Here is a 57,671-nt window from a genome sequence, read left to right on the forward strand (position 1 = left end):
ATCGCAGAATGCTACTGCTTTACTTCCACCACTCATGCTCGATGCAGAGACGCATTTGTCTGCTCCCCTGCGACTCTTCGAGTCTTGTATCGCAAAATGCTACTGCATAACTTCCCACTCAATTTCGCAAAGCGAAATTGGGTATCTTTCGCCGTAGCTTCCTACAAATCAGCTCTTCGAGCTTCTTTGGGAAGCCTCGCGGTTGACCTACCTCAGCTCAAACTTCGCTACGCTCGTCTTCGCTGGATTAGGTCATACTAAAACCCTTCTAGGTAGTCTCTTATTTTATCACCTTTTCCTGGTCTTTTTAGTTTTCTAATTGCTTTTGCTTCAATTTGTCTAATACGTTCTCTGGTTACGTCAAATTCTTTACCTACATCTTCAAGTGTTTTTGGTACACCATCGATTAAACCAAATCTTAGTTCGATTACTCTTTTTTCTCTTTCTGAAAGGGAAGAAAGAATGTCTTCTAATTGCTCTTTCAACATTGTTTGGTTTGCTGCTTCATCTGGAGCTAACGCTCTTTCGTCTTCGATAAAGTCCCCTAAGTGGCTATCATCTTCTTCACCAATTGGTGCTTCTAGAGAAACTGGTTCTTGAGCTATCTTTCTCACTTCTCTTACTTTATCAACATCGATATTCATTTCTTTTGCAATTTCTTCGTTTGTAGGTGTTCTACCTAATTCTTGAACCAATTGTCTTTGTACTCTTACAAGTTTATTGATTGTTTCAACCATGTGAACAGGGATACGTATTGTACGCGCTTGGTCTGCAATAGCTCTAGTGATTGCTTGTCTAATCCACCATGTCGCATATGTGGAGAACTTAAATCCTCTCTTATAGTCGAATTTTTCTACAGCTTTCATTAAACCTAGATTACCTTCTTGAATTAAATCTAAGAAGCTCATTCCACGTCCAACATATCTCTTCGCAATGGAAACAACAAGTCTTAAGTTTGTTTCGGCAAGCTTACCTTTGGCAGCTTTACCTATTCTGTATTTTTTCTTTAGATATTTAATGTCTTCATCTTCAAGTCCAGATCTTTGAATCATCTTTTCATTTAACTTACCTTTTTCAAAGATTTGTTTAATTACATCATATTCGTCCATGCTTAAAGTACACATCAACTCATCTTCACAATTGCCATTGATTCTGTTTAAGATTTTTTCTAAACCAATGTCAAGATGTTTATAGTTGTCTTCTTCAAAGAACATTACAATTTTATTTTCTTTTTCATATCTTTCACGAACAAGTAAATCTGAATATACATAATATTTAAGAATGTCATACTTTGTTTCAGTAGATAACTTATCAACTTCATCAATTAAATCAACATCAAAATCTGAGAACTCATCAAAGAAATTGTACTCAGCATCTGATTTATCATTGATTTTTTTAGCTAATTTGATTATTTCTTCCTTATTAGCATAAGTAAATTCTGTATTGTCACCTTGTGATGAAACTTCTTTTCCATCTAAAATTAAAGTTTCACCTTCTGGAATGACTAAATCAAATAGAATGGATTTTATCATTTCAATCGCAGTTGAAATGTCATTCATTTGATCATCTGTAAGTATTGTTTTATCTAATCTTGTAACAATTAAATCGTTTAATGATTTTAGAATTTCTAATCCTTCTTTTTCTCTTTCAGTATCTTTATCTGGAGAATTTGTGAATTTCCTAATATAGTAAATGAACTTTAATTGATCTAAAGTTTCCTTATCAATTTCTTTACCATCTTCTAATAAAGCATTCCCAAAAATGATTTTCTTAGCTAAATCGAAATATGCTTGTTTTTTTGACAACTCTACTTCTTCATCAATTGTATATCTCTCACCTTGTACAGCTTTAAATGAGATATCTCCTTCTTCCATTTGTCTCGCTAAAACAATTTCATCTTTTTTTGATAATAGATTGACTTTACCAATTTCCTTTAGATACATTTTTACAGGGTCATCAACAAATGCCCCCTTAATTTCATTTAGATCATCACCCTCAGAATAGTCCTCTTCATCATCGTAATCATCTGTATCATCAATACTATCATAATCAACTTCATCAAGATCGGCCTCTACTTCAACAAATCCATCTTTCAATAGATCTATATCCATATCATTTAATTCTTTTTTTAGTTTTTCTACCTCATCCTCTTCAAGCTCTATATAACCATCAATTGACTCTAATTGAGAAATTAAAATTGTACCATTTTTATCTTCAGCCATTGATTTTGCTTCTTCTAAAATTGACAATCTTAAATTTTCTTGTTCAATATCTTTATCCTTCATAATTCCTCCTGACTAAGTCAATCTTTGCAATAGACTTGTATACTCTGAAATTAAACTCTTATCATTTTTTTTGGTTTTAAGCTCTTCCTTGATTTCTCTTATACGAGATTTCAATCTAAACTTCTCAACCCTCTCTTTTAGCTCTTCAAGTACACCATCTAAACTAGACTCACTATTTTTTGCAGCTTCATAATCTTTTTCAAGATTTAAGCTCTTAAAAACATCTAAACTTGTAACAGATTCAACCAAACTTTGATTTAAATACATATCGGTAATTTTAGAATATATTTCTTTTAGAGCAGCATCTTCTATAAAATCTGATTCTGAACTTAATTTTTCAAAATTTTCTTTATTTAGAAGTGAATATATAATAATTTCTTTCTCTAGTTTAATTCTATGATTATCAATATAATTTACCTTCTTAGGCGCAACCTTATTTGATATATACCCATTACTCTGTCTTTTTATATTTGTTTTATATTTTTCCTTACTTTTATTCTTTTCTATTTCTTTATTTACATCTATTCTAAGAGAATCTGTAGTCACACCGATAAATTTCGCTGACTTATCTATGTATAAATCTCTAATCACATTTCCTTGAATAGTTGATAAAAACATAATGATTTCATTAATAAATTCGATTTTATTATTTGTTGATTCCATAAGTTTATTTAACTTAAAATCAATAGGTGTAGTCGCTTTATCCATTAACTTTTCAAAAGCTTCCTTACCATATTTTTTAATATATTCATCCGGATCCATATCATCTGGAAATTCTAATATACCAAGATGTACATCCATATTTTTAAATATATCAATAGCACGTAGTGTTGCCTTTACCCCTGCTGTATCGCCATCATAGGCTATAAAAATTTCGTTGGAATATCTCTTTATCATCCTAGCTTGATCTTCTGTTAAAGCAGTACCTAAGGTAGCTAATGCATAGTCAATGCCTTTGTTATATAAGGCGATGACATCCATATATCCTTCAACTAAAATAACCTTATTTCTTCTATTTCTATTTACAACATTTACTCCATAAATGTTTTTTCCTTTGATGAAAATATCTGATTCTGGAGAGTTTATGTATTTTATCTTATGATCTATTAACGTCCTACCACCAAATCCAATAACTTTATTTTTATTATTAAGTATTGGAAACATTAGTCTATCTCTAAACTTATCATAATATCTGTCATTTGATTCTCCGATAAGTCCCAAATCCAACATATCTTTTTCTTCAAAGCCATTTTCTTTTAGAAATGCATAGAGGCTATTGTCATTTCTTGCATAACCTAAAAAATATTTATTTAAAACTTTTTTATCTAAACCTCTTTTTGCTAGATATTCTTGTGGAAAATCATAAGTAAGAAGATTTTTAAAATAAAATTTCGCAGCCAAAGAATTGATCTCATAATATTTATTGTTTCTATTGACTCTATCTTTGGAATACTCTGTTTCTTCGAGCACCACTCCTAATTTATCCGCAATAAATTTGATAGCATCAATATATCCTAAATTTTCTATTTTCATTATAAATGAAATAGCATCTCCACCTTCATGGCAGCCAAAACAATGAAAATTGTTTTTTTCTCTATTTACCATAAAAGAAGGAGTCTTTTCATTATGAAATGGGCACAACCCTTTGAAACTGGATCCTGCCCTTTTTAAGTTTACATATTCTGATATTAGATCTACAATATCTATTCTATCTTTTAAATCATTTATTTGCTGTTCAGGAATAAAGCCCATTTTATCCCCCTATCTAAGCTAATTTTCAATTTGTTCTATCACTCTTGCAGCTGTCTCTTCAATAGTTGATGATGAAACATCAATAACAGTACAACATAATTCTTCATACAAATCTTTAGCGTATTTTAATTCTTCTTGAATTCTTTCATCACTAGCATATGATGATTGAGGACTCAAACCTAAAGTTACCAATCTTTGATTTCTTATTTCATTTAATTTTTCAGGATTAATAATTAATCCAATTATTCTTTTTCTTTCAACTTCATAAATTTCTTTTGGAATGGCAATTTCTGGAACTAATGGCAAATTAGCCACTTTATATGATTTATTAGCTAAATACACTGAAAGTGGAGTCTTTGAAGTTCTTGAAACTCCAAGCAAAACTATATCCGCTTCTAAGAACCCCTTTGGATTTTTACCATCATCAAAATTCATCGCAAATTCTATAGCTTCAATTTTATCAAAATAGCTATTATCTAAATCTCTCATCAAACCTATTTGTCTATCGGCCTTTACGCCTAAGAAATTTTCCATTTCTGTGATAGGTCTTAAAAGTAAATCTACTACAAGTAGATTTTCATTTTCATAACTTTTAATCTTCTCTACTACAGCTTCTGCAACAACCGTCATCAAAACAATAGTTTTATTTTCAGAATTATTTCTGTCAATGGGACCTAATATTTTTTCTACTTGTTCAGCTTCTACGATATTAGAAAATCTTTTTCTTGAGAAATTTGCTTGTTTAAATTGTATAGCAATCGCATTTGCAAGTTGATTGGCGGTCTCACCAGTTGAATCTGAAATCACATATAAATTAATCATCACTACCTCACTATTTCAATCGGATTAAACATTCTCATAATCCTATCACTAACAGTTTTTACAATAGATAATCTGTTTTTCTTTACATTCTCATCTTCTGCCATAATTAAAGTATTGTCAAGATAATTATTTAATGATTTCGCAATATCTGTAATTATCATAAACGCATCTGTATACTTGCTTTCATTATATAATTTATCAAATTTATCTAATACAGCAATTTCTTCATAAATAGCTTTATCTTCTTCTAATAAAAATTCTTCATTGATATCTGTATTTTCTGCTTTTTGTGAAATATTTACAATTCTCACAAACTTTTCAACATTAGCATCAAATTGATGTTTATTTTTTGCCATTTCATCAAAGAATTTAACTTTACCATACGCTTCACAAACATCGTCATTATATACAGCAAGTACAGAATCGATGATATCGTATCTATATCCTTCATCAAGCATTAAGTTTTTAAGTCTTGCAGATATAAATGCTTCGATTTTGTCAGTTACTTCGTTATAATCAAAAGTTTCACCGAAGTTTTCAACATAATTATATAAAGCATCTTTAATAATATCCCTTAAACTTACCTTAATTTTATTTTTTAGAAGAATATTGATTATACCAAGTACAGCCCTTCTTTGTCCATACATATCTTGTGAACCAGTAACTTCAATACCTTGTGAATATAATCCTGCAATATTATCAATCTTATCTGCTATTGATAATAGTATACCACTTGTTGTTGAAGGAAGCTCTCCTCCGGATTTAACAGGCATGTATTGCTCTTCAATCGCTTTTGCAACCAATGGATTTTCTCCACTATGTTCTGCAAATATTTTTCCCATTACACCTTGTAGCTCAGTAAATTCAATAACTGTATTAGTTACCAAATCTGCTTTTGATAGATAAGCCGCTCTTTTAGCGATATCCTTCACTTCATTACCACAGCCAAAATCTCTACCAATTGATTCAACTAGTTTCATCAACCTATGAGTCTTATCAAGCATATTACCAAGACCTTCATGATATCCAAGATGTTCTAATTCAGGAACATAGTCTTCAAGCGGAATGGATATATCCTTTTCGTAGAAGAATTTAGCATCTTCTAGTCTTGCGATTAATACTTTTTTATTGCCTTCAACTACATTTGATATGCCCTTGCTATCTCCATTTCTTACCGCTATAAAGAATGGAAGCAAATCTCCATTATCATCTTCCACCGGATAATATCTTTGATGATCTTTCATAGGTGTAACGATAACTTCCTTTGGTAAAGCAAGGTATTCATTGTTGATTTCACCTATAAATGGTGTTGGGTACTCATTGATATTGATTAACTCTTCAAGTAAATCTTCATCTTCATGATAATTTCCGCCTTTTTCTTTAGCAAGTCTATTAATTCCTTTTAATATCATGCTTCTTCTCTCTTCTTCAGAAATTATCACATAGTTTTCTGCTAATTTTTCTTTATATTCATCGATTGAATTTATTTCAATCGCATTACTTCCTAAAGTTCTATGACCTTTAGTTATATTTGAAACTCTAATACCCTCTAAATCAAATGATAAAATTTCATCATCTAAAAGTGAAACTATCCATCTAATCGGACGTAAAAATCTTAAATTCTTTCCACCCCATCTCATTTGTCTTGGATTTGAAATAGATTTTATAGTATTTGGAATTTCTTTCTTTAGCACTTCTTTAATATCTTTAGTTTCGTTTTTAATATTAGCGAAAATATATTCTACTCCGCCTATTTCCTCATATACAATATCGGATAGATCAATATTTTTACTTTTCATAAATCCTTCAAGTGCTCTTGTTGGGTTTCCCTCTTCATCAAAAGCAATTTTCTTTGAAGGTCCTTTTATTTTTTCAACACTATTTTCTTCAAGAGGCTCTATACCTTCAACTAAAATAGCGAATCTTCTTGGAGTACTATTAATTGTAAGACTTTCATAAGTATAATTATTTTCCTTCAAAAACTTATCTATTAAATTATTAAATTGTCTTTGAGTTGGTTTTATAAATTTGGCAGGAAATTCCTCAACACCAATTTCTAATAAATAATTACTCATTGTCTGCCCCTTTTCTCAATAGCGGAAAATCTAATTGTTCTCTTTTTTCTAAATGATTTTCTGCCACTCTTTTTGCTAAATTTCTTACTTTTTGAATGTAATTATTTCTGTCTGAAACAGAAATAGCACCTCTTGCATCTAACACATTAAAAATATGTGAGCATTTCAACACATAGTCATATACTGGCATAACTAACTTTAATTCATTTAATCTCTTCGCTTCTTCTTCATACTTATGAAATGAATCTTCCAACATATCAATATCTGCTTCTTCAAAAGAATATACAGAATTTTCATATTCTGCAGTAGAGAATAAATCCCCATAAGTTATATTTTCATTCCACTTTAATTCATATACTGAATCTACATTTTGAATGTACATCGCAAGTCTTTCAATACCCATAGTGATCTCACCTGATTCAATTTCAAGTGGAATACCACCTATTTGTTGGAAATATGTGAATTGAGTGATTTCCATACCGTCTAGCCATACTTCCCAACCTACTCCCCAAGCACCAAGTGTTGGTGATTCCCAGTTGTCTTCGACAAATCTGATATCATGTATTGTTGGGTCTATACCAATAATTTCTAATGATTTTAAATACAAATCTTGTATGTCTTCAGGTGTTGGTTTTAATATAATTTGTAATTGATGGTGTTGATACAATCTATTTGGATTTTCTCCATAACGTCCATCCGCTGGTCTTCTTGAAGGCTCAACATAAACTGTATTCCATGGTTCTGGTCCTAATGCACGTAAAAAAGTGTGCGGATTCATTGTACCTGCACCTTTTTCAATATCATAAGGTTCTAAAATTATTGCACCTTTTGAAGCCCAGTATGTCTTCAACTTCTCCATCATTTCCTGTAAATACATTGCTTTTCCTCCACTATTCAATACCTTCTAATTTTGTAAATGATTTATATGAACTTGGTATCGAAATATCTGTATTGTATATAATAAAATCTATAAGTAATTTAAATATTTTTCTTTCGTCTATTTCATCATCTATTATAGCAGTATTTTCGTAAACTTCTACTAAAATATTGCATATATACTTGTATTCATCAACTGTAAGAGCTATATTATTGATTTTTTTACAATCTTCACAAACTATACCGCCATTTTCTAATGAAAAATAAACACTTCTAAATTGTCTTTTTCCGCACTTACTACACGCGTTCAGTACAGGTTTATATCCTAACATAGAAATATATTTTATCAAAAACATATTTGTTAATTTTAAATAATTTTCTTCTAATCCAAAGTATTTCATGGTTTTAATTAGTAATTCATATACTACTTTAATTTCTTCATTCTTAAATGTCGTACGTTCTATTATATCAAAAAACATTTGGATTAAGTATATTTTTTTTATATTACTTCTTATATGAGAATTATATTCTATAATTTCACCATCATTTAAATAGTAAAATTTCTTCGATTTTCTTAAATCAAAATTTACTTCTGTAAAAATAGAAATCAGATTTAATTTTTTTGATTTGGGATTTTTTGCACCTCTAGCCATCACCGAAATAATACCTCTTTCATATGAAAAAACGGTTAAGATTTTACTCGTTTCTCCATAATCAACGGCTCTTATCACAATCCCTCTAATATTATCTATATCCAAAATCCTTTACCCTTGAATCTTTTTTACGCCAGTCTTTTGCAACTTTTACCCATATTTTTAGATTTACTTTAGCGTCTAATAAATTTTCTATATCTCTTCTCGCTTCTATACCAATTTTCTTAAGCATAGATCCGCCCTTACCGATAACCATTCCCTTATGAGAGTTTTGCTCAACGTAAAGATTAACTTCGATTTGCATCTTTTCATTTTCATTTTCAGAAATCTTCATAACTTCGACTGCTATCCCATGTGGGATTTCATCGAACATATTTCTTAAAACTTTTTCTCTTACAATCTCTGCTATAATATTTCTCTCTGGCTGATCAGTAATCATATCCGCAGGATAATACATAGGACCTTCTTCAAGCAATTCATAAAGCACTTCAAGATATTTATCATAATTAGTTTTCTCTAAGGCTGAAATAGGTACTATCCTATCAAATTTATCCATCTCTTTGTACTTGTTTATGATATTGTCAATTTGATCTTGACTTTCTGCAATATCAATCTTATTTACTAATAATATAGTTTTTGTATCTACTCCATCTAGTATATCAAGAATATATTGGTCTAATTTTCCAATATCCTCACTTAAATCAACAATAAATGTCACTATATCAACTTCATTTAACGTACTTTTGGACACACTAAGCATATAATCGCCAAGTTTATTTTTTGGCATTTGTATACCTGGAGTATCTAAAAATACACATTGCATATTATCAGTTGTCAATACCATTTGTATTTTGTTTCTAGTTGTTTGAGGTTTATCGGAAATTATCGAAATTTTTTCTCCAATTAAACCATTTAAAAGCGTTGATTTACCAACATTTGGTCTACCAATCACTGTAATAAATCCTGATTTAAACATATTTCTCCTAATAAAATTTTATAAACAATATTAAAGCAATTACTACACCCATGATTGCACCGCCAACTATTTCCTTAACTGTATGGATTTTGGCTTCATAACGAGACTCTGCAACTAAAAAGGCTAAGAAAAACAATATTACACCAATAGTAATATTTTTAGATAATATTGTGCCTATTGAGGCAAGATTAAACGCTATTGATGTATGACCAGATACAGTACCTCCTTGAAGATGTGTTGTATGTTTTTTATAAAATATACCTTTAATTAATAAGGTTAATAATAAAACTAAACCAATAGAGATAACTGCCAAGTGTTCGCTACTATGCATTACCTTTGAAAATACTGACTTTGTCAAAAATATTTTCTTGATTTTTGGATATAAAAGTAAATATCCAACAAATACAGAATTTATCGCCATAAGCATAACTGCTCCCGCCGAAATATCTTTAGTCTTCTTTGCAAGCTCATTATATTTACCGCCACTTGCCAAATCAGTAAGCGTCTCAATCGAAGTATTAATCAGCTCCGCAACAATCACAAGCATCATTGTAATCGCAATAATTATTAGCTCAACTCTAGTAAAATCAAGTATAAATGAAACCGCCATAACTAGAATAGCAGAAATTATGTGCACTTTCATGTTTCTTTCGGTATTTACACTTTCTACTATCCCATTTATTGCGTTATTAAATGAAGCGATAATACTATCATTATTTTTTATCTTATTGGTCTCATGATTATCATAATTTTTCATTTTTAAATATTCCTAATTTCTTCATTATTTCTTTTTCTTTTGTTCTCATTTCAAGTTTATCATCTTCTTCAATATGATCATAACCCAAAAGATGCAATAAAGAATGTACCGTTAAATAAATTAGTTCTCTTTCTTCAGAGTGATTAAAATCCTTGGCTTGTTCTTTCACTCTTTCAACACAGATTACAATATCACCTAACATGCCCTCTTCTGGAATGTCCTCTCTTTCAAAAAGAGGAAAGCTTAAAACATCTGTCACACTATCATTATTTCTATACTCTTTATTTAGTTTTCTTATTTCTTCTTCATTTACTATTGAAATTGAAATTTCATAATTTAATCCATAACCTAGATGCTCTAGGCTTGTTTTAATCGCATTTTGAATTTGTTCTTCAAATTTTTCATCTAACTTAATAAGATTATTTTGATTGTCTATTAGTATTTCCATAATTATTCCTCTTCTCATAATCATCGTATGCTTCAATAATTCTTTGAACTAATGGATGTCTAACTACGTCATTTTTATCTAAATCTACAAATTCAATCCCTTTTACATCTTTTAATATAGAACGAATAGTTACTAAACCTGAGTTTTTGCCTGTTGGTAAGTCTACTTGAGTAATATCCCCTGTAACGATAGCCTTTGAGCCATATCCAAGCCTTGTTAAAAACATCTTCATTTGTTGAGGAGTAGTATTTTGTGCCTCATCTAAGATAACAAATGCATTATCTAATGTTCTACCTCTCATATATGCTAATGGAGCAACTTCGATAACTTGCTTTTCCATTAATTTTTGATATGTTTCAGGTCCCATTATTTCAAATAACGCATCGTATAAAGGTCTAAGATAAGGATCAATTTTTTCTTGTAAATCGCCAGGTAAAAATCCTAAACTTTCTCCAGCTTCAACTGCCGGTCTAGTCAAGATAATTCTAGAAACTTCTTTATTCTTAAAAGCTTCAATCGCCATTGCCATAGCAAGATAAGTCTTACCAGTACCTGCTGGTCCTATACCAAAAACTACACCATTATCTCTAATTATATCAATGTACTTTTTTTGACCAATTGTCTTAGGTCTAATAGGTTTACCTTGATATGTGGTCACGACAATATCATTTAAATAGTTTTTAATATTTTCACTATTATTTTGCTTTTCCATATTGACTGCATATCTTACATCTTCAAACGTTAAATAGCCTCTAGTATCTATCATTTCCACAAGGATGTCTAAAAGATGATTTACTAATTCAACCATCTCCTTATTTCCTCTTATAAACAGATTTCCATCTGCAACTTTTATCCTTATGCCAAATTCATTTTCAATAAAAATAATATTTTTATCTAAATTACCAAAAAGCATATTCAATTTTTCTGAATCATTAATCTTATAATTTATTTCTTTTATGATTTCCTCCTTGACATTTATATCTAATCGATACTTGTCCTAACATTCTACTATATTATATCTATTATCATATTTGTCAAATTCAATTATATCATTTTAACTTAAAACTTAATTAATAATTTATCTACAATAGCACAATATAGAGGAAAAATTTCCTCTATATCGTAACTATCTCCATTTCTTTCTTTCAAATATCACGCTAGCAATAAAAGCTTTTTTTGCATTTTCAGGGTTAATTATTTGCTTTCCAATTTTGCTAACTTTTCTAGTATTAGCAGATCCTGCAATTGGATTAACTGCATCTATCCTAATAATTTGATTTGTTGACATCTGCATTTTACTCAAATCATTTGTGTAAATTGTTGCTCCTTCTCCTTCTTCACCGATCAAAGTTTTTTTATTCTTTATTGATCCATTAGAATTTTTTGAATTTACATACTTACTTTCAAATGATTGATTAAATGATTTTTTCTTTTCTTCATATCTTTTCGCCTTCAAGTCTCTTAATTTTTGTTGATTAGAGGTTTGAGGCTTATTCACAGATTTTTTTGGTTGTGGTCTTAGCACACCTTGATTATCTCTGTGATGTTTTGTATATTTGGCTGAAGAAGTACCAAATAACATATTTTGAATTTGTTCAAGATTGTCTTTTTTTGAAGAGCTACTTGTATTCTTAGCTTTTTCAATTTCATTATTTAGTTCACTTTTGATTTCATCAAATATACCTTTTAAGATTCCCATTATTGATCGCCTTCACTTGTGTCTGAGTAATCATTTCCTGCTATTGTTTGTCTCATGCCTGTATCAGCTTTTACATTTTCTAAATTATAGTAGTCCATTACACCTAATTTACCGCTTTTAAGTGCTTCTGCAAGTGCCAATGGTACTTGTGATTGAGCTTCTACTACTTTAGCCTTCATACGTCTAACTTCTGCTTGCATTTCTTGTTCTTGTGCTACCGCCATAGCTCTTCTTTCTTCAGCTTTAGCTTGAGCAATCTTCTTATCAGCTTCAGCTTGATCTGCTTGCAATGCAGCACCAATATTTCTACCTACGTCAACATCTGCGATATCGATAGATAGGATTTCAAATGCTGTACCAGAGTCTAAACCTTTAGATAATACAGTTTGTGAAATTAAATCTGGATTTTCTAAAACTGCTTTATGAGATTTAGAAGAACCTACAGTTGTTACTATACCTTCACCTACTCTTGAGATGATTGTTTCTTCTCCAGCACCCCCAACTAATCTATCAAGGTTTGCTCTAACAGTAACTTTTGCAATTGCTTTAATTTCAATACCATCCATTGCAACTGCTGCAATTATTGGAGTTTCAATTACTTTTGGGTTAACTGAAATTTGAACAGCTTCAAAAACATCTCTACCAGCCAAATCAATAGCTGCAGCTTGTTCAAACTCTAAGTCAATATCCGCTCTTTGCGCCGCAATAAGAGCATCTACTACTTTATTTACATCTCCACCTGATAAATGGTGAGCTTCTAGTTCATTGATTTCAATTTTAATCCCACCTTTTGTAGCTTTTATTAATGGATTAATAATTCTTGATGGTGAAACTCTTCTTAATCTCATACCAATAAGTGTACCTAATCCTACTCTTACACCAGAGAAGAATGCTGTAATCCACAATCCTACTGGTATAAATGAAAAGAATATTGATAATAAAACTAAAACTACTGCACCAATAATAAAAACACTTAAATAATTTGTATCTGAGCTATAGCTAGCTACTTGTAATAAATCTAACATCAATCCTCCTCAATTTCCCTTACGTATAATTGACTATTTTCTATTTTTTCTACGACTACCTTTTTCCCTTTTGAGATAAAATTACCATTTGAAACAGCATTGTAAATTATGCCGTCTATCTTTATTGTCCCCGCAGGTCTTAACACCTTTTCTACAACACCTTCACTATTTAATAGTGCTTCTTTATTGATTTTATTTTGTAGTTTGTTACCTTTTATATCATTAAAACTACTATGAAGTACAAGTTTGTTTTTATCCATATTTTTAAAGAATATTTTCCCTAATATGAAACCAATTATAGCAGATGAAATTAAAGATATAATTACATACAAGCTTGCATTTTCAATATTTTTAAGTGCTAGAAAAGATTCAATTAATAAATATATTCCTGATATTCCTAGTAAACCAAAACTCGGAACAAATAGTTCTAATATTAACAGTGTAAAACCTAAAGTAAGTATAACTGTAAATATTATCTCATTCGTTATAAACCCTGTAAGCATATTATCCTCCTTGACATAATTTTACCCATTTTTATTATATAACATTCTAAAGAATTTTTGAATAATAATAACTTTATTTAAAATGAGTATTATGTTATTATTAGCTTACAACAAGGAGGAAAATATGCCAAAATATAAAATTATATTTTCTATATTGATTTTGTCACTACTTCTTGTAGCATGTAATGACAAAAAAGATACTAAAGAAGAGACAAATAAAGAGTCTGTAATTGAAAGTGTTGATGAATCAAAAGAAGAAACAAAACCAGAAACCGTAAAAGAAACTAAAGAAGAAACAGAAAAAGAAACAGTTAAAGAAACTGAAACTGAAGAAGAAACAAATAGCGAAAGTAAAGAAGAATCTAAAGACGACAAAATAGTTAAACTTAGAGAAGATGAAAAAAGTGATGATGAAAATGTCGGTATTATTGAAACAATTGATACAGAAAAATCTGACCAAGACCAATTCGACAATGAGATGACAGAAGAAATGCAAAAAGCTCTTAAAAAGTATGCAGTAACTCTTGTTTCAGTTGGAGGAAACACGATAGATTTATTCCCTAAAGAAGATTTACAAGCAATTGCGAGCTATGAGGATAGCGAATCACTTGGATGGGTAGTAAGATACGGAAAAAATAAAATTGGTTTGGCTCAATCTTATCATCAATCAACAACAGGCGTATTTGTAATGTTTGACGGAAGAGGTATATTAGAAACTAAAGAAGATTTAATCAAAAATGATACCCCTGAAGAATTCAAACAAAGAGCACAAGAAATTATTAAAAAACAAATTTCTGGCGATGCTAAAGTTAAATATGCATATTAATATTAAATAATAAAAGGCCCTAGATTTAACGTCTAGGGTTTTTATTTTAATAAAATATTCTAAAACAACTAAAAAAAGAGATAATGCAAACAATATTTCATCTGCATATATCTCTTTAATTATATCGATATTAAAAGAAACTAGTCTCTTCTTTTTTTTCTCTTAGCTGCGTCTAATTTTCTTTTTCTTACAGCACTAGGTTTTTCATAAAATTCTTTTCTTTTATATTCTGAAAGAACTCCTGTACGTGCACATTGTCTTTTAAATCTCTTTAATGCGCTATCGATTGATTCGTTTTCTCCTACTTTAATCTCTGTCATGTCTTCACCTCCCTACACGTTTTAATCACCATTGAGGTTTACCTAACAATTATATATGATGGGATTAGAATTTGCAAGATTTAAATAGTCTTTTATATTCTATTTTTGATTTATATCACCAGCTTCAAATTGAATCATTGAACTTAGTGCAATAGCAGCAGTTTCAGTCCTTAATATTCTATTTCCTAAATTTACTATATATGCTCCCGCCTCTTCTAGTTGACTTATTTCATCTTCAGAAAATCCACCTTCTGGACCAATCACTATATTAAAAATAGAAGTGTCATTTTTATGAATCGTCTCTTTTAAACTAATACCTCTATTTTCATATGCGACTATAGTAAAATTTTCTTTTGTTTTTTCTAAAAGTTGATTAAATGAGATTAAACCATTCATGGAGGCAAAAACTGATCGTTTTGATTGCTTAGAAGCCGATTCAATAATCTCTTCATATCTTTTTATTTTTTTAGCTTCTTTTTTTGCATCCCATTTTACAATAGTCCTAGAAGACTCAAATGGAATAATTGAATTAACTCCCAGTTCAACAGACTTTTGAATAATCATTTCTAATTTGTCCGATTTTGGAAGCCCTTGATATAAATTAATGGTAATATTTGATTCATTTTCATCAAATTTTTGTGAAATTATATCGCAATCAATATAATCCCTATCTCTTTCACTCAGTTTTACTAAAAATACGACCCCATCAATCACTATCTCAAACTCTTCATTTTCTTCTATACGTAATACATTTAGATGTTTAATATTATCTTTACTTAAGATTATTTTATCATTTAACAAATTTTCACTTTTTTCAAAAAATCTATGCATTTCTTCTCCTTGCGGAAATTAATACCCATTCATTCTTATATTTTGTATCAATAATTTCAAAATCTATTTCCTTAAGTTTTGATACTACTAGTTCTTCTCTTTCTTTAATGATACCAGATAGGACGATAATACCTTCTTCATTTAAATATGATTTAACATCGTTTAACATTTCTACGATAATTTCAGCTAAAATATTAGCAAAAATAATATCATATTTATCCTTTACATTTGAAAATAAATTTGATTCAAAAACATTTATCGATACATCATTTATCTTCGCATTTTCTTTTGCTGAAGAAACTGCTATTTCATCAATATCACATGCATCCACTTTTTTCGCATTTAATTTTTTTGCTAAGATTGAAAGAATACCAGAACCACATCCGATATCTAAAACCTTTTTATCAGAAAAATCTTGATTTTCAACATATTCCATACATAAAGAAGTAGTTTCATGTGTCCCTGTACCAAACGCCATTTTAGGATCTATTTCAATTATTATTTTATCGTCCACATTAGCTTCTTCCCAAGATGGCTTAACATAAATCTTATTTCCTATTTCAAATCCTTTATATGACTTCTTCCATTCTTCCTCCCAATTTGAATTATCAATTAATAATTTTTCAAACTTAAAATTTGGAATTCTTTCATTCAAAAAAGAAACAAGTCTGTCTAGTTCAATTTGACCAGATTCGCTATCTTCAAAATATACACCATAGGATATTATATTCTCATCTACTATTTTAATCTCAGAAATCTCCCATTCTGGCATATTGGAAAGAATCTGTCTTTTTTCAATGGGATCATCTACTTCAAAACCAATATTTTCATAGTCATAAATATTATATTGAATCAAATCCTTATATTTTCTTTCTAGTTTAAATGTCAACAGTAAAAAATTTTCCATATTATTTTCCTATCTTATTCTTAAAACAGATGAAATTTTTGGTTGTAATTCTAAAATCAATGTCTTATCTTGTATCCTAAAATCTCCATAGCCAATAATGGTTTCAAGCTCATTATATAAACCAAACTGTCTTAAATCAATTTCTATTTTTTCTTTCTCTTCAGACTTAGTCCAAGTAAAAATAAATAGTTCATCTTCTGTAAATCTTGCACTTACAAATACATCACCTTCCGCAAACAGGATTTTATATCCTCCAAATTGCAAGGCTTCATTTGTCGTCTTTAATTGTATTAATTTTTTATATAAATCAAAAGTTTCTTGTTGTATAGATGTTAATTGATCATTCCAATTCATAGGATATCTACAGCCTTCATTGGAATCTATTCTACCATCTAAATATTTTTCATCTCCATAATACACATTCACAGCGCCCGGCAAACTAAATAGTGTAATCACAGCTCCTTTATATACTTCATAATCAATTTTAGGATTATTGTGCAATCTAGTTACATCGTGGCTATCTATTAAATTAAACATTTGATATTGAATCTGTGTTGGTTGATTTTTTAAAAATTGAACAATTCTCCCTTTTAATTGTCTTGCATTAAATTTATAATCAATCTTTGCCAAATCAGGATTTCTTCTTGTAAAAACATCTTTTTCCCCAGCAAATTCTCTTATTGGAAGTTCGCAAGAAAAATAATTCATCGTTGAATCCCATCTTCTTCCATTATACATTTCTGATGAATCTTGCCATTCCTCCGCTAAAATAAGTGCTTCGCTATTTGTATCCTTGATTTCTTTATTTATCTCTTCCCAAACTTCGTTATAAACATTAAGCTTTTCATTTCTCGCCATTACATCGGCAACATCAAATCTCCAGCCATCAATATTAAAAGGTTCATTTAAATATTTCTTTAATACGGAATGTTCCCCTTTATAAATAATATTTCTCAATTTTTCAGAACCATAATTTAAGGTAGGCATTGTAGGCACACCCGCCCAAGCATGATATGATCCATCATCATTAATAAAATAAAAATCTCTTTCATTAGAATCAAGATTATTATATGCACCTATTGATTTTTCATAAAACTCTCCATCTTTATTAAACCATTTTGCTGATGATGAAGTATGATTTATTGAAATATCAAGCACGATTTTCATATCTCTTTTTTTCATCTCATTAATCAATTCAATTAACGCCTCTTCTCCTCCAAGAGAAGGATCAATCTCAAAATAATCTAAAGCATCGTATTTATGCATAGTTGGAGATGTAAACAAAGGATTAAAATAAATTGCATTGATACCTAAATCTTGCAAATAATCAAGCTTTTCTTTAACCCCATATAAATCACCGCCATAAAAATCCATACATTTTGAATCTTCATAATCTAACGGAATCTCATCCCATTCCATATTTATCGGTTTACTTCCCTGATAAGTGTATGATCCTGGTTTAATAGTCAAATCTGGTCTAGCATTATAAAATCTATCTGGCATAATTTGGTAAAATACAGTCTTATTCATCCAAGATGGCGCTTTATAATCCATTAAAATTTTAAAATTTGTAGAATTATCTCTTCTAAAATCTTCCACCGCATATTGTGTATATGAATAAATTGTATCTTCGATGGCGACGTTAAAATGATATGAGAAAATATCTTCGAAACATTTCACCTTAGTAGTGTAATATTCCAAACCATTCTTTTCATAAGAAAAATTCATTTTATCGATTCTTTCTTCGCCTAGATGTCTATATCGTAAATATATTCCTTTAATTTTGTCATTTTTTATTACTCTAATTTTTATTTCAAATTCTTCTCCTCTTCGTGGGAATGGTTTTGAAACATAAAATTTTGTTGCATCGTGATATAAAGTTTTTAAAATATTTCGCATAGTTTTCCCCTTTTAAGCCTATAAATTTATTATAACAAATAAGAATTTATCTTTCTAAATTTTTAAAATGTTACATTTTGTTAAAATCTTATCATAGGCAAACGAAAACATTGCATCAAGCTATTTACAAGCTATTGTTAATTGTTTATCATATAGTTGTTAAATTAATAACATCGAATTAAGGAGAAAATTATGACTGAAACAAAAGAAAAAAAAGTAACTGAAATTAATGAAGTTGATCAATTAGTAGCTAAGGCTAAAAAGTCTCTTGTAGAATTAATGAAATTAGATCAAGAAAAAATAAATAAAATTGTTCACGCAATGGTTATGGCAGGTGTAGATAAACATATGGAACTTGCTAAAGCTGCTGTAGAAGAAACAAAAAGAGGTATTTACGAAGATAAATGTATTAAAAACCTTTATTCAACAGAAACAATTTGGCATTCAATTAAATATCAAAAGACTTGTGGTGTAATTGATAGAGATATGCAAACAGGGGTTATAAAAGTGGCTTCCCCTCTTGGTGTTGTTGCAGGTATCACTCCAGTAACAAACCCAACATCCACAACATTATTCAAATCAATCATTTCAATAATGGCAAGAAACCCAATCATTTTTGCATTCCATCCAAATGCACAAAACTGTTCTTCAATGGCAGCAAAAACTGTTTATGATGCAGCAGTTAAAGCTGGTGCTCCAAAAGATTGTATCCAATGGGTAACAAAACCTTCAATGGAAGCAACTACTCAATTAATCAACCACCCAAATGTTGCTATCACTTTAGCTACTGGTGGTAATGCGATGGTTAAATCAGCTTACTCAACTGGTAAACCAGCATTAGGTGTAGGTGCAGGAAACGTACCAGCATACTTTGAAAAATCAGCAGATATCAGAAGATCAGTTAATGACATTATCGTATCAAAAACATTTGATAATGGTATGATCTGTGCTTCAGAACAAGCAGTTATCGTTGATAAAGAAATTTACGATGAAGTTAAAAAAGAATTTGAAAGAAATAGAGCTTATATCGTTCCTAAAAAAGATATTAAAAAATTAGAAAAATATGTAATCAATGAAGAAAGACAAATGGCAAATCCTGACATAGTTGGACAATCAGCAATGCACATCGCTGAAATGGCAGGTATCTCAGTACCAGAAGGTACAAAACTTCTAATCGCAGAAGTTGAAGGTGTAGGTCCAAATTATCCATTAACTAGAGAAAAATTATCTCCAGTACTTGCAATGTTAAAAGCTGAAAGTACAGAAGATGGTTTCGCTAAATCAAGACAAATGCTTGAATTTAATGGTATGGGACACTCAGCATCTATTCATACATTTGGTGGAAACAACGAATTAATCGAAAGCTTTGCAGAACAAATGGAAGCATGTAGAATTTTAGTTAACTCTCCATCTTCAATCGGTGGTATTGGTGACTTATACAACGAAATGAGACCATCACTTACATTGGGTTGTGGTTCATACGGTAAAAACTCAGTAAGTGAAAATGTTTCAGTTCACCACTTAATTAATGTAAAAACTATCGCTAAAAGGAGAAATAACATGCAATGGCAAAAACTTCCATCAAAATTATACTTTGAAAAGAATTCAATTAGATACTTAGAAAAAATGCCAGATGTTGAAAGAGTCGTTATCATCACTGACCCAGGAATGGTTAAATTTGGTTTAGTTGCAAGAGTAGTAGATGTATTAAGAAGAAGATCAAATGACGTAAAATATGAAATCTTCTCAGACGTAGAACCAGATCCAACAACAAATACAGTTCAAAGAGGTTTAGATAAAATTAAAGCATTTGAACCAGATACAATTATCGCAATCGGTGGTGGTTCTCCAATGGATGCCGCTAAGATGATGTGGTTACAATATGAACACCCAGAAGTTGACTTCTTCGGTGCAAAACAAAAATTCTTAGATATTAGAAAGAGAGCATACAAATTACCAGACTTAGGAGAAAAATGTCAATTAGTATGTATACCAACAACATCAGGTACTGGTTCAGAAGTTACACCATTCGCTGTAATCACTGACTCAGAAACACATGTTAAATACCCAATTGCAGACTATTCATTAACACCTTCAGTAGCAATTGTTGACCCACAATTCACATACACATTACCAAAATCAATGGTTGCTTACACAGGTATGGACGTATTAACACACGCATTCGAATCATATGTATCTGCAATGGCTTCAGACTACACAAGAGGTCTAAGTTTACAAGCAGTTGAATTAGTATTTAGTTCATTAAAAGATTCATACTATACAGATGCTCACGAACCAAAAGAAACAATGCATAATGCATCAACAATTGCAGGTATGGCATTCGCTAATGCATTCCTAGGAATCAACCACTCACTAGCACACAAAATTGGTGCAGAATTCAACATTCCTCACGGATACGCAAATGCAATCTTAATGCCACATGTAATTAGATACAACGCTAAAAACAATGGTAAAACACAAGTTTGGGCAAAATATGAATACTTCAGAGCAGACGAAGACTACGCAAGAATCGCTAAATTAGCAGGTTGCGAAGGAAACACAACTGAAGAATTAGTAGAAGCTCTTGTACAAAAAGTAATCACATTAGGTAAAGACCTAAACCTAAAACTAAGCATCAAAGATCAAGGTGTAAGTAAAGAAGAATTCGAAGCAAAAGTAGACAAACTAGCAGAATTAGCTTACCTAGATCAATGTACAACAGCAAATCCAAAAGAACCAATGATAGAAGAATTAAAAGAAATCTTATATCAAGCATATGAAGGTTGCTAAAATTAAATAAAAATAAAACGCACTGCTCCCCCCTTTGCGGGGAACAGTGTTTTTTTTGTGTTTCATCAATTTCAGTTGGGGGTGATATTTCCCATGAATAGCACCTCACACTTTTTTATTGACAACTTTTAGGGGATTTGATTATGAAATTTTATTGATAGATGATTTTATGGAATAATGAGAAAAACAAGTAGAAATGGTACTAAATAAAAGAAAATTAAATATAGTTCCAAATTTTTCCATTCAAAATGGTACTAAATTTAAAAAATTAAAATACAGTTCCAAAAATTTTCACTCTAAATGGTACTAAACTACAAAATATTAAATACAGTACCAAATTTCACAAACAAAATAAGGAACTAAAATTAAAATTATGAAATAAGGTTCCATTTCTATTCATTTTATTTGGAACTAAAATTAAAAATATTAAATTCAGTATACTTTTCTCTAAACTTATCACATTTCCATTAACTTCAGATATAAATAAAAAATGGAGTTAAAAATCTCAACTCCATTTTTTTACTTTTATATATTTCTATCTTTAAGTTTATCATATTTTGCATAGAAAACAGGAATAAATGCTAATGATATTATGCTAGACAAAACAATTATTACTGATTGCACCACATTAACCATCCTTATATCTGCCAAATTAGATTCTCCATTTAAGATTCTCATTTCATTAGGAAATGTTAACATGAATAATATAAAAAATAGTGGTAAAAACACACATAATTGCGCAATAAATAATGGACTTTTAAGTCCTTTCATTTCTTCATCGGATTTCTTTAATGCATCATTGTAGCCTATCTCATCATCTTCACTTACAAATTTTATTGCTAATGTATAACTTAGTGTCTTATACATTCCAGGTATAAAAAATAACAAATACCAAAATAGTAAATAAAATGATTCCAATAAATTCATTACTAATGGTCGTGAATTTTTGTATCTTACCATATTTATAAATTTAGGCTTTCTATTTTCTTTGATAGAATGATAAAACTCCAAATTAATAAATGGCAGAAAGACTAAAATAAAAAGCATGTAAAGTAAATCTAAATTAAAATAACTAAAAAACTCATTCAGACCATAAAGAAAAACAGCAACCAATAAATAATAAATAAACTTTTTCTTCACTTCTGAAAAAGAATCAAACAATATTTCTTTTGTTATCATAAAACCTCCTGTGGAATGTTAATATTATATCACATTCTCAAATAAAAATAAATATAATTTGATTAAAAATCTCAACAAAAAAGAGCTGGCTATTACACCAACTCAATTAATTCTAATCATAATTCTTTACTTTTATCTTCTATTTCAGATATTTTCCCTTCTAAAGCCTTCTTGATTTCCTCTAGATCGTCAAGCCTATAAATTTGATAAACTTCAGTCCCTAAAACTTCAAGTCTCACATAATCTTTTTCTTTATTAATAATTAATTTCGCATTTTTTAGTTCATCAATTCTAATTTTTTTTATAAAAAAACGTCCATAAATTCTATTGTTAGAATAATAAATAAACTCATACCCAATACCAACGGCATGTGGTGCAATTACATTAATATAAACAATAAAGGATAACATCGTAATTAAAGACATTAAAACATAAGCATTTGTTGATCTAATCAAAATTAAAGCAACATATATAATAATAAGTATCCCCATCAACACCTTGCTAATTCCCCTATTTTTTACATGAATTCGAATGTTACCTTTATATTGAGTTATTTTAAATATCAAATACATCAAGAAAAAATTTAAAAAATTAACAATAATAATAATAATTTCATTCTTATTCACAGCGCATCTCCTTTTAATATAATAAATTATTTATATATTCATTATATCACTTTATAGTTAGTTAATCCCATTAAATAAAATCTTATAAAAAATGGAGTTGTAAAATCTCAACCCCATTTTTTATTTACTTCTATCCTCTATTTTATATATTTTTCCATCTAAAACTTTCTTAATTTCCTCTAAATCATCAAGCCTATAAATTTGGTAAAGTTGAGTCCTTAAAACCTCAAGCTTAACATAATCTTTTTCTCTTTTAATAGTTAATTTCACGTTTTTAAGATTATCAATTCTAATTTTTCTTACAGGAAAACTACCATAGCTTCTATTATTAGAATAATAAATAAACTCATCCCCAATCCCTACAATATATGGAGCAATTAAATTCATATAAACAGTTAGAACTAACATGACAATTAAAGAACCTAAAATATAAATATTTGAAAATCTTTCCCAAATTATAGCAAGATAAATAACAAAAAATAAACCGATAAATACATTTGTAATTAACCTATTTTTTACATGAATACGAATTTTATCCCTATCTCGACTTATTTTATATATCATAAATACTATAAATAAATTTAATAAATTAACAGTAGCAAAAATATAAATTTCATTTTTACTCATACACATCTCCTTTTAATATAATAAAATAACTATATATTTATTATATCATCTTATAATTAATTAATGAAATAACCCCGTTAAATGTAAGTAAAATTCATAGCTAAAGAGTATTTTCATGATGAATTATAGCTTTTACGGTTATTTTTAATAGCATTATATAAATATTATTTCAAAATTATATACATATATTACTAAATCTATATATAATAACCCCTCTTAGTAAATTTATCGTTTTGACCCTAGCGTTTATTATTTTTCTAAATCCACTAGGGCTATGATGCTTTTTTTACAATGGTTCTTCCAACTAACTCTTTACACCTTTATGAAACCTCAGCCCCTTTAGCCACCACAACATCAGCTACCACACACCCTAATACGAAGACAAATAATATAAAAATAATGCAAGCCTCTTATTTTGGAAATTTTCGAGTAAATGAATATTGAAAGCGAGGACTGTCTGAGCAAATTCGAAGAATTTGCGAGTTCCGCAGCTTTCATTATATTCATACGAAGAAAATTTCCAAAATGGCTTGCATTTTTATATTATTTGTCTGAATACTCTACTCTCATCACCTTACCACCAACTTTCTTACCATTCAATTCTTTTATAACTCCTCTTAGTAAGTCAATTGGGATTTCTACGAAAGAAAAGTTTGGCATTATATTGATATTGCCAATATCTGATGCAGAGATTTTAGTGTATTTTTTTATTGTTTTAATCATTAAATTAGTATCCAGGCCATCTCTGGAGCCTTTGTTTATAAACATCTTTGGACCTTTGATTTTTCTAACCTTTGAACCTCTTTTTGAATTAGTACGAGGTTTAGAGATTTCAAACTTTTTACCATAGTCTACATTATTCAGCTCCTCGTGTTTCTTACGATTTTGCATATCATCAATCATTTTTATTAAACTTAGAGAAACATCAAATAAACTATTACCTTCTGATAAGATTTCATTTAATACTTCAATATATTCATCTTTGTTAGTATTGTTTATTAGAGCTTTAAGAATATCTTTTTTCAATTGATTTCTACTATTATTTCTAACATCGTAAATAGTTGGAAGCTCCATCTTTTCCATCTTTGAATTGGTATAACGTTCAATTTCGCCTAATTTATTGCGATCTCTTGAAGTAACAAAGGTGAAGGAAATGCCTTTTTTACCAGCTCTAGCTGTACGGCCAATTCTGTGAACATAGTAATCATTTTGTTGAGGTAAATCATAATTTACTACTAAATCTACATTTTCCACATCTAAACCTCTCGCAGCAATATCTGTTGCAATTAATATTTCAATGGTGGATGCTCTAAATCTCTTCATTACATTATCTCTTTGGGATTGTTTCATATCACCATGAAGCGCATCAACATTGTAGCCTAATTTTGTTAAATCTGTTACAAGTTGATCTACCATGCGCTTTGTATTACAAAATACAATTGAAAGATTCGGATTATACATACCTAATAATCTATTTAGAATTTCTTTCTTCATCTTTGAATCCATTTCTAAATAGTACTGTTTAATTTTTTCTACAGTTAGTTCTTTTTGCTCTATTAGAATTTGTTGAGGAATGTTTTGATAAAGCTTTGAAAATTCCATTATGTCATTGCCCATTGTCGCCGAAAAGAAACAAGTCTGTCTATTCGGGTTGGTTTGGTCTATGATAGTTTTCATATCATCTCTAAATCCCATGTCAAACATTTCATCAGCTTCATCTAAAACTAAAAATTTTAATTTTGAAAGCTTTAATGTTCTTCTATTTAGATGATCCATAACACGACCAGGTGTACCTACTACAATATTTGTGCCCAATTTTAAAGACTTAATTTGTCTTCTCATATCTGAACCACCATATATCGCAATGGATTTAACATGCGGTTTATATTTTGCAATCTTTTTTATTTCATCAGAAACTTGTTTTGCAAGCTCTCTTGTTGGCACTAAAATTAGCCCTTGTATATGATTTTCATCTTCTATCATTTCAACTAAAGGTATCCCAAAAGCAGCTGTTTTCCCAGTACCCGTTTGAGCTCTAGCAATTACATCTCTGCCTTCTAAAAGAGTAGGAATGGCTTTTTCTTGAATCGGTGATGGTTTTTCATATCCCATATCTGCTACAGCTTTAATTAACTCATTCGACAAATTTAATTCATTAAATTTCAATATTTTCTCCTATTTGTAACCGAACGACATTATCGGTCATTTGCAATTATTTGCATTAAAAAAAGTCGAGACTAACTCGACTTTCAAGTTTTTATTATCCTAAATCATTATTACATTTAAACTTAAATAATGCAATTAAAGATTTATTCTGCAAGATTTGCAATTTTAAATTCAATTATTTTAGATAAATCAGAAGTATTTAATTCTACTTGATAACCTACTTTACCTGCAGAAAATGTAATAATTTCATGCTTATTTATCTCTTCATCGAAAAAAGTTGGAAATGTTTTTTTCATACCAATAGGTGAACATCCTCCATGAATATATCCTGTAAGCCCTAGAAGTTCTTTTGAAGGAATCATATGAATACTCTTTTCCCCTGAAGCTTCTGCAGCTAATTTTAAGTTTAACTCTTTGTTTACAGGGATTACAAAAACATAATTTTTTCCTGATTTACCTATTGTTACTAAAGTCTTAAAAACAGAATTTTCATCTTTTTTAATTATTTTGGCAACATCTCTTCCCGTTAGAGTATTGTCTGTTTCAAACTTATGAGGAATGTATTCAATATTTTTTTGTTCTAATAGTCTCATCACATTTGTTTTATCTTTATTTTTTGACATTTTTACTCCTAAACATTTTTCAAATATATTTTATTATATCAAAAAACGGCATATTCTGTAAGGGAACGAATTTACATCATACTAATGTTAAATAAATACAGAAATGCCGCTTCTTGGCAAAATTAATTATTAAAAGTGATTATAGTCTTAAATAAATCTCCATCTATCTCAATATCAAACTTTCCATTTTGCAATTCAGTAAGTGAACTTGCAATGGCTAATCCTAGCCCAGCACCATCAGTGTTTCTGGATTCATCACCTCTAGTAAATCTTTCCTTTAATTCATCTGGTGTGATATTAAGTGAATATTTTGAAATATTTTTAACTACTAGTCTAGTTTCACTATTTTGTATTAAATCAATATATACTCTTGTATTTTCTTGAGCATATTTGTTTATATTAGAAAAAATATTGTCTAAAATTCTTGACGTTTGCTCTCCATCAAGCTTACAAATAGTGGTATCCTTCTGAGCATTAAAGACTACCTCTATTCCTTTTCTTGAAAAATCTTCGTGCCATTCCCCGATCATCTGAGTTATCATTTGATTCAAATCAATATCCATATAGTTCATTACGATATTTCTACTGGTAACTTTTGACACTTCAAACAGTCTCTCAATTAAAGATTTCAATTTTAATGATTTCTCATTTACAATAGCTAAATATTTCTTCCTTTCTTCAGGAGAAACATTCTCATCGGTAGCTAAATCAGAGTAATTAATGATAGCTGTCAATGGAGTTTTCAAGTCATGACTTAAATTTGTAATCAATTCAGTCTTCATTCTTTCTGACTTTAATTCCTTATCCATCGCATTTGTAAGTGATTCATTGATATTGTTCAAATTCTTTGAAATATTACCAAAATAAGTGTTATCTTCATTTAAGTTAATATCAAAATTGCCTTTATTTATTTCATAAGTAGCATCCTCAATATTTTGTACATCGCTTAATATTCTACTAATTAAGTAATATATGCTTCCTAAAATTATAAATAGAATAATCAAAACATACGGATGGAAACCAAATGCTGCAGAACCTAATAACCAAAGTAATAAGAAACTAAAAAGTCTCCTATTTGTATTAGTTAAATTATTTCCGACTATCATTCTATAAATTTTAGAAATAATTTTTCGAATAATATTAAATACGCCTTTACCTATCCTAACTATTATAGAATTTTGAATTAAAAATGCGTTAAATCCTTCATGATAAAAAGATTTTAATCCATTTATTAAATATAAAATAAATATTGACAAACCAGCAAGTGTAAATGTTATAACTAGTCCAAATATTAGGTTAATATCAATATTGTAAACTTCCCAAGCAGTATCAGCTATATATATAGTAAATCCATACATTCCAAAGAAAAATGCTACTAAACCCAATATAGAAAACTCTACTGGAATGGATTTTATAACTTGATAAAATTTTACATTTTTACTCTTTTCATATCCAGTCGCTAAGGCAATTATAAAAAACATAGCTAAAAACGATGTAATAAATATCGCCATATTAGCGGTTGTCTTATAATATTCGATTTTATTATCAAAACTTTTAACCAATTCCTTACCATTATTTTCAAGCAATGCAACAATTTTCATCGAATCAATTGAAGGATCACTTTCAGAATCCTTAGCTCTATCAATAAAATAATCGACAAATTCCTTTGTATCACCCGTAAGTTTTTCTTCATTATTTATATATACATTAAGCTTATTTTTATCTAATGTAACATCCACATAAAGTTCATCTTTAAGCTTTTCTTTCAACAAACTCGGATTTGAATTAAGAAACTCTAAATTTCTAGTGTTTATATTTATCATTTCTTCTATTTGCGGCTCTTTGTATTGCTCTACAAAAGGTCCAGAACCATCACTAATCATATGATAATAATCATCTAATGTCTCCTGACTAACTTCATAATATTCTATATAGTCAGCTTCACCTTTCTCTATCTCTATAAAATCCTTTTGAACGTCATTATTTTTATAGATATATAGATTTGGATTAGATTTTATATATTTTTCAGTTTCTTTATAATTTGATATTTTTTTTATAGATGAATAATACTTGATTGGAGGATTGTTACTTTTGAAATAACTTTCCTCGTAACCATTCTCCCATCTATATAAAGTCTTATTTAAGATGTTATAGAATGCATCCCTTTTTAATTGTTCTTCTGGAATAAAATAATTTTTAAACGCTGGCTTTACAACGGAAAAAATAATTGTAATAATTATTGATAATATAATTAATACGCTTAATCCTACTGTTGAATACCTAATTCCCTTTTCTTTCATGACTGTCTCCTTTGTAAGGATCAATAAATTTATATCCTAAACCCCAAGAAACTTGTAAATACTTCGGATTTTTCGGATCTATTTCTATCTTTTCCCTTATTCTTCTAATATGTACAGTCACAGTTTTCGTATCTAGAGCAGGCTCATTCCAAACACTTTCGTAAATTTGATCCACACTAAATAATCTACCAACATTTGACATAAACAATTCCAAAATACCATACTCTGTAGAAGTCAAAGCAATATCTTCACCATCTACATTTGCACTTTTATTAATTAAATCAAGCGTAATATTACCTATAACAATTTTTTCATCTTCTTTTGAATTATTTATTTTTGTTCCAAAATCGTAAAATCGTCTAATATTGGAGTTTACTCTTGCTAATAATTCCATTGGATTAAATGGTTTTGTCATATAGTCATCCGCACCAATGTCCAAGCCCATTATTTTGTCATAATCTTGTGATTTTGCTGATAATATTATTATTGGAACATAAGAAATCTCTCTCAACTGTCTAATAGCATCTTCTCCAGATAAATTCGGCATCATCAAATCCATTATAATTAAATCTATTTTCGCATTCTCAAAAATACATAAAGCCTCGCGCCCATCATCTGCATAATGAACCTCGTAATTTGCATTTCTCAGATATATCCCAATGGATTCTCTAATAGCCTTATCGTCCTCTGCAACTAAAATATTATATTTGTACATATTGTCCCTCCAAATATATATTATCAATCATTTTCTAAAACATAATTAACTAATAATTACAAAATTATTAAGAAAACATTTTAGAAATCTACAACTCTATCACATCTCACTTTTTATATATGTTTCAACCAATTCTTCTGTAGCATTTACTGAATCAATATGTGTTCTTTCATAAGAATGGCTTGACTCAATACCTGCACCAAATAACGCATGCTTAACATCATATCCTGCACGCATTGCAGTAGAAGCATCTGAACTATATCTTGGGTAAATATCTAACTTATATTCAATCTTATTTTCATTACATAAATTAACCAATTTATTTCTTAACTCATAATTATATGGACCAGATCCATCTTTCACACAAATAGAAACAGAATATTCATCAGTTTGTTGGTCATCCCCCATAGCGCCCATATCCACAGCGATATATTCTACAGTTTCAGCCGGAATGCTTGAATTAGCACCATATCCAATTTCTTCATTATTACTAAAATAAAAATGTGTTGTATAAGGTAATTCAATATTTTCTTCTTTAATTTTCTTTAATTGATTAAGTAAAATAGCCGCACTTACCTTATCATCTAAATGTCTACTCTTTATAAATCCTGATTTAGTAACCGTCGCTCTAGTATCAAATGAAATAAAGTCTCCTACTTCAATACCTAAATCTCTTGTTTCCTTCTCATTTGTTACCTTTTCATCAATTCTAACCTCTATATTAGTTTGATCTCTCTTAGCACTCGCTGCATCAGCATACACATGTACACTTGTTTGATGCATCAAAATAGTACCTTCAATTTCTCTACCATTTTTTGTAACATGAATGATACAATTTTCCCCCTCAATAGAATTGTAAGTAAAACCACCCACCAAATCTATTTTCAATCTTCCACTTGGTTTAATTGCTCTCACAATTGCCCCCAAAGTATCCAAATGCGCAGTCAATACCCTATGTCTTGTGTCATCTTTTCCCTTAACACTTACCATTACTGCACCCTTATTTGTATAAACTGGCTCATATCCAAAAGATTTTGTTTCTTCCACAATATAATCCATTATTTCCTTTGTATAACCTGTTGGAGATGGCAGTGCCACCAATTTTTTTATATATTCTACTGTTTGATTCATAAATACTCCTACTTTCTTTTTATTGTATATAGACAATTATATATCAAATCATTGAAAATATAAATTCATATAGTGGATTTGTTGATTTTGAGTTGTTTTTTATAGTTTCGAGTTGATTTTGGATAATTCTTGCATATTTATTATATTATTTCATAATAAATAAGGAATTTCATGGTCCTTAAATACCGCCCTACCGTATATTACGGACCATGTCTTATTTTTTATGGTCCTAATATACCGGGGGTGTGTATAGTTAGGACCATAAAATAGAGAAAAATAATAAATCTTATGGTCCCTAAATATCCCTCCCCAGTATATTTAGGACCATATATCCCCAAAATCATAGTATATACACAATTTATACAATGAAATTTTTGGACCGACTTATACCCCCCTGGGGTATCTACGGACCATATTATTTTTTTTCGTGGTCTAACTTATACCCCCTAGGGGTATATTAGGACCATAAAATCTATAAATTCCTATAGCAAAACACATTATCATTCTCAAATAAACAAAATCCGACAGTAGATACCCCTCCGGGGTATCCACCTCTTTTCATCTATCAAAAAAAAGAGGCCAAAGCCTCTTTTCCCTTTATTTTTTTCCTATTAATTTTCCATCCCAAGTGAAATTGTACATTTTTCCATCAATTATTTTTTTACCGGAAACTCTTACACCTGTTTCAGGCATTAGATATCTCCATTTTCCTTCGATAAATTGCCATCCAAATGCTTGTGTACCTGTCCCTAGTCTGAAATACATCCAGCCTTGTGATAATTTTTGCCAGCCTGTCGCCATTGTTCCTGAACTTCTAAAAAATCTCCAATTACCATCGATGAATTGTCTTCCTTTTACCATTGTTCCAGAGGACTTTCTAAAGAAGTATCTATATCCATTTTCTGGATTTGTCCACCAACCTTTTTGATATCTTGTGTCTGGACCTTCTAAGGATAACCAAATCATGCCATTTTCATGGTAGAATTGCGCCATAGATTCACCCTTAGAATTAAAGAATTTCCAAGCATTTTTTATCCATTTCCATTCAGATCTTGCTTGTTTGCCGTGTTCAAAATATGTCCATTTATCTCCAGATTTCACCCATCCATTTACTTCTTTTTCATCTTCTTGTGGTTCTTCCGATAATTTTTGAGCATCAACATTTTCATCCTGAATTTGAGAATCTTCAACATTCGCTTCATCTGCTACTTGTTCTTTAGAATCTTCTACAGTTCCTTCTTCTGCTATTTGTTCTTCAGAGTCTTCTACATTTCCTTCTTCTGCTATTTGTTCTTCAGAGTTTTCTACTTTGCCTTCTTCTATAATTTGTTCTTCAGATTCTTCTACATTTCCTTCTTCTGCTACTTGTTCTTCAGAATTTTCACCATTTGCATCTTCATCAGCTTCTTCTTTAGAATGTTCTACTGCAACATCTTCAGTAGCTCCTTCTTTGGAATGTTCTACAGTCGCATCTTCAGTAACTTGTTCAGTATCAGCATTATCTTTTTCTTCTACTTTGATTTCTGAATCTTCAGAATCTTCAGCATTATTTTGTTCTTGAAGATCTATATTTTCTTTTTCTTCTTCAGATGAAGCTTTTCCAACAACTATAAGGTTAACTGTAACTTTGCTAATTTCAGCATCAATATTATGTCCTGCAGAATAAACAAATTCATATTCACCTGGTGTTTTAAAGAAATCCCATGGGTCAATTGTTTTTTCTTTACCATTTTGATCTGATTTTAACTCAAATACATGTTTTTCGTTATTTTCGTAATCATATACTGTTTTATCTTTATCAATATATTGAAGTTTTACTGGTGTGTTAGCTAACAAATCACTATCTTCATAAACTCTTTTTTGAGCTTTTAATCCAGCTTTATTTTCAATATAGTAGTTAAATCTGTGTCCATCATTTATTGTATATGGTCTTTTTGCAAGCTCTTCAAATTCTTCCTTTGTCATACTAAATGTGATTGTATCTCTTGTTTGGAAGATTTTTGTTGATTTAGGTTTTACATGTTTTTTGATTTTAACCTTTACTGTATCCCTTAGTTCTGATATCAAGCCATTTGCATCTTTAACGTATAAATTAAGAGAAACTGTTGAATCATCTTTTGGTTTTTCCACATTTTTTTCAAGGAAATCAAAATCCTCCCAATTTGAAGCTTCTACTTTGTTTCCGCCTTCGTATTTAGCCCAATCATTTTCTTTTTTCTCTTCTACAACAATATTCTTTTTAACTTGTTCTAAAATAGAATCTTGGATTTTCTTTCTAGCTCTATCGTTTAATGTTTGATCTCCATCAACTGGTTGTTTGTATTTTTCTCTATTAACTTCAATTACTTTGTTTTCATTTTCATCTTTAAGCTTAATTCTTAGAGATGATTTCTTCATATTTTCTGGTTTTAGAAGTTTAACAAATACTTTAATTTTTTGTTGTTTGTTTTCTTTTCCAAAAAATTCTAATTCTAAAACTTGATTTTCTGTAGATTTAGCTTCTTCATATTTCTTCTTACTTTCTTCAGTAAGCTCAACTTCTTTTTTTACCTGATGTTCCTATTTCTTCTCTATTTTTTTCAGTACTTGTTAAAATAGAAACGCCTAATTTTTTAATTAATTTTGCTTCATCTGTATTAGTTTCAACTTCAACCGGATTTTCATTACTTCCTGTTAGTGCAGCTGAAATAAATGAAACTTCTTTTAAGTTTGGTTCACTTTTAGTTTCTAAACCTTCGATAGAGAATTTTTGATCACTATTTCCTTCGGAATATTTACGAGCAGCATCACCGAATAACTTCATACTATCTAAATTAGTTTTATATTTTGTAAATCTTAATTTTCCTAAACCTATACGAGTATATTCATTTACTATATCTTCAAGATTATATTCATTTGATGTTTTTTCAGCTTCTTCTGATTTCCACAATACATAGTTGGTGGCTTTCTTCTTTCCTTGTTCTGTTAAAATATCATAATAATTTATTTCACCTAGTTTTTCATCAGTTAATAAGAATTTTCTATATTGATATTCTCTATTTATATTTGAATAAAACGCATCATCTGTAATGTCGATATTGTACCATTTTCCATCAACTTTTACTTGATTCCAAGCATGATTAGCTTCTGGCCATCTTAATTTTTGGATATGGTATTGATTAACAAAAATATCATATGTAACTTTTTCCTTTTCTTTTGCAGATTCATCGTTTAAAGTCACACCTGATTTCTTACCTCTGACAAATCTTGTTTCTAATCCCATTCTTGAACCGATTCTATCAAATGCCATTGCATATGCTTGACATACTCCTTTTTGCGACAACATTGCGCTAATTAAAGTATGTGTTTCGTATTGATTATCTGTACCGAAAAGCATATCTTTATTTCTGCTAAATTCGTTTTTGTTTGTATCACCATCTGGTTTTATGTATCTTACTAAGAAGTCGTGGATTAATCTAGCTTTTACAAAATCTTCGCTAAGATTTTTGTTTTTAAGCATAAATTCTTCCTTCTTCTTATTAAGGAAATCTACTATTCTTGATACTACTTTTTCGGATAATGCTCCACTTTCTCTATTTTCTAAATATTTTACATAAATCTTATTTAAATAGATTCCTTTTGAAAAATCTACTTCTTCTGATTCAATTCCCCAATTCAATACTTGCTTTATTGTTGAAGCATAAGCTGGGTTATAAATTACAGATTCAAAGATTTCTTTTGCATAATTTCTTTTTCCATAAAGGTAAATAACTGGTTGCATTTCTGCTGTAGATTTTAATATATATTTTTTTAATAAATTTTTATATTGTGCTTCATCTTTTATAGAATCATAGGATAAAGGTGCAGATACGTTAGTAAAATCTATTTCATTTTTCTAAAATTTCATTAAATCTTCGGATGGTTTCCAAGACATTTCTTTTGTACCTTGTTTCCCCGCCTTATATGTTGACTCGCTTTTTGTTTGTGTTTTAGCGTTTTTTGCTTGTACCGCTGGGCTGCTGAATGAACCACAAACAATTGAAAAAGCTAACACAAATGAAATTATTTTTTTGTAGTATATTTTTTTCTCATTTAATACCCCCTCCTTTTTTTTCGTGGGATTTTTCCATTATAGCATGGCAAATATATTTTTTTTCAAATAAAATATCTTATATAATGATAAATATGCTTATTTTGATATCTGTGATATTCAGATAATTAATTCTAATATTTTTATTTACTAATTAAATTTTCTCAACAAATAAAAAAACAAGAATGAATTTTCTTCATCCTTGTTTTAAACAAAAAAATTAATTTTTACTTTGTACTACTTAAATCTTATTGATTATTTGTTTCTTCAATACTTTCTACATCACCTACGGTTTCTACTGTATCCCCTTCCTCAGCAGTGTCATTATTTTTACCACATGCTGAGATTGAAAATACCAATACCAATGATAATAGTAATGCAATTATTTTTTTCATTATTCTCCTCCTTGTATTATATTTTCAGTCAATATAAATTTACCCAAAGCTCTTGTTATCAATAACAAAGGAGATGGTTAAAAAAATAAAACAGTAAAGAATCGTCTAAATTCTCTACTGTTTCAAAAATGTTACATTTTATTCTTATTTTTCTGAATGACAACTAAACCAATAACACTTGTTACTAATAGCACTCCCATTAAAGTAAAATCAAAATTATCTGAAGTCTCTGGATTTTCAACTTTCGCTTCTGCTCCAATATAGCTAGTATCAGATATTTTGTCGCTATCTGTTGAAATATTGTCCTTATTATTAGGATTATTTATTATATTATTTCTCTTATCGTCAATAATTTTATTAAATATTTTAGAATCAATAAGGCTTCCCACCATAATTGGTGTATTTTGCTTATTTATTGGAGTTTCTACTTTACTATTGTTGTTATTATTGTCATTGCTACCGTTATTACCCTGACTTGGATAACTAGATGGTTTATCCTCTTCTGTTTCCTTTGTCGTTTCTACTCTATTATCATTTTTTGTTTCTTTAATAGTTTCTTTGATAGTTTCCTTTGGTGACTCTTTTATCGTTTCTTTTGAAGTTTCACTTGGAGTTTCCTTTGATGTTTCTTTCGGAGTCTCTTTTATTGTTTCCTTCGGTGTTTCTTTAATAGTTTCTTTCGGTGTTTCCTTTGGTGTCTCTTTTTCTGTTTCTTTTGGAGTTTCCTTTGGAGTCTCTTTTGGAGTCTCCTTAGATGTTTCTTGACTAGTATCTAATGTCTTTTTAGCTTCATCTAACTCTTCTCTTAATTTCGCTAATTCTTCAGTCTTTGTATGAAGTATATTTAATTCATTTACTTCATTTATAAATCTTTGATATGTACTAGGATCTGAAAAATCAACATTATCAGCAGAACTAATAATTTTTTCTAGATTTTCTATACCAGCCATTAAATTATTTCTTTCTTGTTCTGCAGTTCCATCATTTGGAATTTCATTTAATTTTGTCAAAAGTTCATCTTTTTGTCTTTGAGCTTCTTCTTTAATATTTGAAATTTTTGATTCTGATAACTCGCTTAATTGATTTATCTCATTTTGAATGTTTACAATCTTATTTTCAATATTGGCAATATCATCTTCTGTAGCAGCGAAAACACTATTAAATGCAAAACTTGCCATCAAAGAGAATATCACAGAAAATATTAATACTTTATTTGCTGCTCTTTTATTTTTCATTATTCCCCCTAAAAAATAACTTAAACGTCTATATACTACTATATATAGATACCTTCTTTTAAAATAGCATACCTCATTTTCGCCTTTTTTTAAAGTAAAATATTCATTTTTTCCTGTATATGTTGAATATTTAACTAATTCTTTATTTTTCTTAACAAAAATTAACTTTATGAATGGTTTTGTTTTTTGAAATAAAATCCATATTTGATATAATTAATATGTAATAAGAATATTACATACTTTAAATATTTAAAGGGGGACAATATGTCATTAGTAGGTAAAGAAATACAAGAATTTACAGCTCAAGCTTACAATCCTTCAACAGAAGAATTTGTAACAGTAACAGACAAAGATTTAAGAGGTAAATGGAGCGTTGTAATGTTTTATCCAGCAGACTTCTCATTCGTTTGCCCAACTGAGCTAGAAGATTTACAACAACAATACGAAAAATTAAAATCATTAGACACAGAAGTATATTCTGTATCAACTGATACACACTTTGTGCATAAAGCATGGCATGACCATTCAGAAAAAATTTCAAAAATTACATTTAAGATGATTGGTGATCCAAGTCATGTAATTTCAGAACAATTTGATATCCTTGGTGAAGATGGATTATCACAAAGAGGTACATTCATCATTGATCCAGACGGAGTTGTTCAAGCATTAGAAATCAATGCTGATGGTATTGGTAGAGATGCTTCAGTATTAATTGATAAGATTAGAGCTGCACAATATATTAGAAAAAACCCAGGTGAAGTTTGTCCAGCAAAATGGAAAGAATCTGGAGAAACATTAACACCAGGATTAGATTTAGTAGGTAAAATCTAATGATTTTGGATTCAAATTTACAAAATCAACTATCTCAATATCTAGAGCTATTAGAAAATCCTATCGAAATAGTTGCTAGTTTAGATGATAGTGATAATTCAAATAAAATGAAAGAATTTTTATCTGAAATTTCTAATCTTTCAGATAAGATCACAGTTAAAGAAGAAAAATTGAGCATGACTCCATCTTTTACTGTAAATAGAGAAAATGAAGAAACAGGTATTGTTTTTTCAGGGATTCCTCTAGGTCATGAATTTGAATCTCTAGTTTTGGCTCTATTACAAGTTGGAGGCAGAGCTCCTAAAATTTCAGAAGAACAAGTTAAAAGAATAAAAGATATTGATGAAGAGTTAAACTTTGAAACTATTGTAAGTTTAACATGTCATAATTGCCCAGATGTTGTACAATCCCTAAATATCATGTCCGTGTTAAATCCTAAGATTAAACACACTATGATTGAAGGTGGAGCGTTCCAAGATCTTGTTGAAGAAAGAGGTGTTATGGCAGTACCAACCATCTTCTTAAATGGAGAAGAATTAATGGGTGGTAGAACAAATCTTGACCAAATACTTGATAAAGTTGCTGGTGCTAAATCATCAAATAGCATTAAAAATGTTGAAAATCTTGATGTATTAATCATTGGTGGTGGTCCTGCTGCAGGTGCTGCTGCTATCTATACAGCAAGAAAAGGCTTAAAAACAGCAATAGTATGTGATGAATTTGGCGGACAAGTTACTGAAACTTTAGGTATTGAAAATATAATTGGTACTGCTTACACTGAAGGTCCAAAATATATGGAACAAGTGAAAAGCCATATTAAAGAATATGATATCCAATTATTTGAAGGCTATAGAGCTGAAGATATTGAAAGAAATGACAATATCTCTGTGAAATTAGATAATGGACAAGAATTAAACGCAAAGACAGCTATTATTGCGACAGGTGCAAGATGGAGACTTTTAGGCATTCCTGGAGAAAAAGAATATAAAAATAAAGGTATAGCTTATTGTGTACACTGCGATGGTCCACTTTTCAGAGATAAAAAAGTTGCCGTTATTGGTGGTGGAAATTCAGGAGTTGAAGCAGCTATAGATCTTGCTCCAATTGCTAGTGAAGTAGTATTGATAGAATTTGCTGATAAACTTAAAGCAGACAATGTTTTACAAGATAAACTAAAATCTTTAGACAATGTTGAAATAATTACAAATGCTCAAACAACTTCAATTGATGGCGACAGTAAGGTAACAGGTTTAACATATACAGATAGAGTTTCTGGTGATTCAATATCAAGAGACATCGATGGATGCTTTATCCAAGTTGGTCTGGTGCCAAATACAGAATTCTTAGGTGATAAAGTTGAAAAGACAAAAATGGGTGAAATCATTGTAAACCCTGAAGGTCAAACATCTATTGAAGGAGTATTTGCAGCAGGAGACTGTACAGATACAGCATTTAAACAAATAGTAATTGCATTAGGAAGCGGAGCTACTGCTGGCCTTGGTGCAAATAACTATATTGTAAGAAATTCATAAAAAAATAAAACTGCTAGATGACTAAAATATGTCATTTAGCAGTTTTTTATATTTTATTATTCTATCCCCAAATATTCTTCTAATACTTGTCCAGAATTATATATTTTCTCTGCAATATCACCAACATATCTATAATGCCATGATTCCGCAGAATATCCTGTTATATTTTCCTTACCTTCTGGATATCTTAAAATAAACCCAAATTTATGAGCATTTTTTGCCATCCAAAGTTGCTCTGGAGTACCGGTAAATGATTCAAGATTATTTTTACCTCCAGAAAAATCAGCAGCTGTACCAAGTTGATGTTCTGAATGTCCTGGTCTTGCAGATAATTTATCAACTTCTTCTTGACTATCTTTTGCTAAATAGCCAGTATAAAGTTGTTTTTGGAAATCATAGTCTCTATATCCTGTTGAAATTCTTAAATCAAGCCCTTCTGCCTCCGATGCATTTCTCATCTTCAAGAATGCTTCATAAGCTTCACCTTCTAATTGAGCATATCCATAAACAGTATATTTTTCATCAATATTTACAATATTTTCTGGTCTATATTTTGGATCTAATCTAAACTTCTTATTTACAATAGTTAATTTATCATCCCTAAAAATCACTTTATATGAATTTTCAAAATTTATTGGTATACCATTAAATGTATCAATCTCATCATTAGGAATTTTTTCATAAACTATCTCTTCTTTTTGTGTCTCTGGTGTTTTTTCATCTTGAGTTTCTTCTTCAGATTCAGTTTCAGTTTCAGTTTCTTCTTTTGATTCTGTCTCTGTTTCAATCAAGCTTTCTTCTGACGTATCTTTTGTATCTTCACTTGTCTCTACTTCGTCGACAGTGTTTTTCTCATATAGTGTTTCATTTCCATCTTTAAATAAACTACATCCACTTATCGCAAAAACTAATACTGCTAACAATATTATTATCTTATTTTTCTTATTCAAATTTTACCTCCAAAATGAGATGAAAACTTAAATGATAATATCATCAAGAGTAATATATTTTATCATTCCATTTTCAAACTCTTGTGGCATCTCCCCTTTTACCAACGGAAGTGCGTATTGATAAATTTTTTGTTCTAGTGTTTCTATATCTTTCATCCATGATTGCGGTATTATACTTTCCATATTTGCAATCTCACCTGAAATAACATGACTAAACTCTATTTCATATGATTGAGTATCTTTTCTTTTTATAACTGGTACTATATTTGTTTTTTCTCTGCTCCATTCCAATGATTTATATCCAAGCTCAAAGGCTTCTTCTGAATCGGTTTTACTAATAATGTGATTAGTCCTTTGAGAAATATTTAGCTCTACCGCTTTAGTTTTTATATCCATTACATCATAAATATAATCAGAAATTCTACTTGCAATCCCAGATATAATTGGGTGATTAAACCCTTGATCATAGGATCTAATTACAGATTTTTCAAAATATTTTTCACTATCCATAAAACCTTCAGAAACTGCAACAATTACATTATCCTCAATTTCATGAGCTTTTTTAATATCTTCAATTATCTGTTCTTTTGTACAAGGCTTTTCACTTAAATATATTAAATTTACAACCCTTTTATCTCTATTGTAATTTGTAAGTAATGAACTCGCAGTTAACCAACCTGCATTTCTTCCCATAATTTCAACAAAAGTAACAGTTTTTTTATCATAAATATCAACATCAGTACGAATGTTATTTATTGTATTTATAATATATTTTGAAGCAGAACCAAATCCTGGAGAATGGTCCATTCCCATTAAATCATTATCAATTGTCTTAGGAGATCCAACAATGCTTATCCAATCAATTTTATTTTTTATCATATAAGCATTTAACTTTTTAACCGTATCCATTGAGTCATTTCCACCAATATATACGAAATTTGTAATCTCTAATTTCTTCAGCTTTTCAAAAATCAATCTATAGATATCATCGTTTAAATCATCTGTTAGTCTATATCTACATGAACCCAAAATTGAAGATGGTCTCTTCATCAATTTATCTTTTATATTTTCTGAAACAAATTTTTCCTTATCAATTTCAACTATATTATCCCTTAATAGTCCCTCTATTCCATGTCTTAACGCATAAATCTTCTCAAAATTAAAATCTATCCCAGCTTGAATAACCCCCGCTAATGAGGAATTAATCACACTCGTAGGTCCTCCCGACTGGCCAACTAAACAATTCATTAAAAACTCCTTTATATTTATTTTACCGATATCTATAATACCATAAAAACAATAAATTGTTTAATTTCAAAATGGAGTTTTCTATCAAATAGATTTATGACTCTAATAACATAAAAATTTCTTTTTTAATATTTGAATATTCAGGATCTAATGAAGGAATGTAATTTTTGTCATCAAGTATTTTTTTATTAAAATCTACATTAAACACTTTGTCAATTCTTCCTGGATTTTTGTCCATTACAATTACTCTATTTCCCAATGTTAAAGCCTCATCTATATCATGTGTTATCATAAAGACAGTAAATTTTTCATTAAACCAAAGCTCTCTTAAAAAATCTTGTAACAATTTCCTATTTATCGCATCTAACGCTGCAAATGGCTCATCCATCAATACAATTTTAGGTTTATTAATCATAGTTCTTGCAATAGCAACTCTTTGCTGCATCCCACCAGAAAGTTCATATGGATAATGCTTCTTAAATTCTCTTAATCCAATGATATCAATATAGTGATTAAATGATTTTTCAACTTCCTCTTTATTTTCTTTAAGAATATTTGGACCAAACTTTATGTTTTGTTCAATATTCAACCAAGGAAATAGATTTGTTTGTTGAAACACTACCCCTCTATCTTTACTTGGACCAGTTACTTCCTTACCATTTAATAAAACTTTTCCTGATGTTGGTTTTACAAATCCCGCTAAAGTGTTTAATAATGTGGTCTTTCCACAACCTGAAGGCCCTAAAGCCACTACAAAGTCAGCCTTTTTAACATCAAGATTAATGTCTTCTATCGCTTTTGTTTTGACTGATTGTCCATCATATTCAACTGAAACAGATTTAAGTTCTACTAAATTATTCATTATTTTCCCCATTTTTATCTAAGCTTTTTTCAATATATTTGCTATTAATAAATTCATCGATTTGTTCCATTGTAGGAATTTTATCTATCTTCTTTTCGTTTTGTAAGAATTTTGCCGTCTCTAAAAATGTCTTGTTAAAATCCCCAGGATTTTTATTTGTCCCTAAATACCTTTTATCCAACTGCTCTCTAGCATTTAACCAAATAGTACTTTCCATTTGTCTTTTTACTAAATCTTCTTTAACCCCCAGATATTTTGACGCCGCTTTTATAGCATTTTCCGGTCTTTCTTTGAATTCTGTTATACCTTTATCTAAAGCTTTTATATAATCAGCAACCAAATTCGGATATTTCTTAGAAAATTGTTTATTAACTAATTCAATATTTACAGTTGTAATGCCTTTCTCAGCTAATGCCGCACTATCTATTAATACCTTGCCGCTCTTTTTTATCTCGCCAAGTGTAGGCTCCCAAGTATATACAGCATCCAAATCACCTCTTGACCATGAAGCCACTATATCTTCAGTGTTCATATCTAAAAGCTTAATATCTCTTGCTGTAAGTCCTTCAAGCTCCAAAGCTTTCATCAATGAATAATGACTTGTAGAACTAAAAGGTGTCGCAATGGTCTTTCCTCTCAAATCTTTTATTGAATTAATATTTTTGCCATCTTGAACCACTAACGCTTCATTTGAGCCCAATACCTCATGTATCCAGATAAGCTCTACATCTAAACCTCTATTTAATGCAACTACACCATTTGTATATCCCATTTCGGCAAAATCTAAATCTCCCGATGCAAAGGCTACATTAGCTGCAGTTCCTGAATCAAAAAATATAAGTTCTACTTTTATTCCCTTGTTTTCAAAATATTCCTTAAAAAAACCTAATTCGTATGCTACTGTTTTATCATCGGGAACTCTAATTGTACCGATTTTTATTTTTTCAGGTTTTGAACCATTTTTTTTACTGCATCCAACAAATAACAATAAAATTAATAATAGAGTAAAAAATATAAATCTATTATTTCTTAAATTCATATCTAATTACCTCTACTTCCCATTCCAAAAGACTACTTTTTTCTCGATTTTAGTTAAAATATAATCTAGCAATATCCCAGTCAATCCCATAATTATAATGCCTACAAATACAACTTCTGTTTTAAGATATTTATAAGCATCTAAAACCATCCAACCGATACCTGCAGTTGCCGCAATCATTTCTGCAGATACTAGTGTCGTATACGCAATAGATACCGCAGTTCTTATACCAACAAATATCTCAGGTAAGGATGCCGGCAAGATAACTTTGAAAAAGATTTGTTTATTGTTTGCACCTAAAGTTTCTGCAGACATAATTAGGTTTTGATTTACTCTTGATACCGCTGATAAACTTGAAATATAGATAGGCATAAATGCAGCAATATACAAAAGTGTCACTTTAGATGTTTCACCAATCCCAAACCAAACAATTAATAATGTGTAATATGCTAATGGAGGCAAAGGTCTAATAAAATTAATTACAGAATTAAATATTGCCTTTAATTTTGGAAAATATCCACTAACTAATCCTAGAGGTATAGCTGTCAAAATAGCTAAAATAATCGCTGATAACAATCTAAACAAACTTATACCTAAATGTTGCCATAAAGAAATATAATTGTATCCATTTTTTACAATATCAACAAAAACATTTATTACTTGACTTGGTGAAGGTAATTTAATCGGCGGAACCATCCTCGTTTCTGTAACAATATACCATATTATTAAAATGACAAGCCATGTTATTAAGCTTAAAAAAATATGTTTATTATTTTTTTTCATAATACCTCCCTAAACTTTATTCTAAATAAAAACAGCAAATTATATATCTAATAATATATAATTGATCACAGAACAATCAAAAATAACGATAAATATATAATTTACTGCTTAATATTTTTATATAATTTTCAATTTATTAATTAAAATTATAACCTGTTAGGATTGGTTCTCTGTCTTTTGTTACATCATTGAAGTATTCATAATAACTTAGTTGTAAGAATGAACCTTGAATATTTTTAACATTATTATAACCATATCCTTTTAATGCTTGTAATGCATAATAGCTATCCCAAGATGTTCTACAGTGAACATATACTGTCTTATCTTTTGGAATTTCATTGTATCTTTCACGTATTTCGTCTAAAGGAATGTTTACAGCACCTTTAATATGAGATTGTTCAAATCCTGCTTTTCCACGTACATCTAAGATATATGCACCTTCTGCAACTAAATCTCTCACTTTTGTATAAGAAACTTGTTCATAAACACCTTCTAAAATATTTGTACCAACAAAAGCAGCTTGGTTAACAACATCTTTTGCAGTTGAATATGCTGGAGCATAACATAATTCTAATTCTCTTAAATCATCAAGCGTTCCACCCATTGTAATCATTGTTGCGATTATATCAACTTTTGCAACAGCATTACCTTTACTAATTGCTTGAGCACCTAAGATTTTTCCTGTAGGATATTCAAATATCAATTTGAAATGTAATGGATTTGGATTTGGCATTAATTTTACTTTATCCATTGGAATAACTAATGATGTTCTATAATCAATATTGTGTGCAATACAGTCTTTTTCTGTTAAACCTGTTGATGCAGCATTAAGATTAAAAACTCTAATACAAGAAGAACCTATTACACCTTTATTTGTAACTTTTTTACCAAAAATGTGGTTTACAGCATTTCTTGCTTGTCTTTGAGCAGGACCTGCTAATGGTAATCTTGTCTTTGCATCTAAGATTGAATTAAATGTTTCGATACAATCACCTACTGCATATACATCAGGTAAATTTGTTCGGAAGTTTTCATCAACAAGTACACCACCAGTTTCGCCAAGTTTAACACCTGATTCTGTAGCAAATTTTACATCTGGTTTTACACCAATAGCCATAATTACAGCTTCACATGCAATTTCTTTTCCACTTGCTAAAACTACTTTATCTTCATGAATTTCTGTTACTGAATCTTCTAAAACAAGATTTATACCATTATCATGTAATTCTTTATTAAGCATTTGTGCCATATCATAATCAAATGGTGCCATGATTTGGTTTGAAGCTTCTACTAAAGTAACATTTTTTCCAGATGCACGTAAGTTTTCAGCCATTTCAACACCAATGAATCCACCACCAACTACTACAATATCATTTACATTATTTTCTCTTATATGAGCATCTGTCAATCTAACATCATAAACATTTTTTATCTTAAACACATTCTTTGAATCAATTCCTTTAATGCTTTGAGGTAAAATTGCTTGAGCACCTGGAGAAAGAATTAAATAATCATAGTGATCTTCAAATTCTTCACCAGTGTTATGATTTTTAACTAAAATTTTATGCTCATCAGCCATAATTTTTAGTACTTCATGATTAACTTTTGCATCTAAATTAAATGATTTTCTAAATTCATCTGGATTATATAAAATTAAATTATCTATTTCTTCTACTTCACCACTGAAATAATTTGGTAAACAGCAATTTGAAAATGAAACATTTGGGCCTTTATCATAAATTTGAATATCGGCATTTTCATCAATTCTTCTTATTCTAGCTGCGGCTGAAGCACCACCTGCTACACCACCTACTACTAAATATCTTTTTGACATATATATCTCCTATTATTTATTTAATTTTTTAAGTTGATCTTTTCTTAATGTACCAATAGTACATACTTTTCCTGCAAATAATTTAAGTCCAATAACTCCACCAATGGACATAGCTGCTAAGAACACCCATCCTGATAATGAGAATGATGTGATTGAAGAATACATAGCTCCAACATTACATCCTTGTCCGAATCTAGCTCCAAAACCTAACATAAATCCACCTAAAGCGAAGTATAAAGCATCTTTAAATTTAAAATCAAAATCTATTTTGAATCTGTTTGAAAGTAAAAACGCTGATGTACAACCAAAGAATAATCCAATATTTCTAATTGTACCACCATCATTTAATAGTCCTTTATTTGCAATATCAATGTATTTGCCAAAAATCTCTTCTGGTAAATTAATTATATTTTTAAATACAGCTACAAACAATGAAAGCAATGGAGTTGAAACTCCCCATGGTTTATTTGTTGTTGCTAAAACAAATATTGCCCCAAAAGCTAAAGCTAAACTTCCTATTGTAAAGGACCATCTTTCCACAAATAATTTATGATATGTGCCATAACTAAAGAATTTTCTTTCTTTAGTAAATGATTCTTCTAATGGTAACTCAAATTCTTCATAGTCACCTTTAGGATCCATATATGTATTTTCTTTCTTACGTTTATTTTCATATCTTACTGTGAAATAATATAAAACTAGTAATAATAATATTGTTAAAGCTAATGCTCCCCAATGTCCTAAGTAATCAGGTAAATATACTTTACCACCAATCTTTCCTAGTGAAGTTTTTTCAAACACTTTCAATGCATAGTATCCTGGACCTGAACCAATTACAAAAAATATAAAAGCAATTAATGCTCTTCCTTGACCTTCACCAAAGTCAGCTAAAGTTCCAGAACCACAACCACCAGCTAACATCATACCTATACCAAATATAATTCCACCAATAACGGTCGCTAAACTTATAAAGTATACATTTTGAGTACCCGGTATAATCTTATCTCCTTCTTTTGCAATTGCACTTGGCACTGCACCGCCTAAAACTGCATGCATTTGCATAGCAAAAAATATTACAGATGTTACAGCAAGTAAAAGAAGTAAAGCTTTTGTTAGACTACCTTCACCTCTCATATAAATTCTCTTGATACCACCAGCAAAACCGTATCTAGATCTTGTTAATGTATATCCTAGCATTAATCCAGCAAATAGGTACAATCCAAGCTTTGGTTCAGATAGATTTGCACCAAAAATTGCTAATAATACTAGCAAAATAAAACCTAAAATAGGCTGAATAAATTTGTTTTTATTCATACTACCCCCTCTTATAATATAAAATTAGAATGATTGGTTAATTAATAAACATTCTTTGGTCTATATTTTAACATACTTATACAAATAACGTAAAAAAAGCCTTATATTTAGAATATATATCCAAATAAGAGGCCTTTTTTATTATTAAATGAAAATGTATTCAATTTTATTCAAACCAATCTCTAATCTTGTCAATAAATGATTTTTCAGGTTTTACTTCTTCTCCAGTAGCTTCTGCAAGTTCTTCTAATAATTCCCTTTGCCTATCATTTATTTTTGTAGGCACAGTGATTTTTACATCAAAATAAAGATTCCCTTTCCTTCCGGAACGTACATCTTGCATACCTTCCCCGTCTAATCTAAATCTTGTGTCATTTTGAGTACCTGCTGGTATTTCAAATTTAGTTGTACCTTCTAGGGTTGGAATTTCAATTTCATTTCCAAGCACAGCTGTAGAATATGATATTGGTAATTCATAGAAAATATCATTTCCATATCTCTTAAACAATTCATGCTCTTCAACGGAAACTACAATATATAAATCTCCTGCAGGTCCACCATTTTCACCTTCGTGACCTTGCCCTCTTACAGGTATTACATCACCATTTGATATACCTGAAGGTATTTTTATTTTAACTTTAGCATCTTTTGGCACACGACCATTTCCATGACATGTTTCACATTCATGCTCAATCTCTTGACCAGTTCCTCCACAACGTGAACATGTATTTACAGTAGAAAATTGCCCAAACGGAGTAGATTGAGTTGTTCTAGTTTGTCCTGTACCACCACATTGTGAACAAGTTTTCTTTTGTGTCCCTGGTTTAGCACCTGTACCCTCACATGTTGGACATTTTTTATATCTCTTGTATTTTATCTCTTTTTCAATACCAGAAACAGCTTCCTTAAAACTTATATGCACGTGTTCCTGTATATCTTCGCCTCTCTTTGGCGCATTAGGGTCTCTACGTTGACTATAACTTGAGCTTCTTCCACCAAAGAAATCAGAGAATAAATCGGAGAAAATATCTCCCATACCAGAGCCGCCAAATCCACCAAATCCAGAATTTGGATCAAATGCAGCCTCTCCATATCTATCATATTTTGCTCTATTATCCTCATCACCTAAAATTGAAAAAGCTTGATTAATCTCTTTTAACTTTTCTTGAGCTTCCTCTGAACCTCCATTAAGGTCAGGATGATATTGTTTTGCTAATCTTCTATATGCTTTTTTTATCTCTTGGGCACTAGCATTTTTATCAACGCCTAGCACTTCATATGGATTGTTCATTTTACCACCTACTAAAAAATATTAACTCCAAAAACTTACCATTAAATAATTAAAAGGGAGCTATCTCCCTTTTAACTATTGTAATTTAATTGTACCTATATATTTTACTTATCTTCTTCGTCTTCGTCAACTACTTCATAGTCTGCATCAACTACATCTTCATCTGCTTTTTGTTGTTGTCCAGCTTGTTGACCAGTTTGAGCATATAATTTTTCACTCATTTTATTTAATTCACTTGTTAATTCTTCAATCTTAGCTTTGATTTCATCAACATTTTCAGAAGACATTACTTTCTTCAATTCTTCATTTTTAGCTTTAATTGTTTCTTTTTCTGAATCAGATACCTTATCACCTAAATCAGCTAAAGTCTTATCTATTTGATATGAAATACTTTCTGCTTGGTTTCTTGTTTCAACAAGTTCTTTTTTCTTCTTATCTTCTTCAGCATATTTTTCAGCATCTTTAATTCTTTGATTAATTTCATCTTCAGATAAGTTTGCTGAAGCTGTAATAGTGATTTTTTGTTCTTTTCCTGTACCTAAGTCTTTAGCAGATACATTAACAATACCATTAGCATCAATGTCAAATGTAACTTCGATTTGTGGCACACCTCTTCTTGCAGCTGGAATGTCTGTCAATTGGAAATTACCAATTACTGTATTATCTGTTGACATTTTTCTTTCACCTTGTAAAACTTTAATATCTACAGATGTTTGGTTATCTGCTGCAGTTGTAAAGATTTGTGATTTCTTTGTAGGTATTGTTGTATTTCTTTCAATCAATACTGTTGTAATATTACCCATTGTTTCGATACCTAATGATAATGGAGTAACATCAAGTAATAGTAAGTCATTTACATCACCAGCTAAGATAGCACCTTGAACTGCTGCACCTAATGCTACAGATTCATCTGGGTTAATATCTTTTTGTGGATTTTTACCAGTTAATTTCTTTACAGCTTCTGCTACTGCTGGAACTCTTGTAGAACCACCAACTAATAACACCTTGTCAACTTCTGAAGCTTGTAATCCAGCATCTTTTAATGCATCTCTAACTGGATCTAATGTTTTTTCAATTAAATCAGAAATTAAATCTTCAAATTTAGATCTTGAAATATCCATGTTTAAGTGAACTGGTTGTCCATTTACCGCTGTAATAAATGGTAAGTTAATTTGTGCTGTTGAAGTTGAAGATAATTCTTTTTTAGCCTTTTCAGCAGCATCTTTCAATCTTTGTGCTGATGTTGGGTCTTGTAATAAATCAACACCATTATCTTTTTTGAATTGTTCATTAATGTATTGCATTAATCTTTCATCAAAGTCATCACCACCAAGTTTGTTGTTACCTCTTGTTGCCATAACATCGATAACACCATCTGCAACTTCTAGGATTGATACGTCAAATGTACCACCACCTAAGTCAAATACCATAATTTTCTTGTCTTCATTATCTTTTTCCATACCATAGGATAATGCTGCAGCTGTTGGTTCGTTTACAATTCTCTTAACATCTAAGCCGGCAATCTTACCAGCATCTTTTGTTGCTTGTCTTTGTTCGTTTGTAAAGTATGCAGGAACAGTAATAACTGCTTCTGTAATTTTTTCACCAAGATAAGCTTCAGTATCAGCTTTTAATTTTTGTAAAATCATTGCTGAAATTTCTTCTGGTGAATGTTCCTTACCATCAATTGTTACTTTGTGATCTGTACCCATTTCCCTTTTAATTGAAGATATAGTTCTTTCTGGGTTCATAATCGCTTGTCTTTTAGCTGTTTCACCAACTAATCTTTCACCATCTTTTGTAAATGCTACAACTGATGGAGTAGTTCTATTTCCTTCTGCGTTAGGAATGATAGTTGCTTGTCCACCTTCCATAACTGCTACTGCTGAGTTTGTTGTACCTAAGTCAATTCCTATAATCTTACCCATATTATTTTACTCCTTTAATTTTATATTCTTTTCTTCTTAAACTTTTGTCTCATAAATTTATTTGCTAACCTTCACCATTGCTGGTCTGATTACTTTATCTTTTAATTTATATCCTTTTTGGAATGTTTCAATAATGTGTTCTGATTCTACTTCATCATTTTCTTCCATAAATACTGCATGATGTAAGTTTGCATCAAATTTTTGATTATCGGATTCGATAACTTCTAATCCTTCTTGAACTAATATTTTATCCAAATCTTGTCTTATTAACTCTATACCTTTAGTGAAGGCATCTTCTTTATCTTCTTCTTGAACTTCTTTAAATGCTCTATCAAAATTATCCAAAACTGGAAGTAATTTTGTGATTATTGATTCAGCAGCATATTTGTGTATGTCTGCTTTTTCTTTTTCAACTCTTCTTTTATAATTAGAAAAATCTGCCTGAAGTCTCAATAAAGAATCTTTTAATTTTGCATTTTCATCAACTGACTCTTCATTTTCATTTGATGAACTCTCTTCTTTTATCTCTTCTTCACTATTTTTTGAAGATTCTTCATTTTTAGTCTCTTCTGCAACTTCTTCTTCCGATTCCTTCTCTAAATCTTTTTCAATTGTCTCTTTATTCTTATCTTTTTTCATAACTACCTTCTTTCAATATATCCACTAATATATTCATTAATAAGCATCAAATCTGAAATTACCTTATCATATTTCATGCTATTTGGACCTAGCACACCAATCTTTCCTTTTATACCATCTTTATTTCTAAAAGTTATCGTCACTATACTAAAATGCTCTAATTCCTCTATTCCGATTTCTTCACCAATATATACTTGCAAATCCGTATCCATATTTTCTGATAAAACATCTAATAACGGATTTTCATCTTTCAAGTAATTTATTAGATTCTGATTATTTGAAATCTCGTCTTGATTGTAAACAAAAATATTTCCAAGTCCTTCCAAAATTATTTTTGCATTCGCTTTTTCTAAAGATGTCTTTTCAATAACCGGAATTATTTCATTTAATACAGTGTGTCTTTCTCTCAACACTTCATACACTTGTGAATGTAGATTTTCTATAACCTCATTATGATTCAAATCTATAAGTGTTGTATTTAATAAACTGTTGATTAAATCGATAGTATTTTTATCTACCGAATTTTTTAATCTAATGGTATCACTTACAACTTCCTTTGAATTATATATATAGATAATTACCAAATCCTTAGGACTTAGAAAAACTATATTTATATATTTGAGATATATCTTTTCCATCTCTGGTAAAAGCGCCAATGAAGTATAATTTGTAATTGCAGACAACATCTTTGTCGCATTTTTTATTACATTATCAAATTCATTTGACTCTTTTATAGTTCTCATATCAAAAAGTTGTCTTGGACCTACATCAAATGGGATACGATCAGATAGTAGCGCATCCACATAAAGCCTATATCCACTATTCGAAGGAATGCGTCCTGAAGAAGTATGAATCTTTTCCAAATATCCCAAATCTTCAAGATCACTCATATCGTTTCTAATAGTAGCGGCACTAAATCCAATATCAGTATTTTTTGATAAGGATCTAGAACCTACTGGCTCTTTGGAGTCAATATATGACCTAATTATTGAATTTAATATTTTAATTTTTCTATCATCCATATTGACCTCATTTCTATAGTAAATATTTTACTATTTCAATCAAATAGCTAATTCATCAGATATTAGTCGGATAAATTATTAATTGTTATCACTCTCTATCCTCGAGTGCTAACAATAGTATATATTGCTTTTCCTCTTTTGTCAAGAGATATTATAAAAATATTAGACGTCGCAGTAAGAATGGAAACTCTTTATATAGTTAAGTTTTTAGTTGTAGAAAAATAGGACATATTTAAAAAGTTTGATATAAAATGTATACATTTCTATCGAATAACAATACCTCCCCATTCATACATCCCTATTTTTTTTCATTGACATGCATATTAATCACATGTTAAAATATTCTCATAATATATTCCTAAAAAAATTATATATATTAAGGAAAACAATATATGATTAAATTCGAACTTAAAAAATTATACAAGCAAAAGAAAATAATAATTTTATTATTATTTAGTATTCTTATCGCATTTTATGCCAACCATATAACCACTATACTGGGAAATACTAGATACAAGTATAGTCAAGTCGATAAAAAATCCATGACTCTAGTTTCATTTAAATTAACGGAACTATCAGTATTTAATTTGGATAAATTTGATGAAGATACTAAAAAAGAGTTTGATAAAGATCTTAAGGAGTTAGATAAATACGCATTTGTAGATATACCTGAAAAATACAAAAATGACAGTAATTATATTTCTGAATTAAGATATAATCATATTTCTTCCTCTGAATACATGAGGAAGAAATATGATATTAAACTCGATGATAATGATTTAAAAAATTGGAAATGGACCTTATTTGATAATGAGTATTCAAAGCAAAATAATACGAATTCAACTTCTTTGCCGGACTCTAAGATATCAAATAATTACGCAAGGCAATTCATTCATACAGCAGACTTAACATTAGGGTTCCCTATTATTTTTCTTTTTATAATATTATTTTCAAATATTATTTCTAAAGAAAATGAAGAAAATACAAGTCTATTCTTGCAAACTCAACCACTTTCCTACAGAAAAATTATATTATCAAAATTTGCAAGTTTGTTAATTTGTTCCATTTTATATTTAATATTTGTCTTTCTAACTACTTTTGTTGTATTTACACTGATTAACGGTATTAGTTTCACAGGCTTTAGAGAGATATATAGAGTTATTAATAAAAACATCATTAGCTATATAAATTCAATCAGATTAATAGGAAAAATTATTTTATCATATTTCGCTATGATGATTTTCTCTTCATCACTAATTATCTTAATCAGTTCAAGAGTTAGAAATACAATAAAAACGATTGGAAGTATATTAATGTTTTATTTCTTACTTTTTGTATTTACACAAAAGATGGAAATTTTGCAAAATAATTTTAACCCAATCTATATGATGGATTATTTAAAAGTCATATTAGGAAATATTGAAATTAAATATGTAGGATATCTAACGGAAAATATTGAAAAACTTTCTAGTGGATTACTTCCTTATATAATATATTTTATTATTAGTTTATTTTTCATCTCTATTTCTTGTCTAAAACTAGAAAAGAGACATACAATTAAAGAAATAAAACTTAGAAAAAATAAAAATATTAATCTATTTAACTTTGAAAAGATTAAAATCACAAAACAAAACGGATTTATTTTTTACATTTCTTGCGTAGTAATTATTTTCGTTTCTATGTTTATCATAGATGTATCGAATAACAAAAATGCGGAATCATTTTTACTAAGCAAAGAAATTATTAAACAAAATAAAAACTTCTTAGAACAAAATAAAAAAGCATACAACGATGAAAAAAATGCAAAAAATGATATTTACAAAGCAATTGAGGAAAGTTATTTATCAGAAATTAGGATAAATGAAAATATAAATGATGGCTATGTAAATCACGACTCAAAATTATATTATGAAAATTTAAATAAGAATCAAGAAAAACTGTATAATAAGAGCAAAGACGATATTTTAATGCATTCTTACAAATTTGACTTTTTGAAATACTCCACATTGTCTAATGCAAGTTATATCGAAAACTTAGCATTAAATGAATATTCAAAAAATAATATTTCTCCATTAATAAGAGATTATCACATTTCTAAATTTGATGAATTCATTAATAGTGATTATGAGAATATTATAAGAAACACAAATTACGTCAAGTCAAATAGTGCCATTCAAAATATTCAAAACTTTATCGAGCTAAAGAATTTCAATTTACAATTAATTATATTATCCTTTTTGATAATATTTTTAGGATATGCTTATGATAAAGATAAAGGTAACCAAATTGAATTTATGTTTACACAACCAATAAAAAGGACTAAATACAATCTTTATAAATTATTAAGTTCAGTTGTTGTTTTCATAATAATTACACTGGCAATTTTATCTTCCCTATTTATTATAGGAATGATTTTCGAAGGCTTAGGCGAAATCAATTATCCAATAATCCATTATGATACATTGATAAATCCTAACCAAGCATTTACTGAGAACAACCTATACTTCCACATCATACCGGTATGGAAATACATCTTTACTAATGTTGGAATGTTAACTTTACAGTCAATATTTATCTCTTGCTTAACCATCTTCATCTCAATCTTTAGTAACAAAAAGTTGAATGTAGCATTTTATACAATTTCAATAATCACAGTAGGCATATTTATAACTAAACTTATTCCTATTGAATCGATTAAACTTGTACTTCCATTCACACATTTTAACGCTAAAGAAATCGCCGATGGAAGCATTAGAATTACACAAGCACTTACAAATTACAGAACTATATATTCTGTAATTTCACTTGTATCCTGGAGCGTTTTGCTATTTGTATTATCAAATATTTTTATAAAGAAAAATAGATAGGAGATCTTATGAGTATATTAAAAATTGAAAATCTTACAAAATATTTCGGAAAACAACATGTTCTAAAAGGAATAAATTTAGAAATAACTAAACCTGGCATATATGCTCTAGTAGGTCCAAATGGTGCAGGAAAATCAACTTTTTTCAACATCATTTCTAACCTACTTAAGTCTGACGAAGGAAAAGTCACTGTACTAGGCAAAGAAAACACAGATGTTAGTATATTTTATGAAACTTCATTTTTAAAAGACAATAGTGTACTATACGAATATCTAACCGGCTATGATCATCTAAACTTCATAGCAAATGTTCAAAAAATTCCAAAAGAACATATAGATGAATTAGTCGATAAAATGAACATCGCACATTATATGAATAAAAAAGTAGGCAACTATTCATTGGGGATGAAGCAACATCTACTAATCACAATGTCAATGTTAAACAATCCAAAACTAATGATACTCGATGAGCCACTTAACGGTTTAGATCCTACTTCTATTATTAAAGTTAGAAATCTACTTAAAGAATTAGAAAATAATGGAACAACTATATTGATTTCATCTCATACCCTTAGTGAAATTGATTTATTAACAGATAATATAATCTTTCTTAAGAATGGTGTTTTACATGAAGAAAAAATCGATATTAAACAAAATAAAAAGTACAAAATTTCATTGGAAAAATCTTCAATTGAGAAAGTATCAGAACTAAAACACGATAATGCAACATTTACACTCGATAATAATAATTTAATTGTTGAAATTTCAGACGGAAATATCTCTTCTATAATTAGTCTTCTAGAAAAGAACAATATAGAATTCAACGATATCGAAAAGATAAAAATGGGAACAGAAGAAAGATACATAAAAATGTTTCCTGACGAATTTAAGGCTGTAACAAAATAAAGAAAAGTTCTAAGTTATCTATAAGATGAAGAATCTTAGTTGATAATTTAGAACTTTTTAATTTATTTATTAATCAGATTTACTATTCTCGCGATTTGTTTACCTTGTAATTTTAGCAAATTTCCAGTATTTTTTATAGAATTCTCTAAACTAATTGGACCATTAGCTAAGTCAAAAATATAATCGAACGCATCTTGGTATTCATAATCTACCAGATCATTATTACCAGTTACTGCAAAACAGTATTTATCATATTTTTTTGCAAGTTTTGAAATCCCAATAGGCGCCTTACCGAAGTAGGTCTGTGAATCCATACTACCTTCGCCAGTGATGATTAAATCCGAATTTTTTATCTTGTTTTCAATATCAATCAATTCAAGTGTCTTTTCAATTCCATTATAAAAAGTCGAATTAAAAACGGTCATAAAAGCAAATCCTAACCCACCAGCTGCTCCAGTCATCTTTTTATCTATGGTAGTTTTATCAAGCTCCTTTTCCATCAGTTTCGCTACCCTAAACATTTCATTATCAATTTTCCCAAAATCTCTATCCAGTAAACCCTTCTGTTTACCAAATATATACGTAGCACCCTTTTGACCACATAAACTATTTTGAACATCCGATAATATCGAAAACTGAGTATTATATATCCTTTTATCAATTCCACTAAAATCAATAGAATATATCTCTGAAAGACTATTGGCTCCTATCGGTTCGAACTCCACAGAATTAAAATTATAAAACTTGACACCCAATGCATACAACATTCCAACACCTAAATCATTTATTGCTGATCCACCAAGTGTTATAATTATCTCTTCAAAATCTAAATCTAGAGCTTGTTTTATCACAAGCCCCAAACCTTTAGAACTGTCAGTATATGCATTTGGTTCCCCGATCAATCTATTCAATCCAATGATATCCGAAGATTCAATTATAGCTGTATTTCCTAATACACCTATTTTAGAATCAATCTTTTCACCTTTCGAGTTTACCCCCTCAACAATTTTAATATCCCCATTTAAAGATTCAATCAAAGAATCAAGAGTACCTTCACCACCATCGCCTATCGCGACCATATCGATATTTAATTGTGAGTTTACACCTTGAATACCCTCAGCTAGATAGCTATTTGCATCTTTGGATGAAACGCTCCCTTTGAAAGAATCTAGAGCTATTAAAATGTTATTAATCATTTTTATATTATCTCCGTATAAAACTTATTCGACAGATACATGCCTTTTTCGGTAAATTTCAATCTTCCATCTTCTAATTCGATTATGTTTGCTTTAAGATTATCTTCGATTGTAGTTTTGTATTTCTTAAGTAAGTCGATTTTAAATCGCTTATTTACATAGGCTATGTCTATGCCTTCCATCATTCCCATTTTTGAGATGATATAATTTTTCTCAAATTCTTCTAATGTTAGGTCTTCGGATTCTAGATATGGGATTTTATTGTTATTGATGTCTGAAAAGTATTTATCAAATGTGATTTGATTTCTATAAAGTTTGTTGTTTACAAGGCCTGAAGCTCCAAGCCCAACTCCCATATAGTCTTCTAAATTCCAATACTTTTGATTGTGATATGATCTCATGCCGTGTTTTGCAAAATGATTGATTTCGTAATGTTCATAGCCTTGTTTCGCCATCATGAAAGCAATCGCATCAAGCATATCTTCTTCTAAAGAGTTACTCATTTCTAAGTCTTCTTTACTACGATATATTGCATCCATATCTTCATAATTTAGAAATGAATAAAATGAAACATGTGGAACGTTTAGTTTTTGAATCCATAGAAAATCTCTTTCTAATGATTTTACCGTTTGGCCAGGATACGCAAAATACATATCTAAGTTTATATTTTGAATGCCATGTTTTCTAATTAGTTTTACTAAATTTTTTATATCATCTTTTTCATGACTAAAATCTAAGTATTCTAGACCTTTTTTATCAAAAGTATAGGCTTTTATAGAAAAACGATTGATGCCATGACGTATAAAGTTTTTTAATCTAAAGTCAGGAACGAGCGGATCTAGCTCGATTGTCTTTTCACAATTTTCTGCAACATTAAAATGGGAATAAATGTATTCAAGAACTTCAACAATATAGTCTGA

The 57,671-nt window shown here is 29.6% G+C and carries 48 protein-coding genes (1 of these 48 only partly in view); 6 read left to right on the top strand and 42 right to left on the bottom strand.

From position 1 onward, the window contains the following. Window positions 1-257 precede the first annotated feature (257 nt). From rpoD to HMPREF9709_RS06345, 13 genes are all read right to left on the bottom strand, one after another. Window positions 258-2,285: an RNA polymerase sigma factor RpoD gene (gene rpoD / locus HMPREF9709_RS09640; RefSeq protein ID WP_005398755.1), complete on the bottom strand. Its 2,028-nt coding sequence runs from the start codon at window positions 2,283-2,285 to the stop codon at window positions 258-260. Between the two features lie 12 nt (window positions 2,286-2,297). Continuing rightward, window positions 2,298-4,037 (bottom strand): DNA primase, encoded by a 1,740-nt coding sequence (gene dnaG / locus HMPREF9709_RS06290; RefSeq protein ID WP_005398756.1) that lies wholly within the window; start codon window positions 4,035-4,037, stop codon window positions 2,298-2,300. Window positions 4,038-4,055: 18 nt separating this feature from the next. Next, a complete protein-coding gene (locus HMPREF9709_RS06295; RefSeq protein ID WP_005398757.1) occupies window positions 4,056-4,859 on the bottom strand; it encodes a pyruvate, water dikinase regulatory protein in 804 nt (267 codons plus the stop codon). Window positions 4,860-4,861: 2 nt separating this feature from the next. Beyond that, the gene (glyS, locus tag HMPREF9709_RS06300; RefSeq protein ID WP_005398758.1) at window positions 4,862-6,934 is read right to left on the bottom strand and encodes a glycine--tRNA ligase subunit beta; all 2,073 of its coding nucleotides are present in this window, start codon (window positions 6,932-6,934) and stop codon (window positions 4,862-4,864) included. Further along, window positions 6,927-7,811, bottom strand: coding sequence for a glycine--tRNA ligase subunit alpha (gene glyQ, locus HMPREF9709_RS06305; protein WP_005398759.1), 885 nt, complete (start codon window positions 7,809-7,811; stop codon window positions 6,927-6,929). Before glyQ ends, glyS begins: the two co-directional genes overlap by 8 nt. A gap of 13 nt (window positions 7,812-7,824) precedes the next feature. Further along, complete coding sequence (recO, locus tag HMPREF9709_RS06310; protein ID WP_169311909.1) at window positions 7,825-8,541, bottom strand: DNA repair protein RecO; 717 nt, start codon at window positions 8,539-8,541, stop codon at window positions 7,825-7,827. Window positions 8,542-8,554: 13 nt separating this feature from the next. Further along, a complete protein-coding gene (gene era / locus HMPREF9709_RS06315; protein ID WP_005398761.1) occupies window positions 8,555-9,439 on the bottom strand; it encodes a GTPase Era in 885 nt (294 codons plus the stop codon). Between the two features lie 7 nt (window positions 9,440-9,446). Then, complete coding sequence (locus HMPREF9709_RS06320; RefSeq protein WP_005398762.1) at window positions 9,447-10,196, bottom strand: diacylglycerol kinase; 750 nt, start codon at window positions 10,194-10,196, stop codon at window positions 9,447-9,449. Next, window positions 10,183-10,644, bottom strand: coding sequence for an rRNA maturation RNase YbeY (gene ybeY / locus HMPREF9709_RS06325; RefSeq protein ID WP_005398763.1), 462 nt, complete (start codon window positions 10,642-10,644; stop codon window positions 10,183-10,185). The genes HMPREF9709_RS06320 and ybeY overlap by 14 nt, the downstream gene beginning before the upstream one ends. After that, on the bottom strand, window positions 10,616-11,557 hold the full coding sequence (locus tag HMPREF9709_RS06330; RefSeq protein ID WP_005398764.1) for a PhoH family protein: 942 nt from the start codon (window positions 11,555-11,557) through the stop codon (window positions 10,616-10,618). The genes ybeY and HMPREF9709_RS06330 overlap by 29 nt, the downstream gene beginning before the upstream one ends. Window positions 11,558-11,770: 213 nt before the next feature. Continuing rightward, window positions 11,771-12,343 carry a hypothetical protein gene (locus HMPREF9709_RS06335; protein WP_005398765.1) on the bottom strand — a complete coding sequence of 191 codons (573 nt, stop codon included), beginning with the start codon at window positions 12,341-12,343 and terminating at the stop codon, window positions 11,771-11,773. Then, window positions 12,343-13,368, bottom strand: coding sequence for a flotillin-like protein FloA (gene floA / locus HMPREF9709_RS06340; protein WP_005398766.1), 1,026 nt, complete (start codon window positions 13,366-13,368; stop codon window positions 12,343-12,345). The genes HMPREF9709_RS06335 and floA overlap by 1 nt, the downstream gene beginning before the upstream one ends. Then, window positions 13,368-13,871, bottom strand: a complete 504-nt coding sequence (locus HMPREF9709_RS06345; RefSeq protein ID WP_005398767.1) for an NfeD family protein — start codon at window positions 13,869-13,871, stop codon at window positions 13,368-13,370. The genes floA and HMPREF9709_RS06345 overlap by 1 nt, the downstream gene beginning before the upstream one ends. Window positions 13,872-13,995: 124 nt before the next feature. On the opposite strand from HMPREF9709_RS06345, the gene HMPREF9709_RS09945 reads away from it, so the two are divergent. Further along, window positions 13,996-14,697: a hypothetical protein gene (locus tag HMPREF9709_RS09945; protein ID WP_005398768.1), complete on the top strand. Its 702-nt coding sequence runs from the start codon at window positions 13,996-13,998 to the stop codon at window positions 14,695-14,697. A 140-nt stretch (window positions 14,698-14,837) separates the two neighbouring features. On the opposite strand, the gene rpsU is transcribed toward HMPREF9709_RS09945, so the two are convergent. From rpsU to HMPREF9709_RS06370, 4 genes are all read right to left on the bottom strand, one after another. Next, entirely contained in the window at window positions 14,838-15,017 is a 180-nt protein-coding gene (gene rpsU, locus HMPREF9709_RS06355; protein ID WP_005398769.1) for a 30S ribosomal protein S21, read from the bottom strand. Between the two features lie 99 nt (window positions 15,018-15,116). Further along, window positions 15,117-15,848, bottom strand: a complete 732-nt coding sequence (locus HMPREF9709_RS06360) for an RsmE family RNA methyltransferase (RefSeq protein ID WP_005398770.1) — start codon at window positions 15,846-15,848, stop codon at window positions 15,117-15,119. Continuing rightward, on the bottom strand, window positions 15,841-16,755 hold the full coding sequence (prmA, locus tag HMPREF9709_RS06365) for a 50S ribosomal protein L11 methyltransferase (protein WP_005398771.1): 915 nt from the start codon (window positions 16,753-16,755) through the stop codon (window positions 15,841-15,843). Before prmA ends, HMPREF9709_RS06360 begins: the two co-directional genes overlap by 8 nt. Window positions 16,756-16,764: 9 nt before the next feature. Beyond that, window positions 16,765-18,654: a glycoside hydrolase family 13 protein gene (locus HMPREF9709_RS06370; protein WP_005398772.1), complete on the bottom strand. Its 1,890-nt coding sequence runs from the start codon at window positions 18,652-18,654 to the stop codon at window positions 16,765-16,767. 192 nt (window positions 18,655-18,846) lie between these two features. Here HMPREF9709_RS06370 and adhE point away from each other — a divergent pair, with 192 nt between their 5' ends. Then, complete coding sequence (adhE, locus tag HMPREF9709_RS06375; RefSeq protein ID WP_005398773.1) at window positions 18,847-21,444, top strand: bifunctional acetaldehyde-CoA/alcohol dehydrogenase; 2,598 nt, start codon at window positions 18,847-18,849, stop codon at window positions 21,442-21,444. 525 nt (window positions 21,445-21,969) lie between these two features. On the opposite strand, the gene HMPREF9709_RS06380 is transcribed toward adhE, so the two are convergent. From HMPREF9709_RS06380 to HMPREF9709_RS06430, 12 genes are all read right to left on the bottom strand, one after another. Further along, entirely contained in the window at window positions 21,970-22,623 is a 654-nt protein-coding gene (locus HMPREF9709_RS06380) for a DUF975 family protein (protein ID WP_005398774.1), read from the bottom strand. Window positions 22,624-22,739: 116 nt separating this feature from the next. Continuing rightward, a complete protein-coding gene (locus HMPREF9709_RS06385; RefSeq protein WP_005398775.1) occupies window positions 22,740-23,249 on the bottom strand; it encodes a hypothetical protein in 510 nt (169 codons plus the stop codon). A gap of 120 nt (window positions 23,250-23,369) precedes the next feature. Further along, window positions 23,370-23,876 carry a hypothetical protein gene (locus HMPREF9709_RS06390; protein ID WP_005398776.1) on the bottom strand — a complete coding sequence of 169 codons (507 nt, stop codon included), beginning with the start codon at window positions 23,874-23,876 and terminating at the stop codon, window positions 23,370-23,372. Window positions 23,877-24,419: 543 nt separating this feature from the next. After that, a complete protein-coding gene (locus HMPREF9709_RS06395) occupies window positions 24,420-26,042 on the bottom strand; it encodes a DEAD/DEAH box helicase (protein WP_005398777.1) in 1,623 nt (540 codons plus the stop codon). Between the two features lie 143 nt (window positions 26,043-26,185). Then, window positions 26,186-26,665: a Cys-tRNA(Pro) deacylase gene (gene ybaK / locus HMPREF9709_RS06400; RefSeq protein WP_005398778.1), complete on the bottom strand. Its 480-nt coding sequence runs from the start codon at window positions 26,663-26,665 to the stop codon at window positions 26,186-26,188. Window positions 26,666-26,787: 122 nt separating this feature from the next. Further along, window positions 26,788-28,965, bottom strand: coding sequence for a sensor histidine kinase (locus tag HMPREF9709_RS09645; protein WP_005398779.1), 2,178 nt, complete (start codon window positions 28,963-28,965; stop codon window positions 26,788-26,790). After that, window positions 28,946-29,680, bottom strand: coding sequence for a response regulator transcription factor (locus HMPREF9709_RS06410; RefSeq protein WP_005398780.1), 735 nt, complete (start codon window positions 29,678-29,680; stop codon window positions 28,946-28,948). Before HMPREF9709_RS06410 ends, HMPREF9709_RS09645 begins: the two co-directional genes overlap by 20 nt. A gap of 99 nt (window positions 29,681-29,779) precedes the next feature. After that, a complete protein-coding gene (locus HMPREF9709_RS06415; protein ID WP_005398781.1) occupies window positions 29,780-30,811 on the bottom strand; it encodes a M42 family metallopeptidase in 1,032 nt (343 codons plus the stop codon). 597 nt (window positions 30,812-31,408) lie between these two features. Then, window positions 31,409-33,208: an N-acetylmuramoyl-L-alanine amidase family protein gene (locus tag HMPREF9709_RS10140; RefSeq protein ID WP_005398782.1), complete on the bottom strand. Its 1,800-nt coding sequence runs from the start codon at window positions 33,206-33,208 to the stop codon at window positions 31,409-31,411. A 136-nt stretch (window positions 33,209-33,344) separates the two neighbouring features. Further along, on the bottom strand, window positions 33,345-34,571 hold the full coding sequence (locus HMPREF9709_RS06425; protein ID WP_005398783.1) for a transglutaminase domain-containing protein: 1,227 nt from the start codon (window positions 34,569-34,571) through the stop codon (window positions 33,345-33,347). 557 nt (window positions 34,572-35,128) lie between these two features. Further along, a complete protein-coding gene (locus HMPREF9709_RS09955; RefSeq protein WP_005398784.1) occupies window positions 35,129-35,275 on the bottom strand; it encodes a hypothetical protein in 147 nt (48 codons plus the stop codon). A gap of 131 nt (window positions 35,276-35,406) precedes the next feature. Next, complete coding sequence (locus HMPREF9709_RS06430) at window positions 35,407-36,510, bottom strand: hypothetical protein (protein ID WP_005398785.1); 1,104 nt, start codon at window positions 36,508-36,510, stop codon at window positions 35,407-35,409. A gap of 264 nt (window positions 36,511-36,774) precedes the next feature. On the opposite strand from HMPREF9709_RS06430, the gene ahpC reads away from it, so the two are divergent. Beyond that, window positions 36,775-37,341: an alkyl hydroperoxide reductase subunit C gene (gene ahpC / locus HMPREF9709_RS06435; RefSeq protein WP_005398786.1), complete on the top strand. Its 567-nt coding sequence runs from the start codon at window positions 36,775-36,777 to the stop codon at window positions 37,339-37,341. Next, window positions 37,341-38,873 (top strand): alkyl hydroperoxide reductase subunit F, encoded by a 1,533-nt coding sequence (gene ahpF / locus HMPREF9709_RS06440; RefSeq protein WP_005398787.1) that lies wholly within the window; start codon window positions 37,341-37,343, stop codon window positions 38,871-38,873. The genes ahpC and ahpF overlap by 1 nt, the downstream gene beginning before the upstream one ends. A gap of 56 nt (window positions 38,874-38,929) precedes the next feature. On the opposite strand, the gene HMPREF9709_RS09650 is transcribed toward ahpF, so the two are convergent. The 11 genes from HMPREF9709_RS09650 to hrcA all read right to left on the bottom strand — a co-directional run bounded on the left by HMPREF9709_RS09650 (window position 38,930) and on the right by hrcA (window position 51,783). Beyond that, window positions 38,930-39,823: a M15 family metallopeptidase gene (locus HMPREF9709_RS09650; RefSeq protein WP_005398788.1), complete on the bottom strand. Its 894-nt coding sequence runs from the start codon at window positions 39,821-39,823 to the stop codon at window positions 38,930-38,932. 27 nt (window positions 39,824-39,850) lie between these two features. Continuing rightward, window positions 39,851-41,071: a diphosphate--fructose-6-phosphate 1-phosphotransferase gene (locus HMPREF9709_RS06450; protein ID WP_005398789.1), complete on the bottom strand. Its 1,221-nt coding sequence runs from the start codon at window positions 41,069-41,071 to the stop codon at window positions 39,851-39,853. 94 nt (window positions 41,072-41,165) lie between these two features. Then, the gene (locus tag HMPREF9709_RS06455) at window positions 41,166-41,933 is read right to left on the bottom strand and encodes an ABC transporter ATP-binding protein (protein WP_005398790.1); all 768 of its coding nucleotides are present in this window, start codon (window positions 41,931-41,933) and stop codon (window positions 41,166-41,168) included. Next, complete coding sequence (locus HMPREF9709_RS06460; protein ID WP_005398791.1) at window positions 41,926-42,972, bottom strand: taurine ABC transporter substrate-binding protein; 1,047 nt, start codon at window positions 42,970-42,972, stop codon at window positions 41,926-41,928. The genes HMPREF9709_RS06455 and HMPREF9709_RS06460 overlap by 8 nt, the downstream gene beginning before the upstream one ends. Window positions 42,973-42,984: 12 nt before the next feature. Continuing rightward, window positions 42,985-43,755 carry an ABC transporter permease gene (locus HMPREF9709_RS06465; RefSeq protein ID WP_005398792.1) on the bottom strand — a complete coding sequence of 257 codons (771 nt, stop codon included), beginning with the start codon at window positions 43,753-43,755 and terminating at the stop codon, window positions 42,985-42,987. A gap of 136 nt (window positions 43,756-43,891) precedes the next feature. After that, entirely contained in the window at window positions 43,892-45,589 is a 1,698-nt protein-coding gene (locus HMPREF9709_RS06470; RefSeq protein ID WP_005398793.1) for an FAD-dependent oxidoreductase, read from the bottom strand. 12 nt (window positions 45,590-45,601) lie between these two features. Continuing rightward, window positions 45,602-46,903 carry a YeeE/YedE family protein gene (locus tag HMPREF9709_RS06475; RefSeq protein ID WP_005398794.1) on the bottom strand — a complete coding sequence of 434 codons (1,302 nt, stop codon included), beginning with the start codon at window positions 46,901-46,903 and terminating at the stop codon, window positions 45,602-45,604. 166 nt (window positions 46,904-47,069) lie between these two features. After that, complete coding sequence (gene dnaJ / locus HMPREF9709_RS06480) at window positions 47,070-48,194, bottom strand: molecular chaperone DnaJ (RefSeq protein ID WP_005398795.1); 1,125 nt, start codon at window positions 48,192-48,194, stop codon at window positions 47,070-47,072. A gap of 104 nt (window positions 48,195-48,298) precedes the next feature. Then, window positions 48,299-50,122, bottom strand: a complete 1,824-nt coding sequence (dnaK, locus tag HMPREF9709_RS06485; RefSeq protein WP_005398796.1) for a molecular chaperone DnaK — start codon at window positions 50,120-50,122, stop codon at window positions 48,299-48,301. Window positions 50,123-50,179: 57 nt separating this feature from the next. Further along, on the bottom strand, window positions 50,180-50,761 hold the full coding sequence (grpE, locus tag HMPREF9709_RS06490; protein ID WP_005398797.1) for a nucleotide exchange factor GrpE: 582 nt from the start codon (window positions 50,759-50,761) through the stop codon (window positions 50,180-50,182). Between the two features lie 2 nt (window positions 50,762-50,763). After that, entirely contained in the window at window positions 50,764-51,783 is a 1,020-nt protein-coding gene (hrcA, locus tag HMPREF9709_RS06495) for a heat-inducible transcriptional repressor HrcA (protein ID WP_005398798.1), read from the bottom strand. Between the two features lie 392 nt (window positions 51,784-52,175). Here hrcA and HMPREF9709_RS06500 point away from each other — a divergent pair, with 392 nt between their 5' ends. Both HMPREF9709_RS06500 and HMPREF9709_RS06505 read left to right on the top strand, forming a co-directional pair. After that, a complete protein-coding gene (locus HMPREF9709_RS06500; protein ID WP_005398799.1) occupies window positions 52,176-54,650 on the top strand; it encodes an ABC transporter permease in 2,475 nt (824 codons plus the stop codon). Between the two features lie 8 nt (window positions 54,651-54,658). Beyond that, a complete protein-coding gene (locus HMPREF9709_RS06505) occupies window positions 54,659-55,555 on the top strand; it encodes an ABC transporter ATP-binding protein (protein WP_005398800.1) in 897 nt (298 codons plus the stop codon). 62 nt (window positions 55,556-55,617) lie between these two features. On the opposite strand, the gene HMPREF9709_RS06510 is transcribed toward HMPREF9709_RS06505, so the two are convergent. Next, window positions 55,618-56,751, bottom strand: coding sequence for a glycerate kinase (locus HMPREF9709_RS06510; RefSeq protein WP_005398801.1), 1,134 nt, complete (start codon window positions 56,749-56,751; stop codon window positions 55,618-55,620). 2 nt (window positions 56,752-56,753) lie between these two features. Beyond that, window positions 56,754-57,671, bottom strand: partial view of a coproporphyrinogen-III oxidase family protein gene (locus tag HMPREF9709_RS06515; RefSeq protein ID WP_005398802.1) — the 3' portion only. 201 nt of this gene lie beyond the right edge of the window; only the last 918 of its 1,119 coding nucleotides appear in the window; its start codon lies beyond the right edge, outside the window; its stop codon occupies window positions 56,754-56,756.

This window comes from Helcococcus kunzii ATCC 51366 (assembly GCF_000245755.1).
In the GTDB taxonomy this organism is placed as follows: Bacteria; Bacillota; Clostridia; order Tissierellales; family Peptoniphilaceae; genus Helcococcus; species Helcococcus kunzii.

Bases quoted from the DNA above. Each gene is read 5' to 3' on its own strand.
- floA (WP_005398766.1), bottom strand. From the start codon at position 13,368: ATGTTAGATTTATTACAAGTAGCTAGCTATAGCTCAGATACAAATTAT.
- dnaJ (WP_005398795.1), bottom strand. From the start codon at position 48,194: ATGAACAATCCATATGAAGTGCTAGGCGTTGATAAAAATGCTAGTGCC.
- glyQ (WP_005398759.1), bottom strand. From the start codon at position 7,811: ATGTATTTACAGGAAATGATGGAGAAGTTGAAGACATACTGGGCTTCA.
- glyS (WP_005398758.1), bottom strand. From the start codon at position 6,934: ATGAGTAATTATTTATTAGAAATTGGTGTTGAGGAATTTCCTGCCAAA.
- adhE (WP_005398773.1), top strand. From the start codon at position 18,847: ATGACTGAAACAAAAGAAAAAAAAGTAACTGAAATTAATGAAGTTGAT.
- HMPREF9709_RS06360 (WP_005398770.1), bottom strand. From the start codon at position 15,848: ATGCATAGATTTTTTGAAAAAAGTGAAAATTTGTTAAATGATAAAATA.
- HMPREF9709_RS06455 (WP_005398790.1), bottom strand. From the start codon at position 41,933: ATGAATAATTTAGTAGAACTTAAATCTGTTTCAGTTGAATATGATGGA.
- HMPREF9709_RS06370 (WP_005398772.1), bottom strand. From the start codon at position 18,654: ATGCGAAATATTTTAAAAACTTTATATCACGATGCAACAAAATTTTAT.
- HMPREF9709_RS06425 (WP_005398783.1), bottom strand. From the start codon at position 34,571: ATGCAACCAGTTATTTACCTTTATGGAAAAAGAAATTATGCAAAAGAA.
- HMPREF9709_RS06500 (WP_005398799.1), top strand. From the start codon at position 52,176: ATGATTAAATTCGAACTTAAAAAATTATACAAGCAAAAGAAAATAATA.
- HMPREF9709_RS06320 (WP_005398762.1), bottom strand. From the start codon at position 10,196: ATGAAAAATTATGATAATCATGAGACCAATAAGATAAAAAATAATGAT.
- HMPREF9709_RS06380 (WP_005398774.1), bottom strand. From the start codon at position 22,623: ATGATAACAAAAGAAATATTGTTTGATTCTTTTTCAGAAGTGAAGAAA.
- HMPREF9709_RS06450 (WP_005398789.1), bottom strand. From the start codon at position 41,071: ATGAATTGTTTAGTTGGCCAGTCGGGAGGACCTACGAGTGTGATTAAT.
- HMPREF9709_RS09645 (WP_005398779.1), bottom strand. From the start codon at position 28,965: ATGAAAGAAAAGGGAATTAGGTATTCAACAGTAGGATTAAGCGTATTA.
- HMPREF9709_RS06295 (WP_005398757.1), bottom strand. From the start codon at position 4,859: ATGATTAATTTATATGTGATTTCAGATTCAACTGGTGAGACCGCCAAT.
- HMPREF9709_RS06430 (WP_005398785.1), bottom strand. From the start codon at position 36,510: ATGAAAAATAAAAGAGCAGCAAATAAAGTATTAATATTTTCTGTGATA.
- HMPREF9709_RS09945 (WP_005398768.1), top strand. From the start codon at position 13,996: ATGCCAAAATATAAAATTATATTTTCTATATTGATTTTGTCACTACTT.
- era (WP_005398761.1), bottom strand. From the start codon at position 9,439: ATGTTTAAATCAGGATTTATTACAGTGATTGGTAGACCAAATGTTGGT.
- HMPREF9709_RS06505 (WP_005398800.1), top strand. From the start codon at position 54,659: ATGAGTATATTAAAAATTGAAAATCTTACAAAATATTTCGGAAAACAA.
- HMPREF9709_RS09955 (WP_005398784.1), bottom strand. From the start codon at position 35,275: ATGAAAAAAATAATTGCATTACTATTATCATTGGTATTGGTATTTTCA.
- HMPREF9709_RS06465 (WP_005398792.1), bottom strand. From the start codon at position 43,755: ATGAAAAAAAATAATAAACATATTTTTTTAAGCTTAATAACATGGCTT.
- HMPREF9709_RS06460 (WP_005398791.1), bottom strand. From the start codon at position 42,972: ATGAATTTAAGAAATAATAGATTTATATTTTTTACTCTATTATTAATT.
- prmA (WP_005398771.1), bottom strand. From the start codon at position 16,755: ATGGAAAATTTTTTACTGTTGACATTTAAACTAGAAAGAAAATATAAG.
- HMPREF9709_RS10140 (WP_005398782.1), bottom strand. From the start codon at position 33,208: ATGAAGAAATCATCTCTAAGAATTAAGCTTAAAGATGAAAATGAAAAC.
- HMPREF9709_RS06475 (WP_005398794.1), bottom strand. From the start codon at position 46,903: ATGAATAAAAACAAATTTATTCAGCCTATTTTAGGTTTTATTTTGCTA.
- HMPREF9709_RS06410 (WP_005398780.1), bottom strand. From the start codon at position 29,680: ATGTACAAATATAATATTTTAGTTGCAGAGGACGATAAGGCTATTAGA.
- rpsU (WP_005398769.1), bottom strand. From the start codon at position 15,017: ATGACAGAGATTAAAGTAGGAGAAAACGAATCAATCGATAGCGCATTA.
- ybeY (WP_005398763.1), bottom strand. From the start codon at position 10,644: ATGGAAATACTAATAGACAATCAAAATAATCTTATTAAGTTAGATGAA.
- rpoD (WP_005398755.1), bottom strand. From the start codon at position 2,285: ATGAAGGATAAAGATATTGAACAAGAAAATTTAAGATTGTCAATTTTA.
- HMPREF9709_RS06335 (WP_005398765.1), bottom strand. From the start codon at position 12,343: ATGGGAATCTTAAAAGGTATATTTGATGAAATCAAAAGTGAACTAAAT.
- dnaK (WP_005398796.1), bottom strand. From the start codon at position 50,122: ATGGGTAAGATTATAGGAATTGACTTAGGTACAACAAACTCAGCAGTA.
- ybaK (WP_005398778.1), bottom strand. From the start codon at position 26,665: ATGTCAAAAAATAAAGATAAAACAAATGTGATGAGACTATTAGAACAA.
- HMPREF9709_RS06415 (WP_005398781.1), bottom strand. From the start codon at position 30,811: ATGAATCAAACAGTAGAATATATAAAAAAATTGGTGGCACTGCCATCT.
- hrcA (WP_005398798.1), bottom strand. From the start codon at position 51,783: ATGGATGATAGAAAAATTAAAATATTAAATTCAATAATTAGGTCATAT.
- HMPREF9709_RS06345 (WP_005398767.1), bottom strand. From the start codon at position 13,871: ATGCTTACAGGGTTTATAACGAATGAGATAATATTTACAGTTATACTT.
- HMPREF9709_RS06330 (WP_005398764.1), bottom strand. From the start codon at position 11,557: ATGCTTTTTGGTAATTTAGATAAAAATATTATTTTTATTGAAAATGAA.
- grpE (WP_005398797.1), bottom strand. From the start codon at position 50,761: ATGAAAAAAGATAAGAATAAAGAGACAATTGAAAAAGATTTAGAGAAG.
- HMPREF9709_RS06390 (WP_005398776.1), bottom strand. From the start codon at position 23,876: ATGAGTAAAAATGAAATTTATATTTTTGCTACTGTTAATTTATTAAAT.
- ahpF (WP_005398787.1), top strand. From the start codon at position 37,341: ATGATTTTGGATTCAAATTTACAAAATCAACTATCTCAATATCTAGAG.
- dnaG (WP_005398756.1), bottom strand. From the start codon at position 4,037: ATGGGCTTTATTCCTGAACAGCAAATAAATGATTTAAAAGATAGAATA.
- HMPREF9709_RS06510 (WP_005398801.1), bottom strand. From the start codon at position 56,751: ATGATTAATAACATTTTAATAGCTCTAGATTCTTTCAAAGGGAGCGTT.
- ahpC (WP_005398786.1), top strand. From the start codon at position 36,775: ATGTCATTAGTAGGTAAAGAAATACAAGAATTTACAGCTCAAGCTTAC.
- HMPREF9709_RS06470 (WP_005398793.1), bottom strand. From the start codon at position 45,589: ATGTCAAAAAGATATTTAGTAGTAGGTGGTGTAGCAGGTGGTGCTTCA.